Consider the following 57,671-nt stretch of genomic DNA (forward strand, 5'->3'; position numbering starts at 1 on the left):
GAATTCCTTCGATAATTGCTTTTGTTGTTCTCCTTTTGCCAAACGTTGTTCGTAGCCTTCGGCATAGAAATAACGAGATGAGTCGGGCGTGTTGATCTCATCAATCAGGTAGATTTTTCCATCTTTTTTACCAAATTCGTATTTGGTATCTACCAGAATCAATCCTTTCTCAGCTGCCATTTGTGTTCCGCGTTCGAATAACTTCCGGGTGTAGTCTTCCAGCATTTCGTAATCTTCTTTACTGACCAAACCGGTGCTGATAATTGCCTCGCGCGAGATATCTTCGTCGTGACCTTCGTCCTCTTTGGTTGTCGGAGTCAGGATCGGCTCAGCGAACTTTTGGTTTTCAATCATTCCTTCAGGAAGTGGAATGCCGCAAAGGCTGCGTTTGCCGCTTTTGTATTCGCGCCATGCATGGCCGGTCAGGTAGCCGCGAATCACCATCTCAACTTTGAAAGGTTCGCAGGCATGGCCTACCGTTACATTGGGATCGGGAGTTGCAATTTTCCAGTTGGGAACAATGTCTGAAGTCGCGTCCAAAAATTTAGCGGCAATTTGGTTCAACACCTGTCCTTTGTAAGGAATTCCTTCGGGCAGGATAACGTCGAATGCTGAAATACGGTCGCTGACAACCATTACCAGGTATTCGTCATCGATGTTGTACACATCGCGTACTTTACCGTGGTAAACACTTTTTTGTTTCGGAAAATTAAAATCCGTTCTGGTCAATGCTTTAGTCATTTTCTTCTAATTTATTTTGTGATTTTCGTTCTTCTCTTTTGGCCATCTGCAAGTGGTAGTCCTTGTCGTAGGCATCAACAATGTCACGAACCAAGCGGTGACGGACGATGTCATTTGTGTTGAATTGAACAAAGGAAATACCCTCAATGTTTCGCAGAATTTTCTTCGCCTGCAGCAGTCCTGACTGGCTGACTGAAGGCAAATCAATCTGGGTTTCGTCGCCGGTGATAATGAACTTGGCATTCATCCCCATTCGGGTTAAAAACATCTTTAATTGGTTGAGGGTGGTGTTTTGCGCTTCATCCAAAATAACAAAGGCGTCGCTCAGTGTTCGTCCCCGCATGAAAGCCAGGGGTGCAATCTGAATGATGCCGTCTTTTATAAATTCTTCCAGCTTTTTGGCGGGAATCATATCCTGCAATGCATCGTACAACGGCTGCAAATATGGGTCAATTTTTTCTTTTAAGTCACCGGGAAGGAAGCCCAATCGCTCACCGGCTTCAACTGCTGGGCGGCTGAGAATGATGCGCCGTATTTCACGGTTTTTCAAAGCGCGAACAGCCAATGCAATCGCCGTGTAAGTTTTTCCTGTTCCGGCCGGGCCAATCGCGAAAATCAAATCGGCCTTGCGGCTCTCATCGACCAAAATCCGTTGGTTGGGGGTCTTCGCCCGAATGGGTTTCCCACTGTTTCCGTGGAGCAACACATCGCCCGGAGCAACATTCAGCGACTCCAATGCCGTCAGATCATTGTTTAAGATCTGGCGAATAGTGTCTTCCGGTAAAATATTGAATTGATGATAGTGGTCGAGCAGGAGTTGCAACTTTTGCTCAAAGGATGCACTTTCCTTTTTGTCGCCATGGACAATCAGCTGGTTTCCGCGGCTAATAATTTTTAGTTTGGGGAAGAATGCTTTGATGAGGTCAATCTTGGCATTGTTTACACCATAAAATTCAAGAGGATCAACCCCTTCGAGCAAGATAAGCTTTTCAAACATAAATTTGTTTTCCGGTACTTTTTTGTGTTCACAAAAGTAAGAAAAAATGTTTGGACTATTCCGGATGATTTGGTCTGTTATCGAATCTTTTTACAGTGGCGATTTTGGTAGATGCTGGGCTAAGTGATGTTGATTTTCCTACCGTGTTCTCGGTTTTCTTCACTTTTCGACAATGAACCTCTCGGATTTCGGGTGTATCACTTGAAAACAAATTTTCCAAGTCATGACATTCAGCAAAAAGAATCTTCTGTGGGGCTGGCTGATTTTCGCCCTGGCCCTAATCGTTTACGTGTTAACCCTGGAGCCGACCATGAGTTTGTGGGACTGTGGTGAGTTTATGGTTTCGGCTACGAAGTTGGAGATTTCGCATGCCCCGGGTGCACCGCTTTTCATGCTGATCGGAAGGGTCTTTTCGCTTTTGAGCTTTGGTGTGCCCGAACGGCAGGCGGTCATGGTCAACCTGGTTTCGGCATTGTCAAGCGCCGGAACGGCCATGTTGCTGTTTTGGACGTCGGTGTGGCTAATGCGTAAACTGGCGACAGACAAACCCTGGTTGGTTTGGTTAGCTTCGGGCATCGGAGCGCTGAGCTTTGCTTTTACCGATTCGTTTTGGTTTTCGGCTGTCGAAGCTGAAGTGTACGCTATGTCGTCGTTGTTTATGGCTTTGGCATTGTGGGCAGCCACCCGTTGGGACGAAGAGGCTGGCGAGCCGGGGGCGAACCGTTGGATGTTACTGATCTTCTTTTTAACCGGTTTGTCCATCGGTGTGCATTTGCTCAATTTGTTGGTGATCCCTTCGATTGCACTGGTCGTCTATTTTCGGACGTATCAATTCTCCTGGAAAGGAATCATGCTTGTCGTGTGTGGATCGATGGGGCTGATCTTTTTCATCACTTCGGTTTATATTCCGGGCGTATTTTCGCTGGCTGGTCCTTTGGAGTTGTTTGGTGTCAACTCGCTTCACCTGCCGTTCAACTCCGGTTTTTATATTTACCTGGTTTTGTTAATCGCTGCTTTTACTTCAGCGCTGCTTTTTACGCACCGCCGCGACAAAAAACTGTTGAATCTGGTTGTTTTGTGTGGCCTGTTTCTGACTTTGGGATACACCTCTTACCTGGCGGTTTTTATCCGGTCATCGGCTAACCCTCCGGTCGACCAGGGGAACCCCGAAACGACTTTCGAGTTGATTAACTACCTGAAACGGGAGAACTATGGCACACGACCAATCTTATATGGCGAAAATTTTGGTTCCGTTGCGAGATCCTACCACGATCGAATCAGCTATGTTGCCGAGGGGGACCACTATGTGCCGGTGAAACTGAATCCGGAAGTCGAATATGAATCGGAAACCATTGGCTTTTTCCCACGGATGCACAGCAAGGACGGGAATCATCAGAAAGCTTATGCCGCCTGGGTTGATTTGAAGGGAAGGACGGTAAACTATCGGAATTCACAGGGGCAGCAGGAAGAAACAACCATCCCGACTTTCGGCGAGAGTCTGCAATTTTTCCTTCGATACCAGTTTGTGCAGATGTATTGGCGCTACTTTATGTGGAATTTTGCGGGCAAGCAGGATGATGTTCAGGGGCTGGGCGGGCCGGCGCATGGCAACTGGGAATCGGGCATTCCGTTCATTGACGAAGCTCGCTTGGGACCGCAGCACAATTTGCCCGACGAGCGAGAAAATAACAAGGGGCGAAATCACTATTTCTTTTTACCGCTCATTTTGGGCTTGATTGGACTCTTTTTTCACTACAAGAAGGACCTGAAAACATTTGGCGCACTTGCGCTGCTGTTTGCAATTATGAGTGTCGGGCTTGTGGTTTATCTGAATGAAGTTCCGCAAACGCCCCGCGAACGCGATTATGTGTATGTGGGGTCCTTTTATGTGTTTGCCCTTTGGGTTGGTGTTGGCGCTTTGGCAACGCTCGTATTTTTACAGCAACGGCTGAAAAACAGGTTGGCAACGGGCATTGGCGGAGCTTTTCTGTTGGCTGCCGGACCGGGGATTTTGCTGGCTCAAAACTACGAGGATCACGACCGGTCGGGGCGCTATACCGGGCGCGATTTAGCCCGCAATTACTTGGGAAGTTGCGAGCCCAATGCCATTTTGTTTACCCACGCCGACAATGACACGTACCCGTTGTGGTATTGCCAGGAGGTTGAAGGAATTCGGCGGGATGTGCGGGTTGTGGTGATGCCCTATTTGAATGCCGGCTGGTACTTGCGGCAAATAAACCGGAAGGTATACACGAACGAGGGGCTTCATCTTGCTGTCCCGCTTGCGAAATATGAAACAGGCAAAGTCGATTATGTGCCGGTTATTTCGCGTATTCAGACCGAGCAAGCAATGGCGAAGGTGCTCGATTTTGTGGCCAATGACTCCTCTCAAACCAAAGTGGAGCTGCAAAGCGGTGAGCGTATCGATTATGTTCCATTGACGAAAATCAGGATTCCGGTTGGTACAGATAGTTTGTCCGTCAACCTAAACAAAAAGTATATGCAGCGAAATGAGCTGGCGTTTTGGGATATCATCGCGTCGAATGCGGGCGAGCGGCCGGTTTATTTTACCTCGTGGGCCGACCCGCAGGATTTTGGTCTGGCGAATAATTTGCGGTTCGATGGGATGGTGTACAAACTGGTTGCTATCGAAAAGTCATCCGAATCGGATACAGACATGGGCCGTATTGACACGGCGGTATTGTACGACAAGCTGATGAACCGGTGCAATTGGGAAAACCTCATGGATGAGTCGGTCTATTTTGACTGGCACCACCGGCGAATGTTTGCCGTGATGAATATTCGGGCTGCGTTTTATCGTTTGGCAGATGCGTTGATTACTGAAGGGGATTCGACCAAGGCATTCGAAGTAATCAAAAAGGGGGAGGCTATTTTGCCCTTCCGGCTGTGGCCGGTCGACTATTGGTCGTGCCTGGCTAATGCGCAGTATTTTGAGATTGGACAACAGGAGGCAGGTATGAAACGGCTGAAGGAGCAAGCTCGCCAGTTGGAGCAATGGATCGGTTATTTCAGTCAGTTCGATCAAAATCAACAGTCGGCTATTGCTGAAGAACGAAACTCAAAACTCTATCTCTATCGGGAATTGTTTCAACTCGCCGTTCGCTACGATTCGGAAACAGCAGATCGGATGATAGCTAATTTTGAGCACTATTTGGCGGTATTTTCCTTCGATGAATAGTTTGTTTTTTCTTCCCAAAGCTGGCCCTGGTCTTGAACTTTCAAGACCACATAAGGGTTATAGAGGTAAAATTCAGAAAAAACCAAGCCTTACAGAGATGGACTTTAAGATAACACCGATGCCTTTTGGATTGAGGCTCAATAAATACCAGCCCGACAACGAGCTGTATACGATTTTAGGCGAAGAAGGAATTCGCCAAATGGTGAGTGATCATTACGATCTGCTGGCCGCCAGTAAAATCAAACATTTATTTCCGGATGATGAAAAAGGATTGGAAGGCGCCAAGCAACGCTCGGCCGACTTTTTTATCCAGCGTCTCGGTGGACCTGATTACTTCAATCAGCGCCGTGGTTCACCGCAATTGGCATCGCGCCATTTACCGTTCCGTATCAATGCCGAGGCCCGAATGATTTGGTTGCAAAGCTATGCCAAAGTGTTGGGAAAACTGGAAAATGTTCCCGAGCCGGTTATTGAAGCGTTTTGGAACTATATCCACGATTTCTCGAACTGGATGGTGAATACACCCGATCGACCTTCAATATTATTTGCTAAGAAGTAGTGGGCTATTTTGCCCCACCGATAATCCTGTGCTTTTTGCTCCCAGTTAAAACTTTTGTTCGCCGGTGGTATCGCCGGGGAGGATGAGTAGAGCGGAGTCGAGAACCCGCGATTGATCGACCCGGGTGCTATCGGCCGTAACCGGGAGTTGTGGGCTGAAATTGAAATTGGGGCGGATCGCGAGGAATGCCAGTAAAATACTGGCAAAAGCTAATTTGGTTGCCAGTTGGCGGGTACTGAAAATCCAGCCGAAGAAATCTGAAAATGAATTCTGACGAACATGGTAAGCTGCCGAACGTGCCATGAAAGCTTGTTGCAAACGAGCTTCGGTTGCCGGATTGGCTACCCCCACGTAATCCTGTTGAATCAGCTCTTTAATCGATTTTGTTTTCATTGTTGATCGTCCTTTAAAATTCAATTTCGTCTTTTAAATACTGAAACTTATCCGCTAAAAACTTGCGGGTGTTGAACAAGCGCGATTTAACGGTGCCCGGCGCAATGTCGAGTATTGCTGCAATATCTTTTACCGGAAAGCCTTCCCTGTAATGCATCAGGAAGACCGAACGGTGTTCGTTGCTCAGTTCGTCGAGGCTGGCAAACATGCGGCTTAGCAATTCCTCCTGGCTAATGGATTCAGGCAGAACCGGAGGCAGTTCGTGTTCGGTGAGCGGTTTGCCGTTCCGAACTTCCCGTCGCCGGTATTCGTTTTTGCACAGGTTGTGGGCCACCGAAAAAATCCAGGTTTTAAACGAATAATCCGGGTTGAAACGTTCCGGTTTCTCAATAACTTTCAGAAAAACCTCTTGCAGGAAATCGTTGGCCAGCTCATCGGAATTACCCAGCATGCGAAAGAAATAATAGTACAGCCGTTGCTGATAGCGCCGGTACAGCTCGGTGAAAGCCTGCTGGTCGCCGGATGCTATGAATTGCATCAGTTCTTCGTCGCTGTATGTTGTTATTTTTCTTCCGAACATGAAGCTTTCGGTTTCCTCATTATTACATAAATTATTGCTGCGTAGCCAATCAAAATAATCATCGGAGCCAAGGTGATTCGGCGAAAGCTGAAAATTGCCGGATCAAACTCATTGGCCGGATGTTTGGCGGGGCCGCTCATCAATGCAAAGCCTAAAATTAATAAAAGCAGGATGAAAACCAGCTGAATATATTTCTTACGACTAAATAACATGCGTGTGTTTTAAGATTCAGTACACGCGAAATCGGGGAGGTTCATTTTTTCAGGTATAAAATTTATTGTTCCTGGTTGTCATGTTTTTTATCGACCGGGTTTTGTTAATTAATTTGTTGAGGCTAGCTGATTCGGATTCGTTTTAAGATGTAGTTTTGGCGCTATTCGAACGATTCTAAAAGCATGAAAAGACTACTGTTGACCGCTGTTTTATTGTGTTGGGCTGCTATTCTGTTTGGGCAGAAGTATTTGCCTTCTTCCCATGGAGAGCTTGTTGAACACACTTATATCACGCTTTCCTATAGTGAAGCAAACGAACAGGCCGAGTGGGTTTACTATGAATTGACCCCGAAGTTTGTTGCCGGAAACATCAAACGGTCAGATAATTTTCGTCCGGATCCGAAAGTGTCAACAGTCTCGGCACAACTTGCAGACTACGCCGGCTCAGGTTACGATCGCGGACATCTTTGTCCGGCTGGTTCAATGACGCTAAATGCCACGGCCATGTCGGAGAGTTTTTACCTATCAAATATGTCGCCTCAGCTCCCGGAGTTTAACCGCGGAGGATGGAAGAAGTTGGAGAGCTTGGTTCGGGAATGGGCTGTTGAATACGATCGGCTATATGTGATTACGGGCCCTGTTTTAAAAGGTACTAACCGTCATATTGGTCTGGACAAGGTAACCGTTCCTAATTTTTACTACAAGGTTATTTATGCGCCGAACCAAGGAATGATGATTGCTTTTGTGATGCCGAACGCAAAGATCGATCATGAGTTGAATGAATATGTAGTGGATGTCGATGAAGTGGAACGGGTAACCGGTATTGATTTTTTTGAGGCGATGGATGATCAATTGGAGAATCAATTAGAGTCGAATGTTACGGCGTCCCGATGGGATTTTGACGGTACACAGGCAAGACCGAAAATGGTTGAGAAAGCCAAAGGCGAAACCTCAGGCGGACAGTGCCAGGGCATAACGGCCAGCGGTAGCCGGTGCAAACGGAAAGCCAAAGCAGGCAGCAAGTATTGTTTTCAGCACGAAAATTTGTAGGACTTAAAAGCCAAATTTATTACCAGATATTGGAAAGCGATTCAAAAAACTCGGACGAGTCAGCATCTTCTGTCGAATGAATTGTGATCCCCAATGTGATGCTAAACGTTTGGAATGTGGCGGTCGTTAACTCGTAGTCTGCATTGTTGGATGGAAGGAGCAAGTGCATGTTGGGTAGGTAATTGTACCGCACTTGCAGCGCTATGGCGTTGACAAAGGTGACTCCTAATCCGGCGGAGAAATTTGGCCCGCGGAATTCGAACCGGTTTTCGGGATCTCGAATTTCCGACCGGTCGTGGCTAAATGCCAATCCGATCCCGGCTTCGGCAAACGGCTTGAAATTCATGTCCCGATTCGGTTCAAAATGGTTTAGTAAGTTGAAGGTGAAATAGCCCGACCACAAACTTGTGGTTTCACCATCGTATTCGTTTTCTTCGCTGCCCGAGGCGGTGTATTCAAATTGAGGTCCAAGCGACCAGTACGGTGCCCGGCGGAGTGGATGCATCCGGTAGTCGATATTTACACCTAAGAATCCGTCGTGGGTGAGTTCATTCTTTAATTCGCTTTGTGGAATTGTGATAAAAACATTGGCCGACATTACTGAGCCTTTTCGTTCGGGGAGCTCGCTCTGGTTTTTCTGAGCAGCTAGCAGCAAGGGGAGTAGTGTGGTCATAAGGATGACCAGGATTTTGGTTTTTTTCATGACAGTCGGAGGAATACGACTTTGGTGCGATGTACTCTGGCTTTTTCTACGGGAAACGGGATTAAAAGTGACCATCTTCTTTCATTAATTAGTCAACCTAGGCGGGGGATCGTGAGCATTCGTTTTTAAGTCGAAGTTTCCGTATCGGAAAAGAGAATGACTTGCGTAAATCGGTGGGGAAAGAATCAGACTTCAACGAAAAATCCCGGACGAACAGCTTGTAACGACTGAATAACCGGGATTTTAGTTTATGCGAATTGAAGCTTGGCGCTTTTCATTTTGACGACCGATACATACGGCTGGCTATGGCTTATCCACTTTTCGAATAAGCTCGCGCAGCAATTCGTTTTGTTCTTTGCGTACGTCGACCGAGCGGTTCACCCAGGTGTTAATCAGGTAAAGGATGCCCGCGACGATTAGTAGGTATAATACGGGGAACAGAAAAGCAACAAGCGGAAAGAAAGACATCATGTTTTGAATATTTAGTTTGTTATTTACTTGGTGTTAATGGCTGAATTTGTGGGTTTGATATCGTGGATTTACGGTTCCATCTTTTTAATAATTTCACGCAACAAGTCGTTTTGTTCTTTCTGATACTTAAAATGTTTTCGAATCAGGTAAATGATGCCCAAAACGGCGGCAGCCAATAGGGCCAGATTCAGTAAGATCCAATGTGAAGCGGCGAGAGATACAAATTCCATGTTTTATGCTTTTTTTAATTGTTGTAAGCCGGCGTTCAACCCCTTTCCGACAAAAATTAAGATGACACCAAATAAAAGGTAGTCCCAATTTCCGGCAGTCAGTTGAGGCCGGTTGTGCATGGCAGAATGGGTGATTGCACCCAGAATTGTGTGGAGCACGTTGCCGATAATAAAACCCCAGCCACCAATTGTAAACAACTTGTGCAGGATGGTGAAGAGACCTGTGATCTCCTCTTTTTTTGGTTCTGTTGCCGGGCTGATAAACTTATCGCGAATCAGGTTGAAAAGCATGACCGCCAGGTAAGCAATAACAAGGAGTAAGACGAGCTTGACAAATAATGCAGCGTAATTACTGAAGAGGCTTGAGCTGAGGTTGAATGATTGTGCTTGGTTCATTTTTGTAGTGCTATGGGATGATTGTTATTATCGTTGTCGGTTATTTTGCTTGGTTTAATTCGACGGGGGCGACTTCGATCTCAGTTTGTTTTTGTCCGTTCAGATATGTTGTTCTTCTGATAAGTTGGCCTTTTTCGTCGTATGAAAAGTAGTCGCCGTTTTTGAGATTGACAGTGTAAGTGGTTAGTTCTTTTAACTTACCGTTCGGATAAAAGCTTTTCGATTCGCCTTCCAGTTGGGCATTCAGGTAGCTGCGTTCTTCCCGAACTGTTCCATTTTCGAAGAAGCTGTAGCATTTTCCGGTGAAGGGCTCGCTGCCTAAATAAGCAGAACGACCGTCTTTGCCCTTCCAGTTTATTTGATCACAGTTGCACGAATCAACGTTGGCTTCCTGGCAGTGTGCAGCCATTGAGATGACAAAGCAGGCGAAGAATAAATAAAGTGTTTTCATGTTTTCGGGGTTTGTTATGTTGAACTGTTTTCGAAACGATTATTCCTGGTAGAGTTCGGGCGTGATCGAAATCTTGGTGATGAAAATGCCGTTCCGGTCTTTGTAGTTATAATCCATAATGATGTGGTTGTCGCGGAAGGACGCCATGTCGGGATGGGTTTTCACGTTGTTCACCAAAATGGGTTGTAAGTAATCGGTGAACGATTCAATATCAATCGAATCTTTATCGGTGTTAATCAGCGTGTAGTTGTATTCGAGTCTCTTGCCGGGAGCGGCCACTGCATTGTCGAGACGGGTTTCGGCGTCGACCATAAACGGGCAGTTTTTATTCATTTCCTGCGCGGTCTGCATCAGCACTTTGTCAAAACCAGGCGCTTTAAATACAGTTTGCTGTAAAACCACCATAACGATTACGGCAACGGCTGTGCCGACGATTTGGCTAATTCTTTTTTTCTTTTCGGGTGTCATATCAGGTTATTTAAAGTTTAGTCGGTTTGTTTCTGCGGTAACGATTTATTGGCAGTCCTTTCGATCCCCCTAAATTACGAAACTTATCAGAATAATTCATTCGGTTAGGTATCATAATTTAGATCGCTTAAATCCAGGTGCTTTTTTTAAAATTGTTTGTGTATTGGTTATGTTCTGAATATCCGCGGGGGAATAGCACGAGTACACTTCAACAACGCGAACCGCAGCCTCCCCGGGGACGGTATTGTCGACCTGCAAAAGCTTGTTGCGTTGCGTCGGCAGGTTTTTGTACTGCTGCAAGAGCTTCCCCACGGTGTCGGCAACAGTTTGCGGGCATGCAAAAGCTTGTCGTAGGGTGTCGGCAACAGTTTGCAGGCTTGCAAAAGCTTGCCGACGCAAGCAAGTGGCACTTCAGTAATTATCGAAACGGGGCGTCTCGTTCTGGGTTGAGGAATTGATGTTGTCGTTGTTTTTGCTTGATTTGTACGGTGTATTTGCTTGAATATCTTTTTTGTGTAGCTATTATAATATAATTAAATTTTTAAAAGACAGACGTTTTTGTTTAATGATTATAAACATATTTTAAAGTATTGACTTTTATTTCAGAAGGGGATAATTTGCACAAAAGTTTCAATCAATAAATCATTAGCCCCATGCCTAAAATCGAATCGATTAGTTTGAGCCGTCTTCAAAATAATGAGCATTTTCAATTTATGACCGACCTCGATGCCCTTTTTGTGAAGTACAATGTCGAAATGTTAGGAATCAATAACCTTTATCCCGACTTTCAAACTGCCTTGGCAAAAGAAGATGCCTGTATGAAAACAGAATTGGGTAGTCTTAAGTCGAAGTCGCTTTCGGAAATCGATTGTTTACGCGATCAAACCTGGTCGGCCATTCGTGGTCGGGTCGATGCCACCTTGTCGAGCCCCTTTGAGGTTGAGCGGGAAAGTGCCCGTGCTTTAATGCGACTGATCGTTCTGTATGGCAATGTGCGAAAAATGACCTACAATTCGGAAAGCGCAGCTCTTAGTAACCTGGTTTCAGATATGCAAAGAGTGGTAAATGCGGGTTATTTAATGAGTGTCGGCGTTGGACCTTGGGTTGAAGAGCTGGGGAAGCAAAACGAGGCATTCGTGCAGCTAATGAACGACCGCAATGCCGAATATTCGGAACGTGGAAGCGGCGATATGCGTAACGTGCGGGTATTGATTGATCCGATCGTTGAGCAGATTATTGAACGCATCAATGCTTCTTTGGTACTCGATATTGCCGCAGCCGAAGTGACCCCTTTTACCTTGGAACTGAATGAGAAGATTAAATATTACGAAAAAATAGTTCAAGCCCGTTCCGGTAAGAACCAACAAAATGAGATGGCGTCGGAGGAATCCTGATGCTTACGCTGGGAAGGATACTAATCTCCCGGCCTCCCGTTCCCCGCGGGAGGCTTTTTTTGTGTTTAACGCGTGGCCATGGCTTGTGCTTTCAGCTCTTTGGGCATTTTCTCAATGGCATAGCGCAAAGCCGTTCGCGGCATGATGGCCTTTTTGCTGATTACATAATTGAAAACTTCCTGTTGGTGCGCGTCGGCGGCCACTTTCAGCATCCAGCCGTAACCTTTTTGTACCAGATCATCGCTGTCGGTTAGCAGCAGGTCGGCAATTTCGAAGATGTCGGAAAGAAATTTACCGCGGCGGGCCGGAATAATCAGGCTGACCGCTGCTGCTCGCTTCACCCAGCGGTTTTCGGATTGGGTGAAGGCTTTCAAGTTTGAAACTAACTGCGGATAAAGCATCACCAGATCGCCAACCGGGTGATTGCAGAGTGTGTCGCATTGGGCCCAATTACTGACATCGTTTTTGATCCACTTTTCAAACACCGCAAAATCGGCAATGGTGTAACTCTTGCGTAGCTCGTAAGCCCAGAGGCAGGCAATGATCGCTTCTTCGTGGTAGCCCGATTGCCAAAGCTGGTCACACAAGCCAAATATTTCCGATTTCGGAAGACCTTTGATTGCTTTATAGCTCGTTTTGCTGAGCGTACGAATCGAGGCAGCTTTTAGACCGTAAAGTTTGATGGGCTCTTTGAAAAAACGTTGACTGCTTTCGGCGGTTGCCGGGTCAGCCAGCTGTTGTAACTCGGCGCGAATGTCGTGGATAATTGTGTGCATGTTTGTTTTTGTGTAAAGTTACGGCGATTGAAACAAAACAGCCGGGATTCGGCACAAAAAAAGGATGACCAATTGGCCATCCTCTTTGAAAATATAGTGCGTGTTTGTTTACGCTTGTTGTGCAGAACCCAAAACTTCCATGTTTTTGTGCATGTACAATTTTTTCAATTCGTCGCGAGCAGGTCCGAGGAATTTACGAGGGTCGAATTCACCTGGTTTTTCGATGAACACTTTGCGAACAGCAGCAGTCATGGCCAAACGACCATCAGAGTCGATGTTGATTTTACAAACAGCTGATTTCGCAGCTTTACGCAATTGCTCTTCAGGGATACCAACTGCAGCAGCCAATGTACCACCGTTAGCGTTGATTTCGTCAACATATTTCAATGGAACAGAAGACGCACCGTGCAATACGATTGGGAAACCAGGAATGCGTTTTTCAATTTCTTCCAGGATTTCGAATTTCAATGGTGGTGGAACCAATACGCCGTCAGCGTTTTTAGTACACTGAGCAGGAGTAAATTTGTGAGCACCGTGAGAAGTACCGATAGAAATAGCCAGTGAGTCAACACCAGTACGTTTTACGAAATCTTCTACTTCTTCAGGTTTTGTATAAGTTGAGTGTTCAGCAACTACGTCGTCTTCAACACCGGCCAATACACCTAATTCACCTTCAACTGTTACACCGTGAGCGTGAGCGTATTCAACTACTTTTTTAGTCAACGCGATGTTTTCTTCGTATGAATGGTGTGAACCGTCGATCATAACTGAAGAGAAACCATTGTCGATACAGTCTTTACACAATTCGAATGTATCACCGTGGTCTAAGTGAAGTACAACCGGGATTTTGCAACCCAATTCTTCGGCATACTCAACAGCACCACGAGCCATGTTACGCAACAAAGTAGCGTTGGCATATTTACGTGCGCCGGAAGAAACCTGAAGGATTACAGGAGATTTTGTGTCTACACAAGCTTGAATGATTGCCTGAAGTTGTTCCAGGTTATTGAAATTGTATGCAGGAATTGCATAACCGCCGTCAACCGCTTTTTTGAACAGTTCTTTCGTGTTAACGAGCCCTAAGTCTTTGTAACTTACTGCCATTTTGATGATAAATTAGTTGATAAAAATTACTTTTTTCTTTGGTTTTTCCGGTTTCGAAAGAAACAATTCTTCAACTCCAATTGAGCGTTGTCTCTCTGTTTTTTCAAAACCGCAACAAGTTTAGTAAATATTTAAGCATTTGAGGGGGTAAAAACCAGTGGAGCTTTTTGATTTTAAACTAAGCTTAACACATTTTAGTGAACATTTCTGTAACTTCGTAGTTTTGGGTTTAGTTGTTTATTAAAATTCATTTTAACAATGGGAAAAATTTCTGATCACATTAAGCCTGGAGTTGTGACCGGCTCTGATTTACAGTTACTTTTCAAATTGGCTAAAGAAGGTCAGTTTGCAATGCCAGCTGTAAACGTTGTAAGCTCAAGTTCTGTGAACGCTATATTGGAAGCTGCTAAAGTTGTTGACTCTCCGGTGATGATTCAATTTTCAAACGGAGGTGCACAGTTTTATGCCGGTAAAGGTTTAAAACTTGACGGGCAAGGTGCTCAAATCGCCGGTGCTATCGCCGGAGCTAAATACATTCATGAAGTTGCTGAATTGTATGGCGTCCGTGTTGTTTTGCACACCGACCATGCTGCAAAAAAATTATTACCTTGGATTGACGGTCTGCTGGATGCGGGAGAAAAATTCTATGCAGAAACCGGAAAACCATTGTTCTCCTCTCACATGATTGACTTGTCAGAAGAGCCATTGGCAGAAAATATCGAGATCTGTAAAACATATCTTGAGCGTATGAGCAAAATCGAAATGACACTTGAGATTGAATTGGGTGTTACCGGTGGAGAAGAAGATGGTGTGGACAACACTGAGGTTGACAATGCCTTGTTGTACACGCAGCCAGAAGAAGTATCTTTTGCCTACGAAGAATTGCTGAAAATCAGCCCGAACTTCACGATTGCTGCTTCGTTTGGTAACGTGCATGGTGTTTATAAGCCAGGTAACGTTAAGTTGACTCCGAAAATTCTGGATGCTTCACAGAAGTATATCGTTAAGAAATTTGGTTTGACAGATGAAAAACCGGTGAACTTTGTATTCCACGGTGGTTCAGGTTCAACTCGTGAAGAGATCCGCGAAGCAATTACTTACGGTGTTATCAAAATGAACATTGATACGGATACTCAATGGTCATACTGGGATGGTGTGCGTGCTTACGAAGCTGCGAACCACGATTACCTGCAAGGTCAAATCGGTAACCCAGGTGGCGATGATAAGCCAAACAAAAAGTACTATGATCCACGCGTATGGATTCGTAAAGGTGAAGAAGCAACAATCGAGCGATTGAAAGTTGCATTCGAAGATTTGAACTGTATCGGTCGTAACTAATTATCCGGTATAAAATATTTATTAAAGCTCTCCGAGGTTCGGGGAGCTTTTTTTATTTTTTTGTTCAAAGTGAATAATTTTGCACTTTTAGCGACAAATTGCAACAAAATAACCGAAAGAAATTTCAAATTAAAATCCTGAAGAATGACAGAGAAGCGAAAAGGTGGGAGAGCAGAGTTTTCCAGTAAATTTGGTGTTATTGCGGCTGCGGCCGGTTCGGCTGTAGGGCTGGGAAATATTTGGAAGTTTCCTTACATCACCGGAGTTTACGGTGGAGCAGCGTTTCTCTTTGTGTATTTGGGGTTCATTGCGGCAATAGGTTTGCCGGTGATGCTTTCCGAATTGTTAATTGGCCGGAAAGCGCGACGCAATGCCTTTGGTTCGTTTAAAAAATTGGCTCCCAATTCGCCCTGGAAATTAGTCGGAATGCTTGGCGTAGGCGCCGCATTTATGATTTTGGCGTTTTACGGAGTGGTTGCCGGTTGGAGTGTCGAGTATGTTGTTGTTTCGGTGCTAAACGGCTTTAAATCGCAGACCCCGGAACAGTTGAGCAACATGTTTGGCGAATTTATCGCAGCGCCTTACCGACCGGTTCTGTATCAGTTGTTCTTCATGTTCCTTACCGGCTTGATCGTAATGCTCGGGATTAAAGACGGGATTGAGAAGAATGTGAAAATCATGATGCCACTGTTGGTTGTGATTATTGTCGTACTTGATATTCGAGCGGTAACATTGCCAGGCGCTGGCGAAGGCTTGCGGTTTTTGTTTCATCCTGATTTTTCAAAATTAAGTGGTGAGGGTATCTTGAGCGCTTTGGGGCATGCTTTCTTCTCGTTGAGCTTGGGGATGGGGACATTAATTACTTATGGATCTTATATTGATAAAAAGAATAACCTGATAAATACCGCAATTAATGTGACTGTAGCCGATACGCTTATCGCGATTTTAGCGGGTGTGGCTATATTCCCCGCCGTATTTGCGTTTGGTATCGAAGCAAGCAGCGGTCCCGGGTTGGTGTTTATTACGCTACCCAATGTGTTTCAGCAAATGCCGGGTGGTTATATTTTCTCTATTCTGTTTTTCTTGTTGTTAACAGTTGCAGCACTAACGTCTTCCATCTCAATCTTGGAGGTTGTTGTCGCTTATTTTCACGAAGAACTTAAGTTGAAGCGGAAGGTGGCAACCGTTTTTGCAACGACAATTATCGCACTGCTTGGTGTTATTTGTTCCCTTTCTATGGGCATTTTCGACCAGTATACATTCTTTGGGTTGAACTTCTTCGATTGTTTGGATTGGATTTCAGCGAACTTGCTTCTGCCATTGGGCGGTCTGTTTATCTCCCTGTTTATTGGGTGGAAATTTGGACGTAAAAAGGTTCGTGCTGAAATTGAAAATGGTGGAAGTATTTCTGAAATGCTCCTTTCTGTTTTCATGTTTCTGGTTCGCATTGTGGCTCCGATAGCCATAGCCATTGTCTTTCTGAAGGGTATTGGGTTGTTGAATATTTAACTTAGTCTGTTTTTCGGTGATTACTCATTAACAGTTGCTTGTTGATGAGCAGATTTGAACGCACGCTTGTTTCGTGTTTTTGTAAAGTCCCGAATTTTACGTAATTTGAGTGGGAACCATCGATCCCATGAAACTGCGACAAATCATACAGGAGTACTTTTCCTTTACCAGGGGTGAGCGAATTGGACTAATCGTTTTGATTGTCCTGATCCTCTTACTGCTCGTTGTTAATAAGGTCTTTTTTTATTTTGAAGAACCGACTCCAGCTGATGTGAAAGCTTTTAATGACTTGTTAAGGCAAGTGGAAGAGTTGGAGAAAGAAAAGGAAGCTAATCAGCTTCGTTTATTTACATTCGATCCTAATCGGATAGATTCAGTTGGTTTGGCGCGGCTTGACTTGCCCGGCTATGTGAAACGGAATATTCTGAGCTATCGAAATGCAGGAGGCAAGTTCAGGAGCCGCAAAGATCTACGTCGGATTTACGGCATGAATGATTCTATTTTCAACCGCGTTGAAGCTTATATCGAAATAGAAGTTCTTGAGCAAAGGAGCAGGAATACTGCACCCCTAAAAATGGGAATTGGAAGCTCTTTTAAGAGCGATAAAACTTCAGCTCGGACAACCGAGATTAAGAAGGAACCAACCATAAATAAGTTTGTTATCGAGTTGAACAATGCTACTGTTGAGGAATTAGAGCAGCTAAGGGGGATTGGTCCGGTTCTTTCAAAACGAATTGTGAGTTATCGCAATTTGATCGGTGGCTATGTGTCCGTTGATCAGTTGTTTGAAGTTTATGGGCTCAAGCCGGAAGTGGTTCAGGAAAACAAGACCAAGTTGAAAGTTGATACTGCCGGCATTCGAAAGCTTGATTTGAACTTCATGACAGCGAAAGAATTGGCCGCTCATCCGTATATTAATTTCAAAGATGCGCAACGAATTGTTGATTTCCGAAGTAAAAACGGTTATATTAGCAACAACAACATTCTCGTAACGGATTCGATTATTGGAATCGAGCAATTTCAAAAACTTGTATTCTACCTAAAGTGAAGATGCATGAATAAAATTAATCATTTGAGCCAGGAAAGGCGAAAGAAATCCGGCTGCCTTTCAAGGAGAGATTTTAAGTATAAAGGGTTGGAGAAGGACTACAAACGATGTAGTCTTGGAGGTTTTACGAAATAAGTTGGCAGGTCTTTCATTGCGAATCCAGTATCATTAAGCTTTTTATTTTTAATTTTTTCAAGATAAGTTTGATAAGTATCTAAGAATTTCTAAATTTGCGGCTCGAAAAAATAAACAAATTAAATTTATAAATATGATCGTTATTCCTGTTAAAGAAGGCGAAAATATCGAAAGAGCCCTGAAAAGATTCAAAAGAAAGTTTGAAAAAACTGGCGTAATCAAAGAGTTACGTGAAAGACAAGCTTTTACTAAACCTTCGGTGACAAGAAGAGCTGAGGTTAAAAAAGCGATCTATATTGAGAACATGCAACGTCAGGACGACTAAGATATAAGCTTGGTTCCTGGTTGCTGAAATTTAGATTTTATGTCCCATCAGGAATCTTTTCTGAAGTATTTGAGATTCGAAAAAAGATGTTCGAATCACACAGTTGTTGCTTATAAGAAAGACCTCGATCAGTTTGAAGAGTTTTTATTCAAAACGGTCGGGGATTTTAACGTTTTAGAAGTAGATAGTAAGATGGTCCGACTATGGATTGTTGAGTTGATGGATAAAGGAATGACTCCTAAAACCGTGAACAGAAAGATCACTTCGTTGAAATCGTTTTATAAGTACTTGCTGAGGCAAGAGTTGATTGAGATTTCTCCGATGAACTCGGTAATCTCACCCAAGATGCCTAAGAAGCTACCTTATTTTGTCGATGAGAATAGTATGCATCGCTTGCTTGATAACGGGTATTTCAGAAACGATTTTGAAGGCGTTCGGGATAAACTTATTGTGAGTCTTTTTTATGGCACCGGGATGAGACTTTCGGAGTTGGTGAATTTGAAAGATTCAGATATCTATCAAAGCGAAACTTTGATTCGCGTTTTAGGTAAAAACAATAAAGAACGAATTGTTCCTTATCCGCGAAGTATAAACAACCTGATAGGCGAATATCTGATGATGAGAGAGGCTGAGTATTCAATCGATTTTGCAAGCTTTTTTATTACTGCCAAAGGGAAGCCGGTATATCATAAATTGGTTTACCGGGTTGTTCACAATCATTTAGCATTAGTAACACCGCTTGAAAAGAAAAGTCCACACGTCTTAAGACACTCGTATGCAACTCATTTGTTGAATCGTGGTGCGGATTTAAACGCAGTTAAAGAATTGCTGGGGCATAGCAACCTGGCGGCAACGCAAGTTTATACGCACACGACAACGGAAAAACTACAAAGTATTTACAAACAAGCTCACCCCAGAGCTTAAATTAACAGAGGAGGATAATTTATGAATATCAATGTGAATGCCGTTCATTTTACACCGGATCAAAAATTAGTTGATTTTGCGGTTAAAAAAACTTCCAAGCTGGATACATTTTTTGACGGTATTATTTCTGCTGAAATAATATTGAAAGTAGAGAAGCCTGAGATCGCTAATAATAAGGTTGCTGAGATTAAGATTTCCATTCCTGCCGCTGGTTATTTGTTTGCTAAAAAGCAAGGAGATTCGTTTGAAGAAGCTATTGATTTATCTAACGATGCCTTGAAAAAACAGCTGACTAAATTCAAGGAAAAACTCAAAGAAAAATAATTTTAAAAATAACACCAGATTTTGTGTGTTAATTAAAAATATTTATACATTTGCAAACCCTTTTCGAAGTACTCCGATTGGAGGATAAATGATCACTCAGAAATAGGTTATATGGCTTATTTAGGATGAAAATTAAGCGAGAAGGTTAAGCAAATGTTACGCCGAATTAGCTCAGTTGGCCAGAGCACGTGATTTGTAATCTCGGGGTCCACAGTTCGAATCTGTGATTCGGCTCATAAGTTTTGAGTCTCAGGGCTTTAGTTCTTTAAGATTTTGAAAATATTATCGTTGGGGAGATACCAAAGTGGCCAACTGGGGCGGACTGTAACTCCGCTGACTTTCGTCTTCGTAGGTTCGAATCCTGCTCTCCCCACCACAACGAAATTTCAAAAATGCAAATCGCAAACTCTAAACGTAGATGTTTGAATTTTTGTGTTTGATTGATTTTGTTGGATGATGCGGGAGTAGCTCAGCTGATAGAGCATTAGCCTTCCAAGCTAAGGGTCGCGGGTTTGAATCCCGTCTCCCGCTCAATATTAAAAGAACTGTGTTGCCGGGGTAGCTCAGGGGTAGAGCGCATCCTTGGTAAGGATGAGGTCGTGAGTTCAATTCTCATCCTCGGCTCAGATTGAAATTAAAATAAAAATTAAAATTCTTATTTGTTATGGCTAAAGAACATTTTAATAGGGATAAGGACCATGTTAACATTGGTACCATTGGCCACGTTGACCACGGTAAAACTACCCTTACAGCTGCTATCACTACAGTTTTAGCAAAAAAAGGTCTTTCTGAAGTAAAGTCTTTCGCTTCGATTGACAGTGCTCCTGAAGAAAAAGAGCGTGGTATCACTATTAACACCGCTCACGTTGAATATCAAACTGCAACACGTCACTATGCTCACGTAGACTGTCCGGGTCACGCCGACTACGTTAAGAACATGGTAACTGGTGCTGCTCAGATGGACGGTGCGATTATCGTAGTTGCTGCTACTGATGGTCCTATGCCTCAAACTCGTGAGCACATCCTGTTGGCTCGTCAGGTAAACGTACCTCGTTTGGTCGTTTTCATGAACAAAGTTGACATGGTTGAAGACGAAGAGTTGTTGGAATTGGTTGAAATGGAAGTTCGTGAATTGTTAGACTTCTACGATTTCGACGGTGATAACACTCCTGTTATTCAAGGTTCAGCACTTGGTGCATTGAACGGTGAGCCAGAATGGGAAGAAAAAGTAATGGAATTGATGGATGCTTGTGATAACTGGATTCCACTTCCTCCACGTGATATCGACAAACCATTCTTGATGCCAGTTGAAGACGTATTCTCGATCACAGGTCGTGGTACTGTTGCTACAGGTCGTATCGAAACTGGTCTCGTTCATACTGGTGATGAACTTCAGTTGATCGGTTTGGGTGCTGAAGGTCGTAAGACTGTTTGTACTGGTGTTGAGATGTTCCGTAAGATTTTGGATGATGGACAAGCTGGTGACAACGTAGGTTTGTTGTTGCGTGGTGTTGACAAAAAAGAAATCAAACGTGGTATGATCTTGGCGAAACCAGGTTCAATTACTCCTCATACTAAATTCAAAGCTGAGGTTTACGTATTGAAAAAAGAAGAAGGTGGACGTCACACTCCATTCCACAATAAATACCGTCCTCAATTCTACGTGCGTACATTGGACGTAACTGGCGAGATCACTTTGGAAGAAGGTCGCGAAATGGTTATGCCTGGTGATAACGTTACAATCAACGTTGAATTGATTTACCCTGTAGCATTGAATACTGGTTTGCGTTTCGCTATCCGCGAAGGTGGACGTACAGTAGGTGCAGGTCAGGTAACTGAAATTTTACAATAATCTTTCGATAAGATAAATTTGAAGAAGTCCCGAGTCTTTGGACTCGGGACTCTTTTCGGATGAAACTCGCGGGAGTGTTAGATAGTTTATAAGGTAAGTTCGACTCTTACTCATCCACACAACTAATAAAGAAAGTTAGAATGAAACTTAAACTATATTTCGAAGAGGCATACAACGAGCTGGTTCATAAAGTTAGTTGGCCTACTTGGAAAGAGTTGCAAAATAGTGCATTTATTGTAATGGTTGCTTCCTTTATCATAGCACTTGTTGTTTTCGTAATGGACATCTCTTTTGAGAACATTATGAACTTAGTGTACAGTTTATTTTATTAATACGATTGGAGATTCGGAATGAGCGAACACGTAAAAAAATGGTATGTTCTTAGAGCCGTCGGAGGTAAAGAAAAGAAGGTGAAAGAGTATATCGAAAGCGAAATTGCAAATGCTGGACTTCAAGAGTATATTTCGCAGGTCCTTATTCCAACGGAAAAGGTTTATCAAATTCGTAATGGGAAAAAAATTAGCAAAGAGCGAAATTTCTTTCCAGGTTACATTTTGATTGAAGCTGCCCTGGTAGGTGAGATTCCACACATGTTGAAAAGTATTACCAACGTGATCGGTTTCTTAGGTGACACCAAAGGGGGAGAGCCCGTTCCCATGCGACTGTCTGAGGTGAATCGTATTTTAGGACGTGTTGACCAAATGGCAGAAGCTGATGCAGAGGTAAATATACCGTATGTTGTTGGCGAAACTGTGAAAGTTACTGACGGTCCTTTTAACGGATTCAATGGAATCATTGAGGAGATCAACGAGGAGAAGAAAAAGTTGAAAGTGATGGTCAAAATTTTTGGACGAAAAACACCTTTGGAACTTAGCTTTATGCAAGTTGAAAAGGAGTAGTAAATTTTATTATTAATTATTATGGCTAAAGAAGTTGCTGGATTAATCAAATTACAAATTAAGGGTGGTGCAGCTAATCCTTCACCACCAGTTGGACCAGCATTGGGTAGCAAAGGGGTTAACATCATGCAGTTCTGCAAGCAGTTTAACGGCCGTACTCAGGAGTTAGCTGGTAAAGTACTCCCGGTTATTATCACTGTTTATGCAGACAAATCGTTTGATTTTGTAATTAAACAACCCCCAGTAGCCATTCAATTATTAGATGCTGCAAAATTGAAATCTGGCTCAGCCGAACCACACGCTAAGAAAGTGGCTAAAGTAAGCTGGGATCAGGTAAAACAAATTGCAGAAACTAAAATGGCCGATTTAAATTGTTTTACAATTGAATCAGCTATGAAAATGGTTGCTGGTACTGCCAGAAGTATGGGTATTACTGTCGAAGGTCAATTCCCAGCTAATAACTAATTAAATTTTTTAAGATGGGCAGAATTACAAAAAATATGAAGCTTGCTCAGGAGAAACTCGAACAAGGCAAAGCATATACTTTAGCAGAAGCTGCTGAATTAGTGAAGGAAATTACCTTCTCGAAATTTGACGCTTCTGTTGATATCGATGTTCGTCTGGGAGTAGACCCGAGAAAAGCAAATCAGATGGTTAGAGGCGTTGTTTCTTTACCCCACGGAACAGGGAAAGAAGTTCGCGTATTGGCTTTAGTAACTCCGGACAAAGAAGCCGAAGCGAAAGAAGCTGGTGCAGACTATGTTGGTTTGGACGATATGATCGCCAAAATCAAAGATGGTTGGACTGATTTCGATGTTGTGATTACACAACCACCTGTGATGGGTAAAATTGGCCCGCTGGGACGTGTTCTTGGTCCGAGAGGCTTGATGCCAAATCCAAAAAGCGGAACCGTGACTATGGAAGTTGGTAAAGCTATCAAAGAAGTGAAGCAAGGTAAAATTGATTTTAAGGTTGATAAATTTGGTATCGTGCATACCTCAATCGGTAAAGTTTCTTTTGATCCTCAAAAAATCGAAGAAAATGCCCGTGAATTTATGAACACTATAAACAAATTGAAACCAACTGCTGCAAAAGGTACTTATGTGAAAAGCATTTACATTTCAAGTACGATGAGTCCTGGAATTCAAGTTGAACCAAAGTCAGTTGACTAGTAAAGAATTGTTGAAATGAAAAGATCAGAGAAATTAGAGATCATTGATAATCTGACGCAGGAAATCAATTCTTACAGCCACTTTTACCTGGCCGACGTTGCCGATTTGAATGCAGAAGATACAAGCAGTTTACGACGTCAGTGTTACAGCAAACAAATCAAATTGGTTGTTGTTAAGAATACACTCCTGCGTAAAGCACTCGAAAATTCTGAAAAGAATGCCGAGGAACTTTATGACGTACTTAAAGGAAATACTTCAGTCATGTTTTGTGAAGTTGGTAATGAGCCAGCGAAACTGATTAAAGCCTTCAGCAAAACAAAGAAAAAGCCTGTATTGAAGGCCGCTTATGTTGAAGAATCAGTTTACCTGGGCGCAGACCAATTAGAAGTATTGACTTCACTCAAGTCTAAGGACGAATTACTTGGAGAAATCGTTGGATTGTTACAATCCCCAATCAAAACTGTATTGGGTCAATTACAATCAAGCGGAAACAAAATCCACGGTATCCTTCAGACACTTTCAGAAAAAGAATAATTTTAGTTACATTTTATCGCATAAAAATTTAAAGAAAAATGGCAGATTTAAAAGTGCTTGCAGAAGAGTTAGTGAACTTGACTGTAAAAGAAGTTAATGAATTAGCTGACATTTTAAAATCAGAATATGGTATTGAACCTGCTGCTGCTGCTGTAGCTGTAGCTGCTGGTCCTGCTGCTGGTGGCGAAGAAGCCGCTGCTGCAGAGCAAACTGAATTTGATGTTATCTTGAAAGCAGCTGGTAGTTCAAAATTGGCAGTTGTGAAGTTAGTTAAAGAATTGACAGGTCTTGGTCTTAAAGAAGCTAAAGAAGTAGTTGATGGCGCACCAAAAGCGATCAAAGAAAAAGTTTCAAAAGACGAAGCGGAAGCTTTGAAAACTCAGTTGACAGAAGCTGGAGCTGAAGTTGAACTTAAATAAGAGACTTAGGACCTATATTGAAGGTCTGGATGGTTTAGAGTCCCACGTATGTGGGATTCTAAGCCTTTTTGCATATTAAGATTTTAAGTTCACTTAATTTAGTTGATACATGTCATTAAACATTGAAAACCAGAGGATTAGTTTCTCTTCTACAAAAACAGTATTCGATTATCCTGATTTCCTCGAGGTACAGATCAAAGCTTTCAAGGAATTTTTTCAAATGGCAACAATGCCTGAAAACCGAAAAAGTGAAGGTTTATACAAAGTATTCGAAGAAAACTTCCCGATCACAGATACACGTAATAATTTCGTTTTAGAATTTATCGATTATCAAGTTGATCCACCTCGTTATTCCATCGACGAATGTATCGAAAGGGGATTGACTTTCAGTGTCCCGGTGAAGGCAAAACTAAAACTGTATTGTACCGATCCTGAACATGAAGATTTTGATACAGTTGTTCAGGACGTATATCTGGGAACAGTGCCCTACATGACAGACAAAGGAACATTTGTCATCAACGGCGCTGAACGTGTTGTAGTTTCCCAATTACACCGTTCTCCTGGGGTTTTCTTCGGTCAAAGTGTTCATGCAAACGGCACAAAACTGTATTCAGCCCGTATCATTCCTTTCAAAGGATCATGGATTGAGTTCGCTACAGATATCAACAGTGTCATGTTTGCTTACATTGACCGTAAAAAGAAATTACCTGTAACAACTCTGTTACGGGCTATTGGTTACGAAAGCGATAAAGATATTCTGGAAATCTTTGGTCTTGCTGATGAGGTCAAAGTATCCAAAACAGGTTTAGGCAAAGTAGTTGGCCGTAAATTGGCTGCTCGTGTCTTGAAGACTTGGGTTGAAGACTTCGTAGATGAAGATACAGGTGAGGTTGTATCTATTGAACGGAACGAAGTTTTGATCGACCGTGAGACTATTCTTGAAAAAGAACATATTGAGGAGATTTTAGATTCGGGTGCAAAGACAATTTTGTTGCACAAAGAAGATAATCTCCAGGATTTCGCCATTATATACAATACGCTTCAAAAAGACCCGTGTAACTCGGAAAAAGAAGCAGTATTGCACATCTATCGTCAGTTACGTAATGCAGAACCGCCTGATGAAGCGACTGCACGCGACGTAATCGACAAATTATTCTTCTCAGAGAAACGTTATGATCTTGGTGAAGTAGGACGTTACCGTATCAACAAAAAGTTAGGTCTGAATATCGACATGGATACTCAGGTACTGACGAAAGAAGATATTATTGAAATCATTAAATATTTGATCAAGTTGGTTAATGCCAAAACTGATGTTGATGACATCGACCACTTGAGCAACCGTCGCGTACGTACTGTTGGCGAACAAATGTATAACCAATTTGGTGTTGGTTTAGCCCGTATGGCGCGTACTATTCGTGAACGGATGAACGTTCGTGACAACGAGGTGTTTACGCCAATTGATCTGATCAATTCAAAAACACTGTCGTCTGTTATTAACTCATTCTTCGGTACCAACGCACTGTCGCAGTTCATGGACCAAACAAACCCATTGGCTGAGATGACTCACAAACGCCGTATGTCTGCCTTAGGACCTGGTGGTTTGTCACGTGAGCGTGCAGGTTTCGAGGTTCGTGACGTTCACTATACTCACTACGGACGTCTATGTCCGATTGAAACACCTGAAGGTCCAAACATTGGTTTGATCTCTTCTTTGTGTGTGTTTGCCAAGGTAACCGACCTTGGATTCATTTCAACTCCTTATCGTAAAGTTGAAAATGGAAAGGTTGACCTGTCTAAAGATGGCGTTGTTTACTTGACTGCCGAAGAAGAAGAAGGAAAAGTAATTGCACAGGCGAATGCGCCGATCGACGATGATGGAAACTTTGTAAACAATCGTGTTAAATCACGTTTGGAAGGTGACTACCCGGTAGTTGAACAAGAAGAGGTGCAATTGATGGACGTAGGTCCTAACCAGATTGCTTCTGTTGCTGCTTCGTTGATTACCTTCCTGGAGCACGATGATGCTAACCGTGCCTTGATGGGATCGAACATGATGCGCCAGGCAGTTCCTCTGCTTCGCCCTGAAGCACCAATTGTAGGTACTGGTTTGGAATCAAGTGCAGCGAGAGACTCTCGCGTTATGGTTGCAGCCGAAGGCGAAGGCGTTATTGAATATGTTGATGCTAACGAAATCATCGTACGTTACGATATGACCGATGATGAGAAGTATGTTAGCTTCGATACAGAATTGAAAAGCTATAAAATTTCAAAATACCAAAAAACCAACCAAGGTTCGGTTCTTGACCTGAAACCAATCGTAGTTAAAGGTCAACGAGTAACTAACGGTCAAATTATGACTGAAGGTTATGCAACTGAGGGAGGTGAACTGGCATTGGGACGTAACCTGCGTGTGGCATTCATGCCTTGGCAGGGATATAACTATGAGGATGCGATTGTAATTTCAGAGCGTATCGTTCGTGAAGATGTATTTACATCAATTCACGTTGACGAATATTCACTGGAAGTACGTGACACGAAACGTGGAGTTGAAGAATTCACTTCAGATATTCCAAACGTTAGTGAAGAAGCTACTCGTAACCTGGACGAAAACGGACTGATCCGTATCGGAGCAGTTGTTAAGCCGGGTGATATTTTGATCGGTAAAATTACACCAAAAGGAGAATCAGATCCTTCACCTGAAGAAAAGCTGTTACGTGCGATCTTCGGTGATAAAGCCGGTGATGTGAAAGATGCTTCATTGAAAGCTTCTCCATCATTGAACGGTGTTGTTATCGAGAAAAAATTGTTCTCTCGTGTTGTAAAAGACAAGAAGGGCAAAATGGCAACAAAACCGTTGCTCGATCAGATTGATGAAGAACTGGATCGTCAGGTGAGTGCTTTGCGTGCTCGCTTAGAAGATAAGCTTTTCAACCTGGTAAACGGAAAAACAAGCCAAAGCGTAAGAGATTACTATGGTGGTGAGTTAATTGCCAAAGGCGTCAAATTTACGCTGAAACAATTGCAGGAGATTGATTTCTTGACTGTTAATCCGGCAAAATGGACAACAGATAAGGATAAAAATGATATGATCTATGCTTTGGTCGTAAATTATATCCAGAAATACAAGGAACATGAAGCAGTTGCTCGTCGTAAACGCTACAACGTGACAATCGGTGATGAATTACCAGCAGGTATTATCCAATTGGCTAAAGTCTATATTGCTAAAAAACGGAAACTGCAAATCGGTGATAAAATGGCAGGTCGACACGGTAACAAAGGGATTGTTTCTCGTATTGTACGCGATGAAGATATGCCTTTCCTTGAAGACGGAACACCGGTAGATATCGTATTGAACCCATTGGGGGTACCATCAAGGATGAACCTTGGACAGATTTACGAAACGGTATTGGGTTGGGCCGGAAAAGAGTTAGGGTTGAAATTTGCAACTCCGATTTTCGATGGTGCCAGTCTCGAAGAAGTTACTTCGTATACTGACAAGGCGGGTGTACCAGCCTTCGGTAAAACATATTTGCACGATGGTGAAACAGGAGAGCGTTTCGACCAGCCAGCCACAGTCGGTATTATTTATATGCTGAAATTGGGTCACATGGTTGAAGACAAAATGCATGCCCGTTCTATTGGACCATACTCATTGATTACACAACAGCCATTGGGTGGTAAAGCTCAGTTTGGTGGTCAGCGTTTTGGAGAGATGGAGGTTTGGGCACTCGAAGCATTCGGTGCGTCTCACATCCTGCAAGAAATCCTGACGGTGAAATCTGATGATGTGCTGGGCCGTGCAAAAGCTTACGAAGCGATTGTAAAAGGTGAGCCAATGCCACAAGCCGGAATTCCGGAATCACTCAACGTATTGCTACACGAATTACGTGGTTTAGGTTTGAGTGTTAATCTGGATTGATGAAAAGGGAATGCTTTTGCATTCCGCTTAATTAATTTGATAATAAAGACATCGATATATGGCTTTCAGAAAAGATAATAAAGTAAAAAGCAGTTTTTCCAAGATAGCAATTAGTCTTGCTTCCCCGGAAGAAGTTTTAGAGCGTTCTCACGGTGAAGTTTTAAAGCCTGAAACTATCAACTACAGAACTTATAAGCCCGAGCGTGACGGCTTGTTCTGTGAACGTATTTTCGGGCCTGTTAAAGACTACGAATGCCATTGTGGAAAATACAAGCGTATCCGTTACAAAGGAATTGTTTGTGACCGTTGTGGTGTTGAAGTAACCGAAAAGAAAGTTCGTCGTGAACGCATGGGACACATTTCATTGGTTGTTCCGGTTGCTCACATCTGGTACTTCAAATCGCTTCCTAACAAAATTGGATACCTTCTTGGCTTACCAACCAAGAAATTGGATACCATTATTTATTACGAACGTTATGTTGTTATTCAGGCTGGTGTTAAAGCTCAGGACGGAATCAAAAATCTTGATTTCCTGACAGAGGAAGAATACCTGGATATTTTGGATACACTTCCGAAAGAAAACCAATATCTGGATGATGATGATCCAAATAAGTTCATCGCTAAGATGGGTGCCGAAGCATTGTATCAATTGCTGGAGCGCACCGAGCTTGATGAACTGTCATATGACTTACGTCACCGTGCCAGCACTGAGACTTCTCAGCAACGTAAAAACGAAGCATTGAAACGTTTGCAGGTTGTTGAAGCTTTCCGTGCCAGCAAAAATATCAACCGTCCTGAATGGATGATTGTAAAAGTTGTTCCGGTAATTCCACCAGACCTTCGTCCGTTGGTTCCATTGGATGGTGGTCGTTTCGCTACTTCAGATTTAAATGACCTGTATCGTCGTGTGATTATCCGTAACAACCGTTTGAAAAGATTGATTGAAATCAAAGCACCTGAAGTAATCTTACGTAACGAAAAACGTATGTTACAGGAAGCTGTTGATTCATTATTCGATAACTCACGAAAATCGAATGCAGTTAAGACTGAAAATAACCGTGCCTTAAAATCACTGTCTGACAGTTTGAAAGGTAAGCAAGGTCGTTTCCGTCAAAACTTGCTGGGTAAACGTGTTGACTATTCTGCTCGTTCTGTAATCGTCGTTGGACCAACCTTGAGTCTTCATGAGTGTGGTCTTCCGAAAGATATGGCAGCAGAGTTATTCAAACCATTTATCATTCGTAAACTGATTGAACGTGGTATTGTAAAAACTGTAAAATCGGCGAAGAAAATTGTAGATCGCAAAGATCCTGTCGTATGGGATATTTTGGAAAACGTGCTGAAAGGACACCCGGTTATGTTGAACCGGGCACCGACTCTTCACCGTTTGTCGATCCAGGCTTTCCAACCCGTATTGATTGAAGGTAAAGCGATTCGTTTGCACCCATTGGTATGTACCGGTTTTAACGCCGACTTCGATGGTGACCAAATGGCGGTACACGTGCCACTGGGTAACGCAGCGGTTTTGGAAGCTCAGTTGTTGATGCTTGCTTCACAAAACTTATTGAACCCTGCTAACGGTGCTCCTATTACCGTACCATCTCAGGATATGGTTTTGGGACTGTACTACATGACCAAACATCGTGAAGGTGCTCGTGGTGAAGGAATGACTTTCTATTCTGCTGAAGAAGTAATTATTGCATATAATGAACGGAGATTAGAAAAACACTCGATCATTAAAGTTAAGGTCGAAGACGTTGACGACAATGGCGAATACTTCAAACACATTATTGAAACGACTGTAGGTCGTGTTCTTTTCAACCAGGTAGTACCTCGAAAAGCCGGTTACATTAACGAATTATTGACTAAAAAGTCATTGCGTAATATTATCCACGATATCTTCAAGAAAACAGGGAATGCAACGACTGTTCGCTTCCTGGATGATATCAAGGAGTTAGGTTATAAAGCAGCATACCATGGTGGACTATCGTTCAACCTGAGTGATGTTGTCATTCCTGAAGATAAAATTACCATTGTTGAAAATGGTTATACCGAAGTTGAAGAAGTAATGAATAACTATAATATGGGTTTCATTACCAACAACGAACGTTACAACCAGGTCATCGATATTTGGACGCATGCCAATGCGAAACTGACAAATGCGGTAATGAAGACGCTGAGTACAGACAGACAAGGATTCAACTCTGTTTATATGATGCTTGACTCAGGAGCCCGTGGTTCGAAAGAACAGATTCGTCAGTTGTGTGGTATGAGGGGATTGATGGCCAAACCTCAAAAGTCTGGTTCTACAGGAGCTCAGATTATTGAGAACCCGATTTTGGCAAACTTTAAAGAGGGGCTATCGGTTTTGGAGTATTTTATCTCTACTCACGGTGCTCGTAAAGGTTTGGCGGATACTGCATTGAAAACTGCGGATGCGGGATACTTAACTCGTCGTTTGGTTGATGTTGCACAAGATGTAATTATTCAGGACGAAGACTGCGGAACATTGCGCGGTTTGGTTGCGACTGCTGTCAAAAATAACGAAGAAGTTGTTTCTTCTCTTTTTGAACGTGTTATTGGTCGTACCTCTGTTCACGATATTTTCCATCCGTTAACAGGTGACTTGATTGTTCGCACTGGCGATTTGATCACTGAAGGAATCGCTAACAAGATCGACGATTCGCCGATTGAAAGTGTGGAGATCCGTTCGGTATTGACATGTGAAGCAAAAGTTGGTGTTTGTAGCAAATGTTACGGACGCAACCTGGCCACTGCAAACTTATCGCGTCGCGGTGAATCAGTAGGGGTTATTGCAGCGCAGTCGATTGGTGAACCTGGTACACAGTTGACGCTTCGTACCTTCCACGTTGGGGGTATCGCCGGTAACATCTCTTCTCAATCAATGGTTGAGTCGCGTTACGATGGTATTGCCGAGATTGAAGAATTACGTACTGTCGATACTTTCGATGAATCAGGTAAAAAAGTTTACATGGTTGTTGGTCGATTGGCAGAATTGCGGATCATCGATAAAAACACTCGGATTTCCTTATCAAATCATACTATCCCTTACGGTTCTAAATTGTACATTGAAAATGGTGCAGAAGTAACCAAAGGTCAGAAGATTTGTGAATGGGACCCTTATAACGGTGTAATTATTTCTGAATACAACGGTAAGATATCATTCGATAACTTGATTGAAGGTATTACCTTCCGCGAAGAGTCTGATGAACAAACCGGATTCAAAGAGAAAGTTGTTATCGAAACTCGTGATAAGACCAAGAACCCGTCTTTGCGTATTTTAGATGATAAAGGTGAAGTTATCCGTTCATACAACTTACCGGTAGGTGGTCACATCTCCGTTGACGAAGGTGAGCTGGTAAAAGCCGGAAAGGTATTGGTTAAAATCCCACGTGCATCCGGTAAGGCAGGTGATATCACCGGTGGTCTTCCCCGTGTTACTGAATTGTTCGAGGCCCGTAACCCGTCAAATCCGGCGGTTGTATCGGAAATCGACGGTGAAATTTCATTGGGTAAAATCAAACGTGGTAACCGCGAAATCATCGTTACCTCTAAAGGTGGTGAAGTGAAGAAATATCTTGTACCGCTGTCTAAGCAGATCCTGGTACAGGAAAACGATTATATTAAAGCAGGTACATCGTTGTCAGACGGTGCGATTACACCATCTGATATCTTGGGTATCAAAGGACCTACTGCTGTGCAGGAGTATATTTTGAATGAAGTTCAGGATGTATACCGTATGCAGGGTGTGAAAATCAACGATAAGCACTTCGAGGTGATTATTCGCCAGATGATGCGTAAAGTTGAGATCGTAGATCCGGGTGATACTCGTTTCCTGGAAAAACAAATTGTTGACAAGAATGAATTCCTACACGAGAACGACTGGATTTACAATAAGAGAGTAGTTCTTGAGCCGGGAGATTCTGAATTGAAAGCAGGTATGATTATCACAGCTCGTCGTCTGCGAGATGAAAATTCATCATTGCGTCGTCGCGATAAGAAGATGATCGAATCTCGTGATGCGATTCCTGCAACTTCAAGCCAAATTCTGCAAGGTATCACACGTGCTGCCCTGCAAACAAGAAGTTGGTTGTCTGCGGCATCATTCCAGGAAACCACAAAAGTATTGAACGAGGCTGCCATCCAGGGTAAAGTTGACTATTTGGACGGTCTGAAGGAAAATGTGATCTGTGGTCACTTAATTCCTGCCGGTACCGGTCTGAAAGAATACAAAAACCTGGTTGTAGGTTCACGCGAAGAATACGACCGCATGGTAGATATTAAAGAAGCAGAACACGCAAATCGTGAAGACTAATATGGATGATCAAAACAACAAAAATCAGTTGAATATTGAATTGAGTGAAGAGGTTGCTCAGGGCGTTTACTCGAACCTGGCAATTATAACCCATTCAACTTCAGAATTTGTGCTTGATTTTGTACGTATCATGCCCGGAATACCGAAGGCAAACGTCAAGTCGAGAATCATTCTAACTCCGGAACATGCCAAACGCTTATTATTGGCTTTGGAAGACAATGTGAAGAAGTTTGAAAAAATGAATGGACCAATTAATGTTCCAGGAGGGCACAATCCAATGATGCCACCAATGACATTTGGAGGTCCCACAGCTGAAGCCTGATTTTTAGATCTTACAATATTGAAAGCCGTTGCTCATAAGCAACGGCTTTTTTATTTTGGTTAACCAGCCACTGTTTGCGATTCGAAATAAGCTTTTAACCAAGCGTTGGTAACACTCTTTGGCCGGATAATTGGTTGGTGCATTCCGCGTGCAATCGTATTCTGTGCGCAGAAACCCAGTGTCCTTGAAATGCCAAACATGACGGTGTAAAATTCATAGTGCGTCATGCCATAGTGGTATAACAACGAGCCTGAGATTGCATCAACATTGGGCCATGGGTTCGAAATTTTTCCTTCTTTGTAAGTAGAAAGGATTTTTGGAACTACCTCAAACAGTTTTTTTACGGTTTGCAAGTAGGGCGATTCGCTGCAGTGTTTGTCACCGAATTTCATAAACGACGTGAATCGAGGGTCGGTTACCCGTAATACGGCATGTCCGTATCCCGGAATCACTTTCCCTTCGTCTAAGGTTCTTGTAACAAACTTCTGAACGTCTTCAAGCGATGGCCGGTTACCTAGCTCATCATGAATACTGGTGATAAAATGTAAACATTCCTGGTTCGCTAATCCATGCAGTGGGCCGGCCAGCCCATCTAGTCCTGCAGAGGTGGCGTAATAGATGTTCGATAGAGCTGAGTTGACAACTCTGGAGGTGAAAGCGCTGACATTTCCACCCTCATGATCGCAGTGCAAAACCAGATAAAGCCTGATTAGTTCGGCAAATGAAGGACTATGCCTGTTAAATCCGAGTCGGTAAGTTAAATTGTCGGCCAGGCTAAGCTCTTGCTCGGTATCAATAATTTCACCATTCATAAACAGGATCCGGTAAATTCCGGCTGCCAGCGCAGGTAGTTTCGCAATTAGGTTTAACGAATCTTCAAGGGTATATTTCCAGTAGTCTTCTTTCGAAAGGCCTGACTCATACTTATGCTTAAAGATCGATTCTCCCTCCATCGCCAAAATTCCCAAACTGAACATAGTCATCGGGTGGATATTTTTGGGAAGTGATTTTAGTGCTTTCCAAATGTACGCGGGAACTTGGCTTCTTTTAGCGAGTTCCACATTAAGTTCCTCTAGTTCTTCCGCATTCGGGAAAGAGCCGGTTACCAGCAGAAAAAAGATTTCTTCCGGGGTTTTGTCTTCAAATTCCGGAATTTCGTATCCACTGATGAAAAGCCCTTTATAAGGATCAACAAATGACGTGTTGCAGATAAGGCTTTTCATGCCCCTCATGCCACCCAACAGATTTTTAAATGTAATTTCACCAATTACCGCATTCGGGTGGTCCGAATACATTTGATTAAGTTCTTTTTCAAGATTTTCGATTCGTTGATGTACTTTTTCGATTAATTTTTCCATGACTATTGCATTTTGGTATCCATGCCCTTAATCGAATCTGACAGCAATGAACTACGATCTGTTCTGTTATGATTTAGGACATGCGATATGTCTTGTTTCCATTTTCTGTTTATAATTAAGAAATGCCTTTTTCACTTTCTCTGATAGCATGTAAAAAAGGCATTCCAAATGCTTAATGATGTCCTTCAAACTTGAAAGAGACTTTAAGTTTGGTTCGATATTCCAGTGTCCCGTCTTTCAGGTGAATGTCCATCGCTGAAACTTCTGCGATACGTAAATCGCGAAGAGATTCAGATGCTTTTAAAATGGCATTTTCAGCAGCTTTTTCCCAAGACTCACTACTGGATCCGATAAGTTCTATTACTTTGTAAACACTGTCTGACATATTAAACTCCTTTCTTATTTGGTTTTATTAGTTTGTACCTGAATTCGTGAAACTCAGTTTCGAAAAAATGGCTGTTTGACAATAGGATAGCACATAAAAAAGACAAAAAGTAGTCTGTCGTCGGCTTATTTCTGCGTTATAGTCTTGGTTCTATTTTATTCTATGATCCGGTTTCTGCCACTTCAATAAGCATAATGTCGTTTGATTGTTTCCATTTCGTCTCTGCAAATCAAGAATTCCCTGGCCAGGTCCAGTTCGTTTTTACTATTAATTCGTTTGAGTAACATTTGCTGAGCAGATTAATTTTGAGCTATTTCAAATTTTCGTATTTTCGACAGGCGTATTTAACCTGACTGTTCTAAAGTTTTTAGTATTGAAAGCGTTATAGGAAAATTTTCTTATTGCTTCAAACATATTCACAAATAGTAGGTTAGCTGCAATACAAATAACCGGACTATGTTCAAGCGCTTAAAACTATATTTTTCACTTCTCCTGATATGTATTTCATTTTCGGTCTGGTCTTTACCGGTTCAATTGAATGTTGAACATTTAAAATTTCAGTATTATACAACGAACGAAGGACTGTCACAAAATACGGTTGATTGTATCTTGAAAGATCAGCGGGGATTTATGTGGTTTGGAACATGGAATGGATTGTCAAAATTCGATGGATACTCATTTACCACTTTTCGCAGCGAATCAGATCCATCGGGCTTGCCGAGTAATTTTATTTATACCCTTTGTGAAGATCGGGACGGGAATATATGGGTGGGAACTAGAAAAGGACTAAGCCATTATATTTTTAATGAAAATCGGTTTTTTATTCCTAAAAACCTGGATCAAATCTTTTCATCTTTTACCATCAATGATTTGAAATTTGATGATAGTCAGCGTTTGTGGGTAGCTACTGAAAATAATGGCATTTGGGTCATTAACTTTTCCGGAGATAGTTCGGTTCGTAAGATTGACGATGAATTGCTTCCCGGTCGGAATATAAATTGTTTGTTATTTGAAGGCGACACTTTGTTTGTTGGGACAGATACCGGATTGGGTGTTATCGATATTGAAACCGAAACTGTTTTGACTGCTTATAGCAATTTGCAGCAGGCTGTTCGGATCCTCAATTCGAATTGCATTTGTGTTGATTCGCAGAAAAATATTTGGATCGGAACAAACTACGGACTTTTTCAGCATAACGAAGCTTCGGGGCAGGTTTACGAATATTATCACAACCCCGACAATCCGAATAGTTTGAACCACCTGGCAATTAACTCAATTGCAGAGGATGCAGGTCACATGATTATAGTTGGAACCTATAGCGGTCTGAATTTTTATCTCCCTTCTTCTAATTCGTTCACGCATCTTTCAACTGGCAATCTTGCTAATGAGCAACTAAATAATCCATTTGTCAATAGTTTGCTGGCAGATGACAAGGGGAATGTTTGGATTGGAACAGATAAAGGAGGGGTGAATCATTACAACAGTCATCAGAAACCATTTTATTCTTTTGTCCATGATCCGGCTAATGCCAACAGTTTGAGTCAGAATACCGTTAATTCTATTTTGAAAGAAGGTAATGTGCTTTGGGTTGGAACTGCCGGAGGAGGTTTGAATAAAGTGACTGGTAATGGAAAACGGGTTGAGCGAATAAATCTCGATCCCGGAACTACGACTTCAGTAGGGGATAACTTTGTGACATCAATCTACAGGGGGAGTGATGGAAGTCTTTGGTTAGGAACCTGGGGAGCCGGCTTGAAACGATTGGAATCTTACGATAGTAAAACGGTCGAACCCGTTTTGTCTGATGTTGCTAGCTTGTCTTCAAACTTTATTTCATCAGTTACTGAACTAAATAAAGATGTGTTATTGTTGGGAACAGAAGGAGGACTTGAGTTATTTACACCAAGCAGTGGTAACTTCCGGCATGTGGATTCAAAGGTTGATCGGGTGGAGCCTTTTGAGGTAGGATGTCTGTTGTTGGATTCGAAAGAACGCTTGTGGATTGGTACAAGAAAAGGTTTGTTTGAGTTGGATAGCAAGTATTTGAATGATTTCGATCAGGTTGACGATATTTCGTACCGTGTTTATGTGAATGATCCGAACGATGATTCCACTGTTGCCGGAAATTATATTATTTCTTTAATGGAAGCCAAAGACGGAACCATTTGGATTGGTACATACGGACATGGAGTTTGTTCGTTCTCAGAAGATGAAAGCGGGAAGGTTCAGTTTAAAAACTTTAACGAAGAAGATGGTTTATGTAATAATGTGACCTATGCGTTGGAAGAAGATTTATCAGGTAACATCTGGATCAGTACGGATAAAGGGTTATCTAAATTTACTCCGTCGGATAAAAAATTTCAGAATTTCTTCGTCAAAGATGGTTTGCTAAGCGATCAGTTTTACTGGGGGGCTTCCTGTTCCGATGATGACGGAAATCTCTATTTCGGTGGAATTGCAGGGTTGAATTATTTTAAAGCCGCTTCAATAGAAATGTATCAGGCCATCTCAAAGCCGGTATTTACTTCATTTTCAATTTTTAATGAACCTGTCCATATCGGTCAAAAATACCATTCCAGTGTCGTTTTAACCAAATCAATATCGCAAACGAAGGAATTGGAGCTTTCCTACAAGGATGCTGTTATTTCGATTGAGTTTTCGGCGTTGGACTATTTTCTTCCTGAAAAGGTGAAATATAAATACAAGATGGAAGGCGTCGATCAGGATTGGGTTGAAGTTCCCGCTTCCAGAAGATTCGCCAACTATACCAATCTTTCTGGGGGAAGCTACGTTTTTAAAGTTCGTGCTTCGAATAGTGATGGAGTTTGTTCGGATGAAACGGCTGAATTGAAGATAATTGTTCATCCTCCCTTCTACGAAACAGCATGGTTTCGTTTTTTAATATTGCTGTTTATCATCCTAGTTGTCATGACGTATATCCGTTATCGAACCCGTTTTTTACAGGAGCAAAAAAGGAAGTTGGAGGAACAGGTCAAAGAACGTACCGTGCAGATTGAGCTACAAAATGAAAAGCTGGAACTACAGGCCATTCGGGTACAACGAACCAATCAGCAATTGGAGGAAAGGCAGAAGCTCATTGAAGGACAAAAGGTTGAACTTGAGTTGCAGAATGAGAAAATCGGGCAACAGCGTGACGAGCTGATCGAACTGAATGAGAAAGTGAACCTGGTCAATCAGCTTCGCCTGCGTTTTTTTACCAATATTTCCCATGAATTCAGGACTCCGCTCACATTAATTATTGACCCGATTGAGCAGTTGATGAGAAAACTGAAGGATGATAAAAATGCCATCAACACCCTGAAAATTGTCAATAGAAACGCCCAGCGACTCTTACATTTAATCAATCAGTTGATTTATTTCCGTCGGCTCGAAACCGGGAAAATGAATCTGCATGTCAGTAAGGGAGATTTAAAAGTATTCTTATATCAGATTTATGAGTCCTTCGTTGACTTGGCGCAGCATCAACATATCGATTACCAGTTTCAAATGAACGAAAGGGATGAGGATACTTGGTTTGATGCAGAAAAACTGGAGAATATTTTTTACAATTTGCTTTCGAATGCCTTCAAATACACTTCCGAAAATGGTAAAATCAGCATGATCGTTCGGTTTGTTCAGAAACCGGGCTCGACTGATTTTGATGTACCACATGTTTGTATTGAGGTAATTGATAACGGGATTGGTATTGAAGAGGAACACATGCCATTTATTTTTGAGCGTTTTTATCAGGTAAGCCCTGAAAAGAATACAAGTTTGAAGAGTTCCGGAATTGGGTTGGCACTCACGTTCGAGCTAGTTAAAGCGCTGCATGGGAAAATAGATGTTGTTAGTCGCAAGGGGCAGGGGAGTCGTTTCATTGTTTATTTGCCATATACCGTCGATTGTTTTGAAGAAAAAGAGCTGGACCAAAGTACGGTTCCGGTAGAGGTTAACTTACAAGGACGCGTCGATGTGTTGCTTGAAAATATGACACAGGAAGAAGAACCAGAGGAATCGGAGAGCGTTCACGATGAACAGCCAAAGTCGAAACCCTTGGTGCTGATTGTTGAAGATAATTTTGATTTGAGAAGCTTTTTGATGCAAACCTTGCGTGCTGATTACCGGTTAATTGGTGCTGAAAACGGTAAAGAAGGTCTGGCGCTGGCTAAAAAATATTCGCCCGAACTGATTATTAGCGATGTGATGATGCCTCTTATGGATGGGATAGAATTGTGTAGTCGCCTGAAAAAAGATATCCAAACCAGTCATATCCCGGTTATTTTATTGACTGCCCAAAATATGATTGAAAATTGGATTGAGGGATTGGAGACCGGGGCTGATGACTATATCCCAAAGCCATTCAATTTGCAAGTGCTCCAAGCCCGCATGCAAAATTTGATAGACGGACGTCGGAGATTGAAGAAAATGTTCAGTAGTCCTCAGGATAGTCCGCTCGAAGAGATGACTAATAATCCTGTTGACGAAGAATTTCTGACCAAAGCGTATGCGATTCTCGAGAAGTTTTATCAAAATCCGGAATTCTCCGCTAGTCAGTTTGCCTCCGAAATGTTTGTGAGTCGCAGTCTTCTGTATAAAAAAATAAGGGCGATTACCGATCTTAATATTACTGATTTCATTAATTCGTTTAAGTTGAAGAAAGCGGTAGAATTGATACGGGAAAGCAAATTACCGATATCAGATATCGCTTTCCAGGTTGGTTTCAACGATCCAAAATACTTTAGCCGCATATTCCGAAAGTTCTATGGTATGAGTCCGACAGAATTTTCCTCTAAGTTGTAATTGGTTCATATATATCAGTTTATTGGTAGGGTGGACAGGTGGATTAAATGAATTCCTGTTTTGTCCACTTTGTTTCCGCAATAGTCCTCCTGACGCTTTTAAGTCGATTGTACTTTTATGATCGACTTAATTGAGAACTAATAAACCAAATACTTATGGAGAAAATGCAAGCTGTCTTTTTACACCTGCTTTTTTCTTTCGCAGGTTCATTTTACAGGCTACGGGCAAATCTGCTTGTCGCACAAAAATTCCGCATTAAAAATAATTACCAGGCAGGAGAACTCCTTCTTCCTGTTAATGGCCGTTTTACAGCGCCATTGTTTCAACCTGTTTCTGGTTTTGTTTTGCCTCAGGTTGTTAAAATGTTCAGGAGGAGAACCAATCTCAAAGCTGATGATGATGTGCGCATGTCCAAGTTTATTGGACAGGGATAAACAATGTCTTTTTAACAAAAGGATACGCTCGTTTAACGGTAGCGAAAATAATCTTAGACAATCCTATAGAAATTATAACTAATCCAAAATCTAAATTTATGAATAAAAAGAACAGATCAATAATGGTGTTAATCATTCTTGGTTTCGTTGGTTTATGGTCGTGCCAGGACTGGGGCGAAATGGATCCGGAAGCCGGGAATCAGGTTTATCCCAAGTTGGTATTAAAGGGGGAATATGAGTTTAACTCCGGATTTTCGGAAGATGCTATTCTTGGCTCATATGAAGGTGGTCAGGACCCAACGATTATACGAGACGACTTTAAAGGAAAAGTAGCTCAACTCTCCGGAGGGTATATTCAATTAGATAACCCGCTAAAAGATGCGAGTTTGCAGACCGGTGTATCACTGACAATGTGGGTTAAAACATCCGCAGATAACCTCAGTGGTGCTATTTTTTCCTTCGCAAATGAAGACAATACAGCTAATTTCTTTTTTGCACCAAACGGCTGGATGAGTTATTCCAGTGCTGCTGGTTCTTACGACGTGAATAACCCGGCGGACGGAGCAACCGATCTGCTCACTCCTGATGAATGGCATTACCTCGCTGTAATCGTCAAAAACGAAGGCTATTCAATTTATGTCGATGGAGAAATAAAATTGGAAGAAACCATTACAGATTTTGACTTCACTCAGGTTGTACAGGCATTTTCTGCCTATTCTTATTTATACCTGGGATATGGATCTACAGTGCAACCACTGACAACGTGGGTGGATGATGTATCGGTATATCGCAATATCATCACTGCGAGTCAGATTGCAGTTCCGGAAGTATCAAATGTTGGAGAACCTTATCAATTCCCTCCACGAGGAACTGTTGGTTATTACATGCTTGACAATAGCTTTGTTAACAGTTTAAACGACGGGCAGAGTGGCGAATTAATTACGAGTGAAACACAGGCCACTCCTTCAGATTTTGAAGTGGATGCTGATCGTGGAACTGTTTGGCATCAACAAGAAGGCTGGGCTGGTAATGCTAATGGCTGGGCTTATACTCGATTTGACAATCCTGTTAAAGGGCAAACAACTGAAGATGGAGTAAGTGTGAGCATGTGGATCAATCCTCCGGGATTAAACTGGTGGGATCAAATATTTGTACTGAACAACGGCACAGCAAAATTTTGGTTCAACGCGATCGGTTATATGGGCTTTCATGATGGTGGGGATGTTTGGTTCGATTGTAACCAAAATACAGATGAAAATGCATTGGAAGTTGGTGCGTGGACTTTTGTTACCATCAATGTAACATCGAGTGGTTTCGAGGTATATTATAATGGCGAACTCAAATTCGATAACGAAAATAATGGACAATTTGCAGGAACAATAACCGACTACAGTGTGATTGTTGATCTGTTAACAACATCTGATAATTTCTATTTAGGATATGAGTCATGGTGGAAAGCTGCACCGGCTTTGGTTGACGACATTTTCCTAATGACAAGACCGCTTACAGAAGATGAGATTAAAAACTTATATGCAGACACACAAAAGTCAAATGGAGGTGTAGTTACAAATCCATCGTATTTACCAGAACTGTTTGGTTATTATCCTCTTGATAATTCATTTGTTAACGCGTTGAATAGTAGTCAAGACGGAGAGCTAATTATAAGCGAAACGCAGGCTACACCATCTGATTTCGAGGACGATGCTGTTCGAGGAACAGTTTGGCATCAACAGGAAGGCTGGGCTGGACATGCGAACGGATGGGCATATACCCGATTCGACAATCCTTTGAAAGGTCAAACACCAGAAGAGGGTGTAAGTGTGAGTATGTGGCTTAATCCTCCTGCATTAAATTGGTGGGATCAGATATTTGTATTGAATGACGGCACTAGTAAATTCTGGTTCAATGCCATTGGTTATTTAGGTTATAATGGTACCGGTGGATATTTTGATTGTCAAAACAATAACGCAGATAATGCGCTGCCTGTTGGAGAATGGACTTTAGTAACTATTAATATTACAAATAGTGGATTTGAGGTTTATTACAATGGTGAATTAAAATTTGACCTCGAAAACAATGCTGCCTATGCAGGTGACATAACAGACTTTAGTAATGTCGTAAATATGTTCACTTCATCTGATAATTTCTATTTGGGATATGAATCATGGTGGAAAGCGGCTCCTGCTCTGGTTGATGACATTTACCTATGTGCAAGTCCGTTAACGGAAGAACAAGCGGTAGCCTTGTATAACGCAACCAAAAAATAATCTTAAGTCAAGATAATCAAATATGAAAAAAATGAGAACTTATATAACACCATACTTTCGATTGACAGGTATGATGATAATACTGATGTTCTTACTGACCGGGCAAAATCTCTTTGCCCAGTCGGTAAAAGTAAGTGGTATTGTCAAAGAAGCTACCGGAGAAACAATTATTGGTGCCACAGTTGTTGAGCAAGGTACTACTAACGGTACAATTACTGATTTTAACGGAGAATTCAATCTTACGCTTAGTAGCACTGATGCAGTAATCCAAATCAGCTTTATCGGGTTTAAAATGCAGGAAATTCCTTATAGTGGTCAGACATTTATCAATGTTGTTTTGAGCAAGGACGACAAGGAATTGGAAGAGGTGGTCATTGTTGGATATGGAGCGCAAAAGAAGGAGAGTATCGTTGGGGCAATTTCTCAACTGTCTTCCGACGAGATCTTGAACTCCCCCGCTGCCAACATTACTCAGGCTATCTCGGGTAAAATTCCAGGTGTAGTAACATCACAAACATCAGGAGCGCCAGGTGCCGACGATGCTCAAATTTATATCAGGGGACGTGCAACTTTCGCCGGAGATGGACAGCCGCTTGTTTTGGTAGACGGAGTAGAACGTTCGTTTTCACAAATAGCACCTGATGATATACAGGCGATATCTGTATTGAAAGATGCATCAGCAACTGCTGTGTATGGTGTGCGAGGCGCGAACGGTGTTATCCTGGTTACGACTAAACGGGGTCGCGATCAAAAACCAGTGGTTAGTTTAACCGCGAACTGGCAATCACAAAGTCCTACTCGTGAGAATACTTACCTGAACTCATATCAATCTGTTGTTTTATTAGAGGAAGCTTTGGCTAACGATAATTTACCATCTCAGTTTTCAGCTTCTGATATGGAGATGTATCGGAGATCATCTGCAGGAGAATTAAGTGGGGTGGATGCAACGCTTTATCCGAATGTTGATTGGTATGATACTATTTTACGTTCTTCAGCACCCGCTCAGAGATACAATGTAAATGTTCAGGGCGGAACAAAAAGAATGCGCTACTTCACTTCCGGTGAGTTTTACGATCAACAAGGATTATATAAAGATTTAAGCTTGGATAAATTCGGAAATAAATCAAATACCAGTTTCCGCAGGTATGCTTTTCGTGCCAATCTTGATTTCTTGCTGACCGAAAATCTTACAGCGTCCATCAATTTTGGAACACGTTTCGAAGAACGGAACGGACCGAATACCAGTGAAAGTTCGACTTACAGTGAAGTGTTCTACGAGTTGAATCACACACCCGGATGGCTTTTCCCTGTAAGTTATACCATCCCTGATGGTGATACAGAAAGAACATTATATGGTGGTAGTTCACAATACCAAAATAATATAGCAGCACGATTGGGTAAAGCAGGTTTCTATAAAGCTACCAACACCATTAGTGAAACCAATTTCATTTTGGATTATAAAATGGATTGGCTTACCGAAGGATTAAAAGCCAAGGCAATGATGTCTTTCGACTATGACGGATATTATAATCGAAAATTTACAGCAGACTTTGCGACATATGAACTGAATGACAGAACGAATTACGAATCCATTGATGCGTACAATCAATTCAATAGTGATACCGAATTAGCTTATGCAGGAAATAACCAGACCACAACCTGGAAGCTTTATTTTGAATATCAACTGAACTACGCCCGGAAATTTGGTAAGCACGATGTAACTGCCATGATGTTGTACAACCAGAACGACTATCATTATCAGGCAGAATTAGCACAACGTTACCAAGGGCTAGTTGGACGTGTTACCTACGGTTATGATGATCGCTACTTAGTTGAAGTCAATGCCGGTTATAACGGTTCTGAGAACTTCATGAAAGGCAATCGTTTCGGATTTTTCCCATCTTTTTCCGTTGGTTGGAGAATCAGTAATGAAGAGTTTATGAGTTCAACAGAGGATTGGCTAAATAACCTTAAAATACGTGCATCCTACGGACAGGTTGGTAACGATATTTATTTGGTAAATGGAGTGAAGCAGCGCTTTTTGTATGAACAGAAATGGTCGCAAATTGGTAATGATTATTACTTCGGATCAACCGGATATACTGGTATTTATGAAGGGCAATACCCGAACTATGGTGTAACCTGGGAACGTGCCAATAAATATAATTTGGGTGTTGAGTTTGGTTTATGGGACGGGTTACTTTATGGTAATGTCGACGTCTTTAGCGAAGAACGAAACAATATCCTAACCCAGTTTCTTACTCGTCCGGAGTGGGTGGGGGTAACCATGGCTGCTGGTAATCTTGGTAAAACCAAGAATAACGGTTATGAAATTGAGCTGAAGCATACAAATCAAATTGGTGATAATTTTAATTACACAGTAGGTTTAACTTATGCTCATGCGAAGAATGAGATTAAGGATATGGACGAGCCTGACTTAAAAACGGATTACAGAAAAAGAGAGGGGCATCCAATTGATCAATACTTCGGCTTACTATGTGATGGATTTATTACTTCAGAAGATTTAGCAAATCCTGATCTTCCGGTTTCGACTTATGGCGATGTTCAGGTAGGTGACTTGAAGTATCGTGATATGAATGAAGATGGATTTATCGATGGACGAGATGAAACAGTCATTGGATTTAGTACAGTTCCGGAAAACACTTATTCACTTTCATTGGGCTGTAATTACAAAGGTTGGGGATTCAATGTTATGTTCCAGGGGGTTGATCATGTGAGTCGTTACTATGACGCTGAAGCGATGTATGGATTTGTTGATGGAGGTAAGGTGAAAGAACATCATCTGGATCGTTGGGATCCTTCCCAAACAGAGGCCTACAACCTGGCCAACGCCAAATATCCACTCTTACACTATGATAGTAACGGAGATCATAATCAGCAGTTAAACTCTTATTTCCTGCAAAATGGAGCCTTTGTGCGATTGAAGAATATCGAGGTAAGTTATACGCTGCCTGATAGATGGATTAAGTCGGTAGGGATGAGTGACTGTCGTTTGTATGTAAATGCAAATAATCTCATTACCTGGGATCATTTGGACGGTATTTCTGATCCTGAAAGTAACGGGTCTAACCGCTATCCTATTATGAAAACAATTAATTGTGGAGTTAATCTAAAATTCTAGCAAGTCATGAATAAGATTTTAATATATATAATCGTAGGGATCTCAGCCGTTACATTGACCTCCTGCGAAGACATGTTTGGGGGTTTCCTGGATAAGCAACCAAGTAACGAGTTAACCGAAGAACAAGTTTTTGGTGACTGGGAAACGACAAAACAGTTCCATTTTGACACCTATAATTTTTTACGTCATGGTGCGGAACGAATTAATCGTTCTTGGTTGGATGCTGCTACGGATTTAGCCGAGACCAGTTTTTCAAACGCAGGCGTTCGGACAACCTTGAACATCGGGAATTACTACGGAACCGGAGGCTCAGCTGAATTGACAGCAACATGGGAGCATTATTATCGCGGTATTCGTAAGTGCAATATGATTTTAACACGTATCGACAGTGTTCCTCAAGCGTCTGATTTAAGTGATGATAAATATGAAATAGATAAATTAAACTATAAGTCGGAAGCTCGTTTTTTGCGTGCCTACTTCTATTGGGAAATGTTTTTACGTTACGGCCCCATTCCAATCGTAACTAATGTGCTTGACCCGAATGGCGACTTACTGAGCAACTACACAACACGTCCTACAATTAAGGAATACGTGGTAGACTTCATTTTGCCTGAATTACAAGAATGTGAATCTGGTTTGATGTCGTATGACGACGGTGTGAAAGCAGCCAATGCCGGCCGGATCAGTATGCCAATGGCACGGGCCTTATATTCCCGGATCATGCTGTTTATGGCCAGTGACCGGTTCAGCGGTGAATCGGGCATTACCTGGGCCGAAGCAGCATATGCCTCAAAAAGTTTCATGGATGACTACGGCGCTAACTATGGATTATTCACTGGAACTGACGGAAAAACTGCCTATACAAATGCAATCTTGAGAACTCCCTACGAAGGAGGAAACAACGAAGTTATCTTTTTCCGTAATGATGTAACAATTGGATGGAGCGCTATCGAGAATGATACTCCCGTGGGAGAAGGTGGCAATGGAGGTTTGTGTCCTTCACAAAACCTGGTTGACATGTACGATATGGCAGATGGTTCTTCCCCTTTCGCATCTTATGATGAAACAGGAGCACCGGTTTATTCCGGAGCAACAACCCCTGCGATTAATGCATCCAGTGGATATACCGACGCAACTCAATGGACCAACCGTGATCCGCGTTTGGCAGCTACCGTTTTACATCATGGTATAAGCTGGGGTAATGGAACAATAAATGTTATTAAAGGGCAGCGCGATAACCCGATAGGTAATGCCAATGCAACTCCGACTGGTTACTATACGCGTAAGTATATTCCTGAAAACATATTGAGTGCAGTACACACTGGTTCCAGCTACCGCAATTGGATTATCATTCGTTACGCAGAAATCTTATTGAATTATGCTGAAGCAATCAATGAAGTGAATGGACCTTCTTCTGAGGTATATGATGCTTTGGATCTGATTCGTCATCGGGCAGGCATTACCGGTAATCTGGAAGATCGCTCTGATTTGACTTCCTCTAAAGCTGCTATGAGAAATTTCATTCGTAAGGAGAGAACTGTCGAACTGGCATTCGAAGAGCATCGGTTCTGGGATGTTCGACGTTGGAATGTCGCTACGAAAGCACTTTCACGCGATATATATGGTATTGATGTTGCCTCAGAGGGTACGATCTCGCGAAAAGTAGCGCAAAGTCGAGTATTCGAAGATAAAATGTACCTCTATCCAATTCCTGAGGCGGAAGTTTGGAAAACCGATATTGACAACAATCCAGGGTGGTAATCCTTTAATTGACTAATACTATGCATAATATAATAAAAGATATAAGTAACAATTTGGCAGGGGCTTTAAAGCTATTGCTGATGAGCATATTTTTCCTGACTGCGATCTCAGGTTTTGCGCAACAGGAAAAAGTCTTGACCGGGCGAATCGTCGATCCCCAGGGAAATCCAGTTTCCGGTGTAATCGTTAATGTTGCTGAATCAAGCCGCATTTCGTTATCAGATAGCGACGGAAATTTTAGTTTGACAAGAGTAAAGGACGGCGAAGAAATTATATTCTCGCTAATTGGCTATAAAAACGCAGTTGAAACTGCTGATTTCGGTGGTAGTTTCGAAATTATAATGGAGCCGGATTTGGATGAATACACACACACAACCCCGGTAGCCTTTGGCCGCAAGCAAAAGAAATTTGTTACTGAAGCTACTTCGTCGGTGACTGGTGAAGAGCTGGAACGGTTTCCAATTACTGTTTTACAAAATGCTTTCACATCAACGGTTAATGGCGTCGAGACTTACGAATGGGCAAGTGAGCCTGGTTGGTCGGAAACAGCGATCTATATTCGTGGATTAAGAACGATGAATAGCAGTGCCCGGTCTCCCTTGGTTATCGTAGACGATGTTGAGCGTGACTTGTCGTTCTTGGATGCATATCCAATCGAGAAAATTACAATTCTGAAGGATGCTGCATCTACCGCTATTTATGGTATGCGCGGGGCTAACGGCGCGATTCTGGTAACAACAAAGCGCGGTGAAGCCGGACGTACAAGAATAACCATCAATCAGGAAGTTGGTGTGCAAACACTAACAGGGAAGATGGAGACGCAGAATTCTTATAATATGGCTTTGACCCGGAATCAGGTAAGATATCTGGATGGAAAAGATCCATTGTACAATGCCGACCAGATTGATATGTATCGTCGTGTAAGTAATGGTGAAAAGTTAACAGGAATCGATCAGTACAAATATTTCAATACCAACTGGTATGAAGAACTATACCGCGAAACTGCACCGACGACCAAAACCAATGTATCGGTTAGCGGTGGAAATAAAACTGCCCGTTATTATGTTTCTTTATCGCATTTATTCCAATCGGGTATGTGGAATGATAAATGGACAGAATATAACGATGGGTTTAGCACTCAACATAAACTGAATCGTTATAATCTTAGGTCAAATATCGACATTGATGTCAACAAATATCTGAACGTATCTTTGGATCTGGGCGGGCGTATCGACAATATCTCGCAGCCTCTTACAGGGGTCTTTAGCATCGTAACTTTTGGGGCAGTTGAAGCCAACCCGATGGAACCTGTATATAATCCGGATGGATCAATATACGCATCAAGTACTGCAGCTAACGCAGGGCGTTTGCTGGCATCTTCCGGAATAAACAAGAACCGTCGTCGTAACTTATACAGTACTGTTAATTTAACCGGTAATCTGGATGAACTCGTGAAAGGATTGAAAGCAAACGCAATTGTGAGTTTTGATGCCTACGAGACTTTCATGACCCAACAAACGAATAATGTAAACTCTTATAACTACGATTATACGAACTCGGATGTGACAGATGTTTCGGAGTTTACCTACACTCGTTTCTCAACTTATTCGGCATTGTCGAATCCATCAACTTCACCGCGCGACTACTATTATAACATCAATTTCAGGACCGGCTTGAGTTACGATAATAGGTTTGGTAAACATGCTGTGAATGCGCAGGCTTTTATTCGTACATACAAGAACGTTTCCCATGGTTCCGAATCATCTAATCGATTCTTATCCTACAACGGTCAAGCGACTTACGTATACGACAGCCGATATATTTTATCAGGTAATGTGTCGTATATGGGATGTGACAACTTTGCTGATGGTGAGCGTTTTGGTTTGTTCCCCGGTGGTTCTGTCGGTTGGGTTTTATCAGAGGAATCCTGGATGGACAACAAAAACATCAATTTGTTAAAGCTGAGAGCATCCTATGGTCGTGCCGGGCAATCGACAACCGGAGCCGGTAGATATCCTTACCAAGGGACCTATGCTTCAGGGACAGGTTATTCATTTGGTACTTCTCAGTCATACATTTCCGGCGTATATGAAAGTGCGGCAGGAAACTACAACAGCAAATGGGAAATTTCAGACATGGCGAACCTTGGATTGGATTTCGATTTCTTCCACAAGAAATTATTCGGTGCTGTCGATGTTTTCAAGGAATGGCGTTCCAATATCTTGGTTGAACGTTCTACTGTTCCTACGCTATTGGGTGTTTCAGCACCTGATGATTCCTACGGTAAGGTAGAAAGCAGAGGTTTCGAATTATCACTTGGACACCAGAATCATATTGGCGATTTCAAATACTATATACAAGGTCAGTTAACCTGGAACACCAACAAAATAACTGAGATGGACGAGTTGGAACCCAACGTTGAATGGCAACGGAAAACAGGAAAGAGAATCTATGATAACACCTCAGTTGCCGCTCTGTATGAACAGTCTTTTAACAATACGGTAGGTGGATGGAATGTATATAAGTTTGAGCAGTGGGCGAGCGATCCTGACAAAATTGCAAGCAGTTATCAGGATGCGATCGACAACCCGGACAAATATCCATACCATACTGCATCGGGTACAGGTCAGGCTTTAGGTACTGCCGTTTTTAAAGATTTAGACGGAGACCGTAAAATCGACTCTAATGATATGACGCCAGATTCTTATACTATGATTCCTGAATTGGTACCAACTGTAAATATTGGATTTGAATGGAAGGGTTTTGATGCCCGTGTTATAATGACTGCTTATTTAAACCGTTCAGTATTCTTATCTCCTTCTATCAGTTATTCGGGATGGAGTAACATGGGAACGCACGAGGTTACTAAAGCCTGGGGTTATTATAATGATGATCCTAGCGATCCACGTAATATCAATGCACTTTATCCAAGACCTACTTATGGCGGTTTCGATGTTATTGACAGCGACAGGGGATCTGGTACATACCAAAACGACGTTTGGGTGAAAAGCGGTGACTTCTTATCTCTCCGCAATGTAGAGATTGGTTATTCGTTGCCAAAAGAGTTAATCGCCAAGGTAAATATGACGCAATGTCGAATTTACTTCAGCGGGTATAATTTGCACACATTCAGTAATCTGCCTGATGGTGTCGATCCTGAAAAACCGATGAGTTATGTGTGGTGGTATCCTAAGACGCGTACTTTCTCAATGGGTGTAAAAATTGGTTTCTAATTTGAAAAACTAGATTAAAATGAATAAGTTAACATTATATATTGCAAGTGCGTTATTTGCCGTCGGTTTGTCCGCGTGTAGCACTTATCTTGATAAGGAATATGATATTTCGTTAGCTGAAGATCAGGTATTCTCTAATGAAGAAAATACGCGTGGCTTCCTGGCTAATATTTATACGAACCTACCCGATGGGTTCAGTGGCTATACCAACGGACAGTTTTTGGGGGCCTCTCGCGATTGTATGACCGACAATGCGATTTCTTACTGGAATGTGCATTATTATCACGGTGTACTGACTGACAGTTATGATGCAACAAACCATCCTCTTCTTGGATTTTGGTCCGATAATTTGAGTGCAATCAGAAAGGCCAATCAATTTCTTAAAAATGCGAATGAATCTGTAATTGGTAACGTGGAGAAAAGTGGTGATGATAACCACTTATATGACCGTAATATGGCGGAAGCCAAGTTATTACGTGCTATCTTTCATTTCGAACTCGTTCGCTGGTTTGGAGCTGCGCCAATTATCGGCGAAGATGAGGAAGGAACTCCTATTGTATTCGATTTGAGTAATCCAGGGGCGATGAATATGGAGCGTACTGATGCTGCCGATGCATTAAAATGGATCGCGGATCAGTGTGATTTAGTGAAAGATGAATTGCCTTTTCGTTACGAAGACGAGACTCAAAATTGGGGCCGGATGAATGGTGCCGCTGCTTATGCTTTAAAATCGCGAGCGCTACTTTATCGGGCGTCACCGCTGAATAATCCTTCTAATAATTCAACTTATTGGACTGAAGCTGCTCAGGCAGCCAAGGATTTTATTACGGCGAATAATAAACAAAGTAATCCTTATAAACTGTATAATACAGGCAACCCGGATAACGATTATTACGAATGCTTTGTTACAACTCCGACGCTGAATGATGAATTTATTCTTTCTCGCTCTACTTGGACAACAAATGCAATTGAAGTCTTCTTAGCACCTTGTGGCTTTAGTGGGTCACTAAACTCTGTTGGCCGTACTAATCCAACTCAAAACTTGGTTGATTGCTACGAAACGAAGAATGGATTGCCAATTGATGAGGATCCGACCTATGACGATCAGAATCCATATGCTAACCGAGACCCTCGTCTAGAGCAAACAATTCTTCACCACGGTTCTATGTGGGGAGATAAAGAACAGGAAGAGTATCGTGCTGTCGATGTTTCTACACCGGACGGAGTCGATTACCAAGAGCTTCACGGTGGTACATTGACCGGATACTACACGAAGAAATTCCTGAACAATATTTCGTTTAAGAACCCGACGACACCTATTCATGCCTGGCCAATTTTTCGCTACGGTGAAATCTTGTTGAATGCAGCAGAAGCGGTTAACGAAGCTGAAGGTCCAAGTGCTGCATACACATACATCAATGAACTTAGAGAGCGTGTGGGGATGCCGGACTATTCAGGGATGTCGAAAGAAGAATTTCGTGAGCGGATTCGCAATGAACGTAGGATCGAATTATGCTTCGAAGATCATAGATTCTTTGATGAACGCCGCTGGAAGATTTTTGAAGGACAGAGCGTGTCTTCGGAGACAGGGAAGCCAATGTATCAGCAGTATTACAATTTGTACGGCGTAACGGTAACCAATCCAAGTAGTCCTTCTTACGAATACGGACCAGCCGACGCACATCCAACGCGTTCATTTACAAGTCCGAAAAACTATTTATTCCCACTGCCGGATGATGAAGTAAAACGTGCACCTAATTTGGGGCAAAACCCCGGATGGGAGCTTTCAGCATCTTCAGAAGAAGAAGTTTCTGGCACTACCGAATAATAATATCAAATACTTAGGGAGCGTAAAAGGACTAATTAACCTTTTGCGCTCCTTAAGAATTACTACTGGAAAATGGGGCTTGGGCAACTGTCTTTCTATGCGTGAATTCCACCTGTTAGGTTGAGTGGCAGTTTTTATCGAGCAAAAAAATGAATATAAAATGAGAATAAAATTATTATTGGCTTTTTTCGCATATCTATTGGTGGCTTATTCATGTGGAGAAGATAATCTGACTCCGGAACTTCCGGATATTGAAGAAGAGGAAGATTTGCTGGCTGATTATCAAGGTCCGACATATGCCGATGATTATTCTGCCATCGCTTCATGGGCCAACAGGAGTAGTTGGAATTTGGCGAATGTACATGATCCCAGTGTCGTTTTCGATGGTAAATATTATTACATGTACGGAACCGATGCTTCGTACGGTAATGCGCATGAAGGTCATGGTCACTTTCTGTACCGAAAGTCGGAAGATCTTGTAAACTGGAATTTCGAGGGCGCGGCTATGTCCGAAACACCCGCCTGGGTTAAAGACACACTCAATAATATGCGGGCACGTGTCGGTTTAAGTCCAATCAATGACCCTGTTTTTGGGCACTGGGCCCCGGTCGTTCGGAAAGTCGGCGACAAATACCGAATGTATTACAGCATTGTTGTGGACAATTACATTGGCAATGGTTTACCAAACACCGCTGCGAATTTTGATAACACCTGGACCGAAAAAGCATTTATCGGAATGATGGAGACTTCCAGTCCGTTGTTGAATAGCTGGGAAGATAAAGGGATGGTAATTTGCTCTGTCTCCGACCGCGGAACAAACTGGGATCGATCGTCCACCGGCGATTGGAGTGGCTACTTTAAGTACAATGCAATTGACCCGTCATTTATTGTTACACCCGAGGGGGAGCACTGGCTCATTTACGGTTCATGGCACAGTGGTATTGCAGCGCTTCAGTTGGATCCTGCAACAGGCTTGCCTTTAAATGAATTTGATATCAATGACGAAACAACCTGGGGAACGCATATTTATACCAGGACGAGCGGTTCGAGATGGCAAGCTTCCGAAGGACCAGAGATCATTTATAATGAAGAGACGGGATACTATTATCTGTTTTTAGCATACGATGAACTTTCTGTTGCATACAACACAAGAGTATGCCGAGCCACGAACATTACGGGGCCTTATTACACATATAGTGGAGCGAATATTACGAACGGAGGAGAGGTTTATCCAATCCTTACTCATCCCTATGCATTTAACAACCATTCCGGTTGGGTCGGGATTTCGCACTGCTGTATTTTCCAGAATGAAGAAACAGGTGACTGGTACTATTCATCGCAAGGACGTTTACCCGCAAACACAAATGGCAATGAATATAGCAATGCCATTATGATGGGGCATGTTCGGAAAATTCGTTGGACTGAAGACGGTTGGCCGGTAGTTATGCCGGAAAGGTATGCGGTTGTGCCGGATATCGAAATTAGTGAAGATGAACTTATCGGAAGCTGGGAGCATATTACGCTTAACTATGAATTTCAAACACAACAAAAGTCAGTTATATTAACCTTGTCTGCAAATTATAAGGCGACTGGAGCGATTACGGGAACTTGGTCGTTTGATGCAGCCAGTAAGGTTCTGACAATTGGGAACCAGAAATTATGTGTAGAACGGGAGCTCGATTGGGAAGAATCCCCCAGAGTACCGACTATCGTTTTTTCAGGTCTAAATTCTTCCGGAGTTTCTATTTGGGGGAAGAAAACAAATTAGTCAAGAACAGAAAATTTGTAAGATATGAAATTATTAAAGGTTTCAAATATTGCATGGATAGCGGTGTTTGTTGCTTTGCTTAGTGCAAAATCACTTAGTGCACAATCCACTATTGTACACGACCCGGTAATGATTCGGGAGAATTCGACTTATTATTTGTTTGCAACCGGCTTGGGAATTGATGTTTTGTCTTCAGCCGATATGATTAACTGGACAAAGGAGAAGCCGGTTTTTGAGTCAGGTCCCCAGTGGGCTATCGATGCTGTTCCCGGCTTTAAAGGTCATATTTGGGCCCCCGATATTTCGTACCATAATGGCCAGTACTATTTGTATTATTCGGTCTCAGCTTTTGGTAAAAATACGTCCTGTATCGGTGTCGCCACAAATAAAACACTGGACCCGGATGACCCCGGGTTTAAGTGGGTCGATCATGGTAAAGTCATCCAGTCCTTTCCGGGACAAACTGAATGGAATGCCATTGATCCGAACCTGGTTGTAGACAGAGATGGAACACCCTATTTGTTTTTCGGTTCCTTTTGGGATGGTCTGAAACGTGTTAAAATGAAGCATGATTTGTTGTCCGTGGATGAAGATGCAAATGCGATTCCGACAGTCGCATCACGGGCGAAAAGTTCAGACGAAACTAATACTTCATCAGTTGATGAAAACGCGGCCGATGCTGGCGTAAACGCAATTGAGGCACCTTTTGTATTTCAAAAAGGCGACTACTACTATTTCTTTGCTTCAATTGATTTTTGCTGTAGAGGGGTGAAAAGTTCATACAAGATGATCGTCGGTCGCTCAAAATCATTGACTGGAAAGTTTGTTGATAAGGACGGTGAAAATATGGCACAGGGAGGTGGAAGTATCGTATTGCAAGGTGATGAAAACTGGCACGGCGTAGGACACAATGGCGTGGTTAGTTTCGATGGAAAAGATTACCTGGTGTTTCATGGCTATGATGCCAAAGATGGCGGACATCCCAAATTATTGATTCGCGAAATCACTTGGGATGCAAACCTCTGGCCCGTTGTGGAGCTTTAACCCAGACCCGACAATATTTACGGGCCTATACAAGAAGGCGAAATAACTAAAAGAAAGTTTGATCATTTATCTAATAATGAAAAATCCCTGCTCGGTTTTTATATCAGGCAGGGATTTTTTAGTTGAAAATAAATCCTCAAAAATTTTACTAGTTTAAATGAATAAGTGACATCAATTCTTTTTGGTAGAGAGGCTTCAGTTCGTTGACAATCTTTTGTGATTGCTCGTTTCCATCCAATGCTTCCTCTTTTTTGGTCATGTAATACCGGAAGGAGAAGTTTAACATTTCATCAATGTGTTGATCTTTGTATGGGTGAATGTAATGAAGCAGTTCTGTACTTCTTTTTAACCCTGCATAAAACAGTTCATTTTCTTTGTCCGTCCGTACTTTCATAGCAGCTAGTTGATGTACGGAACGATATAGTTTGCGGAACTCTTCCAAGTTGATTTTAAAACCAACTGATTTTCCTTTTAAATTAGCATTTCTCATGGCGTATAACTTTAAATTAACCTACCGTAACATTTACTTAACAAACATATGTCAAAATGCTATTTTTTACACCATGGAATCGGATGTTAAAGAATATTTTTTTAGAATTTTTTGCATTAAAAAAGGGTATTCGTAGCGAATACCCTTCGTGAAACGGATGAATTTCTTATTGTAATTGAACCAACACAACTGATTTGGCCGGAAGTTCAATTGAAAGTTTTCCCTTTTTAGGTTTGTTCACTTCAAATGATTTCAGTGTCACTTTTTCCTTTGTGTCAAAATCGTTGTAATCATTCATATTTTCGGCAGTAATAATTTCTCCGCTTGAAGTATTAAAATCCATTCCTGAAATGTCGAAGTCAACGGTTTCGGATTTGTTTGGATTTAGGTTACAGAGCGTTACGGAAACGACGCCGTCCTTTTCAGAAGCAGAGGCGCTCACGGCCGGTATTTTTTTACCGTCCAATTCATAATCTTCAGTGTTCAGATTCAGAGGAATTAATTTAGCATCCTGGTGAACGGCATACATTTTAAATACAAAATAGGTAGGAGTGAGTACCATTTGATCATCTTTTGTAAGAATAACCGATTGCAACACATTGACCATTTGAGCAATGTTTGCCATTTTTACCCGATCGGAATGGTTATTGAAAATATTCAGGTTGATACCGGCAACCAAGGCGTCGCGCAGGGTATTTTGTTGGTAAAGAAAACCGGGGTTTGTACCTTCTTCCACGTTAAACCAATCACCCCACTCGTCAACGATCAATCCAATCTTTTTCTCCGGATCGTATTTGTCCATGATGGCAGAATGCTTAGTAATCAGCTCATCCATTCTCAACGTTTTGTTCAAAACTGAGAACCAACCTTTCTCGTCGAAGTCAGTTGCCGACCCTTTATCTTCCCAAGCGGTTGTGAAGGTGTAATAGTGCAACGAAACTCCCTGTACTAAATGACGGTGGCGGGTCGTTTTTTGCATTAATACCTCCATCCAGTTGTAATCAGCAACGTTCGGACCTCCGGCTATGCGATACAAATCGCCGTGGCAGTACGTCGCAAAGCGGTTGTAAAGATCTGCGTAATACTCAGGAGTCATGTTGCCACCGCATCCCCAGTTTTCGTTGCCGATTCCCCAGAATTTGACATCCCAGGGCTTTTCGCGACCGTTCTTTTTACGGAGGTCTGTCATTGGGCTCACATTCGAAGAGGTCACATATTCAACCCATTCTGAGGCTTCCTGTACAGTACCAGAACCAACATTTATGTTTACGTATGGCTCAGCACCAATCAATTCACAAAAATTGAGGAACTCATGTGTTCCAAAGCTATTATCTTCCGTTACTCCACCCCAGTTTACATTGACGATTGAAGGGCGATTTTGGCGCGGGCCAATGCCGTCTTTCCAGTGGTAGGTATCAGCGAAACATCCTCCCGGCCATCTAAGTAACGGAATATGCATGTCTTTCAACGCACCCATTACATCTTCACGATATCCCTGAATGTTCGAAATATCCGAATCTTCACCAACGAAAATACCACCGTAAATACAGCGTCCGAGGTGTTCTGCAAAGTGTCCGTAGATTTCTTTACTGATTGTTGTTTTTGCCTGGTCGGTTTGAAGGCTAATTGTTGTTTGCGCGAAGGAGCCCATGCTTATGAGCAATAATGCAAACAAAAGTGAATAGGTCTGTTTTCTCATGATTTAGTTATTAATGATCTCCCAAAGTTAATAAAAGTAATTAATACTTTTAAGCGATATCTTTTATAGCATGTCCTTTAATCCGGAAATAAACAATGCCCTTCACGAATTAGTATGAAGGGCATTGTTTTAATTGATTGCCTCGGGTAAATGCGGCTACTTTTCGAGCACTTGTTATTTAGATTTGTTCGCTAGCGGGTAGGAACAATGAGTTTCCGACATTCAATCCGGTTGTTTGCCAGTTTTATCCTGACCAAATAAATCCCTGGCGTATTTACAGGAAGCTGAATTTGTGCCGATTTTTCGTCGACATGTGTACTCCAAATAAGTTGCCCCTTGATGTTTAAAATCTCAATTAATTTCAAGTTCTGGCGAGATTCTACGCATAGTTGGTTGGTTTTGGAATTTAGGTAGATGATTAGATTGTCCTGTTGCTTAAATACATCAGAAACGGCGGTCGTTATTCCGTTCGAATTTTGATTCTCAGTAATACTACTCACCAAGCTGTTTAAATAAACTTCGAGGTTGGTGTACGAATCATTGAGCGTATAAAGTGCTCCATCCGACGAGTAGTTGGAATTGAGGCCATTGCTGGATTCCCATTCATCCGGTATTCCATCCTGGTCCGTGTCAGTTGGCGCGGTGGTGGCTTGTAAATCGGGCCAGCCACCGACGGTTTCCT

The 57,671-nt window shown here is 42.2% G+C and carries 47 protein-coding genes and 4 tRNA genes (2 of these 51 running past the window's edge); 33 read left to right on the plus strand and 18 right to left on the minus strand.

Going from position 1 to position 57,671, the window contains the following annotated elements; translation table 11 throughout:
* Both GJV22_RS18620 and GJV22_RS18625 read right to left on the minus strand, forming a co-directional pair.
* Positions 1-741: the 5' portion of a phosphoribosylaminoimidazolesuccinocarboxamide synthase gene (locus GJV22_RS18620; RefSeq protein WP_163717433.1), read on the minus strand. It extends 207 nt beyond the left edge of the window; the window shows 741 of its 948 coding nt (coding positions 1-741); it begins with the start codon at positions 739-741; its stop codon lies off the left edge, out of view.
* Positions 734-1,738 (minus strand): PhoH family protein, encoded by a 1,005-nt coding sequence (locus GJV22_RS18625; RefSeq protein WP_163717435.1) that lies wholly within the window; start codon positions 1,736-1,738, stop codon positions 734-736. The genes GJV22_RS18620 and GJV22_RS18625 overlap by 8 nt, the downstream gene beginning before the upstream one ends.
* Positions 1,739-1,961: 223 nt before the next feature.
* Here GJV22_RS18625 and GJV22_RS18630 point away from each other — a divergent pair, with 223 nt between their 5' ends.
* Both GJV22_RS18630 and GJV22_RS18635 read left to right on the plus strand, forming a co-directional pair.
* Positions 1,962-4,937 (plus strand): glycosyltransferase family 117 protein, encoded by a 2,976-nt coding sequence (locus GJV22_RS18630; RefSeq protein WP_163717437.1) that lies wholly within the window; start codon positions 1,962-1,964, stop codon positions 4,935-4,937.
* Positions 4,938-5,034: 97 nt separating this feature from the next.
* On the plus strand, positions 5,035-5,496 hold the full coding sequence (locus tag GJV22_RS18635) for a globin domain-containing protein (RefSeq protein WP_163717440.1): 462 nt from the start codon (positions 5,035-5,037) through the stop codon (positions 5,494-5,496).
* 45 nt (positions 5,497-5,541) lie between these two features.
* Here the strand turns inward: GJV22_RS18635 and GJV22_RS18640 are convergent, their stop codons facing one another.
* Genes GJV22_RS18640 through GJV22_RS18650 form a run of 3 tightly spaced genes read right to left on the minus strand, consistent with a single transcriptional unit; the run spans position 5,542 to position 6,681 of the window.
* Entirely contained in the window at positions 5,542-5,889 is a 348-nt protein-coding gene (locus tag GJV22_RS18640) for a hypothetical protein (RefSeq protein ID WP_163717442.1), read from the minus strand.
* A 13-nt stretch (positions 5,890-5,902) separates the two neighbouring features.
* Positions 5,903-6,469, minus strand: coding sequence for an RNA polymerase sigma factor (locus GJV22_RS18645; protein ID WP_163717444.1), 567 nt, complete (start codon positions 6,467-6,469; stop codon positions 5,903-5,905).
* Positions 6,451-6,681, minus strand: coding sequence for a DUF3098 domain-containing protein (locus GJV22_RS18650; protein ID WP_163717446.1), 231 nt, complete (start codon positions 6,679-6,681; stop codon positions 6,451-6,453). The genes GJV22_RS18645 and GJV22_RS18650 overlap by 19 nt, the downstream gene beginning before the upstream one ends.
* Positions 6,682-6,864: 183 nt before the next feature.
* On the opposite strand from GJV22_RS18650, the gene GJV22_RS18655 reads away from it, so the two are divergent.
* Entirely contained in the window at positions 6,865-7,731 is an 867-nt protein-coding gene (locus GJV22_RS18655) for a DNA/RNA non-specific endonuclease (RefSeq protein ID WP_163717448.1), read from the plus strand.
* A 19-nt stretch (positions 7,732-7,750) separates the two neighbouring features.
* Here GJV22_RS18655 and GJV22_RS18660 read toward each other — a convergent pair whose 3' ends face one another.
* The 6 genes from GJV22_RS18660 to GJV22_RS18685 all read right to left on the minus strand — a co-directional run bounded on the left by GJV22_RS18660 (position 7,751) and on the right by GJV22_RS18685 (position 10,450).
* Positions 7,751-8,404: an outer membrane beta-barrel protein gene (locus GJV22_RS18660; RefSeq protein WP_163717450.1), complete on the minus strand. Its 654-nt coding sequence runs from the start codon at positions 8,402-8,404 to the stop codon at positions 7,751-7,753.
* 333 nt (positions 8,405-8,737) lie between these two features.
* Entirely contained in the window at positions 8,738-8,905 is a 168-nt protein-coding gene (locus GJV22_RS18665) for a hypothetical protein (RefSeq protein WP_163717040.1), read from the minus strand.
* A gap of 68 nt (positions 8,906-8,973) precedes the next feature.
* Positions 8,974-9,135, minus strand: coding sequence for a hypothetical protein (locus GJV22_RS18670; RefSeq protein ID WP_163717452.1), 162 nt, complete (start codon positions 9,133-9,135; stop codon positions 8,974-8,976).
* Positions 9,136-9,138: 3 nt separating this feature from the next.
* A complete protein-coding gene (locus tag GJV22_RS18675; RefSeq protein WP_163717454.1) occupies positions 9,139-9,531 on the minus strand; it encodes a hypothetical protein in 393 nt (130 codons plus the stop codon).
* 40 nt (positions 9,532-9,571) lie between these two features.
* Positions 9,572-9,982 carry a toxin-antitoxin system YwqK family antitoxin gene (locus GJV22_RS18680; protein WP_163717456.1) on the minus strand — a complete coding sequence of 137 codons (411 nt, stop codon included), beginning with the start codon at positions 9,980-9,982 and terminating at the stop codon, positions 9,572-9,574.
* 39 nt (positions 9,983-10,021) lie between these two features.
* Positions 10,022-10,450 carry a hypothetical protein gene (locus GJV22_RS18685; protein ID WP_163717458.1) on the minus strand — a complete coding sequence of 143 codons (429 nt, stop codon included), beginning with the start codon at positions 10,448-10,450 and terminating at the stop codon, positions 10,022-10,024.
* A 653-nt stretch (positions 10,451-11,103) separates the two neighbouring features.
* Here GJV22_RS18685 and GJV22_RS18690 point away from each other — a divergent pair.
* On the plus strand, positions 11,104-11,844 hold the full coding sequence (locus GJV22_RS18690; RefSeq protein ID WP_163717461.1) for a DUF6261 family protein: 741 nt from the start codon (positions 11,104-11,106) through the stop codon (positions 11,842-11,844).
* A 65-nt stretch (positions 11,845-11,909) separates the two neighbouring features.
* Here the strand turns inward: GJV22_RS18690 and GJV22_RS18695 are convergent, their stop codons facing one another.
* Together GJV22_RS18695 and GJV22_RS18700 are read right to left on the minus strand one after the other, a co-directional pair.
* Entirely contained in the window at positions 11,910-12,620 is a 711-nt protein-coding gene (locus GJV22_RS18695; protein WP_163717463.1) for a DNA alkylation repair protein, read from the minus strand.
* A gap of 108 nt (positions 12,621-12,728) precedes the next feature.
* Positions 12,729-13,724 (minus strand): class II fructose-bisphosphate aldolase, encoded by a 996-nt coding sequence (locus GJV22_RS18700; RefSeq protein ID WP_163717465.1) that lies wholly within the window; start codon positions 13,722-13,724, stop codon positions 12,729-12,731.
* 258 nt (positions 13,725-13,982) lie between these two features.
* On the opposite strand from GJV22_RS18700, the gene fbaA reads away from it, so the two are divergent.
* From fbaA to GJV22_RS18800, 20 genes are all read left to right on the plus strand, one after another.
* Complete coding sequence (gene fbaA, locus GJV22_RS18705; protein WP_163717467.1) at positions 13,983-15,062, plus strand: class II fructose-bisphosphate aldolase; 1,080 nt, start codon at positions 13,983-13,985, stop codon at positions 15,060-15,062.
* A gap of 144 nt (positions 15,063-15,206) precedes the next feature.
* Positions 15,207-16,571, plus strand: a complete 1,365-nt coding sequence (locus GJV22_RS18710; RefSeq protein ID WP_163717469.1) for a sodium-dependent transporter — start codon at positions 15,207-15,209, stop codon at positions 16,569-16,571.
* Between the two features lie 127 nt (positions 16,572-16,698).
* The gene (locus GJV22_RS18715; protein WP_163717471.1) at positions 16,699-17,619 is read left to right on the plus strand and encodes a helix-hairpin-helix domain-containing protein; all 921 of its coding nucleotides are present in this window, start codon (positions 16,699-16,701) and stop codon (positions 17,617-17,619) included.
* A gap of 268 nt (positions 17,620-17,887) precedes the next feature.
* Entirely contained in the window at positions 17,888-18,079 is a 192-nt protein-coding gene (gene rpsU / locus GJV22_RS18720; protein ID WP_163717473.1) for a 30S ribosomal protein S21, read from the plus strand.
* A gap of 39 nt (positions 18,080-18,118) precedes the next feature.
* Positions 18,119-19,003, plus strand: a complete 885-nt coding sequence (locus GJV22_RS18725; RefSeq protein WP_163717475.1) for a tyrosine-type recombinase/integrase — start codon at positions 18,119-18,121, stop codon at positions 19,001-19,003.
* 21 nt (positions 19,004-19,024) lie between these two features.
* Positions 19,025-19,327, plus strand: a complete 303-nt coding sequence (hpf, locus tag GJV22_RS18730) for a ribosome hibernation-promoting factor, HPF/YfiA family (protein WP_163717477.1) — start codon at positions 19,025-19,027, stop codon at positions 19,325-19,327.
* A 160-nt stretch (positions 19,328-19,487) separates the two neighbouring features.
* Positions 19,488-19,561, plus strand: a tRNA-Thr gene (locus GJV22_RS18735).
* Positions 19,562-19,617: 56 nt separating this feature from the next.
* A tRNA-Tyr gene (locus tag GJV22_RS18740) sits at positions 19,618-19,703 on the plus strand.
* An 82-nt stretch (positions 19,704-19,785) separates the two neighbouring features.
* Positions 19,786-19,858, plus strand: a tRNA-Gly gene (locus GJV22_RS18745).
* A 21-nt stretch (positions 19,859-19,879) separates the two neighbouring features.
* Positions 19,880-19,951 (plus strand) — tRNA-Thr (locus GJV22_RS18750).
* Positions 19,952-19,991: 40 nt separating this feature from the next.
* A complete protein-coding gene (gene tuf / locus GJV22_RS18755; RefSeq protein ID WP_163717479.1) occupies positions 19,992-21,179 on the plus strand; it encodes an elongation factor Tu in 1,188 nt (395 codons plus the stop codon).
* 140 nt (positions 21,180-21,319) lie between these two features.
* Complete coding sequence (secE, locus tag GJV22_RS18760) at positions 21,320-21,511, plus strand: preprotein translocase subunit SecE (RefSeq protein WP_163717481.1); 192 nt, start codon at positions 21,320-21,322, stop codon at positions 21,509-21,511.
* An 18-nt stretch (positions 21,512-21,529) separates the two neighbouring features.
* Entirely contained in the window at positions 21,530-22,078 is a 549-nt protein-coding gene (gene nusG / locus GJV22_RS18765) for a transcription termination/antitermination protein NusG (protein WP_163717483.1), read from the plus strand.
* A 21-nt stretch (positions 22,079-22,099) separates the two neighbouring features.
* Positions 22,100-22,543 carry a 50S ribosomal protein L11 gene (gene rplK, locus GJV22_RS18770; protein WP_163717485.1) on the plus strand — a complete coding sequence of 148 codons (444 nt, stop codon included), beginning with the start codon at positions 22,100-22,102 and terminating at the stop codon, positions 22,541-22,543.
* Positions 22,544-22,557: 14 nt separating this feature from the next.
* Positions 22,558-23,250: a 50S ribosomal protein L1 gene (gene rplA / locus GJV22_RS18775; protein ID WP_163717487.1), complete on the plus strand. Its 693-nt coding sequence runs from the start codon at positions 22,558-22,560 to the stop codon at positions 23,248-23,250.
* 15 nt (positions 23,251-23,265) lie between these two features.
* Positions 23,266-23,784: a 50S ribosomal protein L10 gene (rplJ, locus tag GJV22_RS18780; protein ID WP_163717489.1), complete on the plus strand. Its 519-nt coding sequence runs from the start codon at positions 23,266-23,268 to the stop codon at positions 23,782-23,784.
* Positions 23,785-23,822: 38 nt separating this feature from the next.
* Positions 23,823-24,203 (plus strand): 50S ribosomal protein L7/L12, encoded by a 381-nt coding sequence (gene rplL / locus GJV22_RS18785; protein ID WP_163717491.1) that lies wholly within the window; start codon positions 23,823-23,825, stop codon positions 24,201-24,203.
* A 109-nt stretch (positions 24,204-24,312) separates the two neighbouring features.
* Positions 24,313-28,122, plus strand: coding sequence for a DNA-directed RNA polymerase subunit beta (rpoB, locus tag GJV22_RS18790; protein WP_163717492.1), 3,810 nt, complete (start codon positions 24,313-24,315; stop codon positions 28,120-28,122).
* A 58-nt stretch (positions 28,123-28,180) separates the two neighbouring features.
* On the plus strand, positions 28,181-32,458 hold the full coding sequence (gene rpoC / locus GJV22_RS18795) for a DNA-directed RNA polymerase subunit beta' (RefSeq protein WP_163717495.1): 4,278 nt from the start codon (positions 28,181-28,183) through the stop codon (positions 32,456-32,458).
* Positions 32,448-32,780 (plus strand): DUF3467 domain-containing protein, encoded by a 333-nt coding sequence (locus tag GJV22_RS18800; protein ID WP_238480360.1) that lies wholly within the window; start codon positions 32,448-32,450, stop codon positions 32,778-32,780. Before rpoC ends, GJV22_RS18800 begins: the two co-directional genes overlap by 11 nt.
* Before the next feature lie 59 nt (positions 32,781-32,839).
* Here the strand turns inward: GJV22_RS18800 and GJV22_RS18805 are convergent, their stop codons facing one another.
* Both GJV22_RS18805 and GJV22_RS18810 read right to left on the minus strand, forming a co-directional pair.
* Positions 32,840-34,138 (minus strand): citrate (Si)-synthase, encoded by a 1,299-nt coding sequence (locus GJV22_RS18805; RefSeq protein WP_163717497.1) that lies wholly within the window; start codon positions 34,136-34,138, stop codon positions 32,840-32,842.
* A gap of 172 nt (positions 34,139-34,310) precedes the next feature.
* Positions 34,311-34,523: a dodecin family protein gene (locus GJV22_RS18810; protein ID WP_163717499.1), complete on the minus strand. Its 213-nt coding sequence runs from the start codon at positions 34,521-34,523 to the stop codon at positions 34,311-34,313.
* 456 nt (positions 34,524-34,979) lie between these two features.
* On the opposite strand from GJV22_RS18810, the gene GJV22_RS18815 reads away from it, so the two are divergent.
* The 9 genes from GJV22_RS18815 (at position 34,980) to GJV22_RS18855 (ending at position 54,800) form a co-directional block, all read left to right on the plus strand.
* Complete coding sequence (locus tag GJV22_RS18815) at positions 34,980-39,323, plus strand: hybrid sensor histidine kinase/response regulator transcription factor (protein ID WP_163717501.1); 4,344 nt, start codon at positions 34,980-34,982, stop codon at positions 39,321-39,323.
* Positions 39,324-39,478: 155 nt separating this feature from the next.
* The gene (locus GJV22_RS18820) at positions 39,479-39,757 is read left to right on the plus strand and encodes a hypothetical protein (RefSeq protein ID WP_163717503.1); all 279 of its coding nucleotides are present in this window, start codon (positions 39,479-39,481) and stop codon (positions 39,755-39,757) included.
* Between the two features lie 98 nt (positions 39,758-39,855).
* Entirely contained in the window at positions 39,856-42,024 is a 2,169-nt protein-coding gene (locus GJV22_RS18825; RefSeq protein ID WP_163717505.1) for a LamG domain-containing protein, read from the plus strand.
* 31 nt (positions 42,025-42,055) lie between these two features.
* Entirely contained in the window at positions 42,056-45,166 is a 3,111-nt protein-coding gene (locus tag GJV22_RS18830) for a SusC/RagA family TonB-linked outer membrane protein (RefSeq protein WP_205461951.1), read from the plus strand.
* A gap of 6 nt (positions 45,167-45,172) precedes the next feature.
* Entirely contained in the window at positions 45,173-46,927 is a 1,755-nt protein-coding gene (locus GJV22_RS18835) for a RagB/SusD family nutrient uptake outer membrane protein (protein WP_163717509.1), read from the plus strand.
* An 80-nt stretch (positions 46,928-47,007) separates the two neighbouring features.
* Entirely contained in the window at positions 47,008-50,160 is a 3,153-nt protein-coding gene (locus tag GJV22_RS18840; RefSeq protein WP_205461952.1) for a SusC/RagA family TonB-linked outer membrane protein, read from the plus strand.
* 19 nt (positions 50,161-50,179) lie between these two features.
* Positions 50,180-51,988, plus strand: a complete 1,809-nt coding sequence (locus GJV22_RS18845) for a RagB/SusD family nutrient uptake outer membrane protein (protein WP_163717513.1) — start codon at positions 50,180-50,182, stop codon at positions 51,986-51,988.
* Between the two features lie 160 nt (positions 51,989-52,148).
* A complete protein-coding gene (locus GJV22_RS18850; RefSeq protein WP_163717517.1) occupies positions 52,149-53,756 on the plus strand; it encodes an arabinan endo-1,5-alpha-L-arabinosidase in 1,608 nt (535 codons plus the stop codon).
* A gap of 24 nt (positions 53,757-53,780) precedes the next feature.
* Positions 53,781-54,800 carry an arabinan endo-1,5-alpha-L-arabinosidase gene (locus GJV22_RS18855; RefSeq protein ID WP_163717518.1) on the plus strand — a complete coding sequence of 340 codons (1,020 nt, stop codon included), beginning with the start codon at positions 53,781-53,783 and terminating at the stop codon, positions 54,798-54,800.
* A 148-nt stretch (positions 54,801-54,948) separates the two neighbouring features.
* Here the strand turns inward: GJV22_RS18855 and GJV22_RS18860 are convergent, their stop codons facing one another.
* The 3 genes from GJV22_RS18860 to GJV22_RS18870 all read right to left on the minus strand — a co-directional run.
* Entirely contained in the window at positions 54,949-55,290 is a 342-nt protein-coding gene (locus GJV22_RS18860) for a hypothetical protein (RefSeq protein ID WP_163717521.1), read from the minus strand.
* A 166-nt stretch (positions 55,291-55,456) separates the two neighbouring features.
* Positions 55,457-56,989: an alpha-N-arabinofuranosidase gene (locus tag GJV22_RS18865; RefSeq protein WP_163717523.1), complete on the minus strand. Its 1,533-nt coding sequence runs from the start codon at positions 56,987-56,989 to the stop codon at positions 55,457-55,459.
* A 191-nt stretch (positions 56,990-57,180) separates the two neighbouring features.
* Positions 57,181-57,671 carry the 3' portion of a T9SS type A sorting domain-containing protein gene (locus tag GJV22_RS18870; RefSeq protein WP_163717525.1) on the minus strand. It continues 1,219 nt past the right edge of the window, so the window shows 491 of its 1,710 coding nt (coding positions 1,220-1,710); its start codon lies off the right edge, out of view; the stop codon is at positions 57,181-57,183.

It is taken from the genome of Mangrovibacterium lignilyticum (assembly GCF_010882175.1).
GTDB classification, from domain to species: Bacteria; Bacteroidota; Bacteroidia; order Bacteroidales; family Prolixibacteraceae; genus Mangrovibacterium; species Mangrovibacterium lignilyticum.

Excerpts from the sequence above, each read along its gene's own strand:
- GJV22_RS18715 (WP_163717471.1), top strand. The coding sequence starts at position 16,699 with ATGAAACTGCGACAAATCATACAGGAGTACTTTTCCTTTACCAGGGGT.
- GJV22_RS18710 (WP_163717469.1), top strand. The coding sequence starts at position 15,207 with ATGACAGAGAAGCGAAAAGGTGGGAGAGCAGAGTTTTCCAGTAAATTT.
- rpsU (WP_163717473.1), top strand. The coding sequence starts at position 17,888 with ATGATCGTTATTCCTGTTAAAGAAGGCGAAAATATCGAAAGAGCCCTG.
- GJV22_RS18630 (WP_163717437.1), top strand. The coding sequence starts at position 1,962 with ATGACATTCAGCAAAAAGAATCTTCTGTGGGGCTGGCTGATTTTCGCC.
- GJV22_RS18675 (WP_163717454.1), bottom strand. The coding sequence starts at position 9,531 with ATGAACCAAGCACAATCATTCAACCTCAGCTCAAGCCTCTTCAGTAAT.
- GJV22_RS18685 (WP_163717458.1), bottom strand. The coding sequence starts at position 10,450 with ATGACACCCGAAAAGAAAAAAAGAATTAGCCAAATCGTCGGCACAGCC.
- nusG (WP_163717483.1), top strand. The coding sequence starts at position 21,530 with ATGAGCGAACACGTAAAAAAATGGTATGTTCTTAGAGCCGTCGGAGGT.
- GJV22_RS18655 (WP_163717448.1), top strand. The coding sequence starts at position 6,865 with ATGAAAAGACTACTGTTGACCGCTGTTTTATTGTGTTGGGCTGCTATT.
- GJV22_RS18805 (WP_163717497.1), bottom strand. The coding sequence starts at position 34,138 with ATGGAAAAATTAATCGAAAAAGTACATCAACGAATCGAAAATCTTGAA.
- GJV22_RS18640 (WP_163717442.1), bottom strand. The coding sequence starts at position 5,889 with ATGAAAACAAAATCGATTAAAGAGCTGATTCAACAGGATTACGTGGGG.
- GJV22_RS18650 (WP_163717446.1), bottom strand. The coding sequence starts at position 6,681 with ATGTTATTTAGTCGTAAGAAATATATTCAGCTGGTTTTCATCCTGCTT.
- GJV22_RS18680 (WP_163717456.1), bottom strand. The coding sequence starts at position 9,982 with ATGAAAACACTTTATTTATTCTTCGCCTGCTTTGTCATCTCAATGGCT.
- GJV22_RS18830 (WP_205461951.1), top strand. The coding sequence starts at position 42,056 with ATGAGAACTTATATAACACCATACTTTCGATTGACAGGTATGATGATA.
- GJV22_RS18690 (WP_163717461.1), top strand. The coding sequence starts at position 11,104 with ATGCCTAAAATCGAATCGATTAGTTTGAGCCGTCTTCAAAATAATGAG.
- rplK (WP_163717485.1), top strand. The coding sequence starts at position 22,100 with ATGGCTAAAGAAGTTGCTGGATTAATCAAATTACAAATTAAGGGTGGT.
- rpoB (WP_163717492.1), top strand. The coding sequence starts at position 24,313 with ATGTCATTAAACATTGAAAACCAGAGGATTAGTTTCTCTTCTACAAAA.
- GJV22_RS18850 (WP_163717517.1), top strand. The coding sequence starts at position 52,149 with ATGAGAATAAAATTATTATTGGCTTTTTTCGCATATCTATTGGTGGCT.
- rplJ (WP_163717489.1), top strand. The coding sequence starts at position 23,266 with ATGAAAAGATCAGAGAAATTAGAGATCATTGATAATCTGACGCAGGAA.
- GJV22_RS18635 (WP_163717440.1), top strand. The coding sequence starts at position 5,035 with ATGGACTTTAAGATAACACCGATGCCTTTTGGATTGAGGCTCAATAAA.
- GJV22_RS18645 (WP_163717444.1), bottom strand. The coding sequence starts at position 6,469 with ATGTTCGGAAGAAAAATAACAACATACAGCGACGAAGAACTGATGCAA.
- GJV22_RS18820 (WP_163717503.1), top strand. The coding sequence starts at position 39,479 with ATGGAGAAAATGCAAGCTGTCTTTTTACACCTGCTTTTTTCTTTCGCA.
- GJV22_RS18660 (WP_163717450.1), bottom strand. The coding sequence starts at position 8,404 with ATGACCACACTACTCCCCTTGCTGCTAGCTGCTCAGAAAAACCAGAGC.
- GJV22_RS18810 (WP_163717499.1), bottom strand. The coding sequence starts at position 34,523 with ATGTCAGACAGTGTTTACAAAGTAATAGAACTTATCGGATCCAGTAGT.
- GJV22_RS18670 (WP_163717452.1), bottom strand. The coding sequence starts at position 9,135 with ATGGAATTTGTATCTCTCGCCGCTTCACATTGGATCTTACTGAATCTG.
- hpf (WP_163717477.1), top strand. The coding sequence starts at position 19,025 with ATGAATATCAATGTGAATGCCGTTCATTTTACACCGGATCAAAAATTA.
- GJV22_RS18700 (WP_163717465.1), bottom strand. The coding sequence starts at position 13,724 with ATGGCAGTAAGTTACAAAGACTTAGGGCTCGTTAACACGAAAGAACTG.
- GJV22_RS18840 (WP_205461952.1), top strand. The coding sequence starts at position 47,008 with ATGAGCATATTTTTCCTGACTGCGATCTCAGGTTTTGCGCAACAGGAA.
- GJV22_RS18835 (WP_163717509.1), top strand. The coding sequence starts at position 45,173 with ATGAATAAGATTTTAATATATATAATCGTAGGGATCTCAGCCGTTACA.
- GJV22_RS18725 (WP_163717475.1), top strand. The coding sequence starts at position 18,119 with ATGTCCCATCAGGAATCTTTTCTGAAGTATTTGAGATTCGAAAAAAGA.
- rplA (WP_163717487.1), top strand. The coding sequence starts at position 22,558 with ATGGGCAGAATTACAAAAAATATGAAGCTTGCTCAGGAGAAACTCGAA.
- GJV22_RS18815 (WP_163717501.1), top strand. The coding sequence starts at position 34,980 with ATGTTCAAGCGCTTAAAACTATATTTTTCACTTCTCCTGATATGTATT.
- GJV22_RS18865 (WP_163717523.1), bottom strand. The coding sequence starts at position 56,989 with ATGAGAAAACAGACCTATTCACTTTTGTTTGCATTATTGCTCATAAGC.
- secE (WP_163717481.1), top strand. The coding sequence starts at position 21,320 with ATGAAACTTAAACTATATTTCGAAGAGGCATACAACGAGCTGGTTCAT.
- GJV22_RS18825 (WP_163717505.1), top strand. The coding sequence starts at position 39,856 with ATGAATAAAAAGAACAGATCAATAATGGTGTTAATCATTCTTGGTTTC.
- rplL (WP_163717491.1), top strand. The coding sequence starts at position 23,823 with ATGGCAGATTTAAAAGTGCTTGCAGAAGAGTTAGTGAACTTGACTGTA.
- GJV22_RS18855 (WP_163717518.1), top strand. The coding sequence starts at position 53,781 with ATGAAATTATTAAAGGTTTCAAATATTGCATGGATAGCGGTGTTTGTT.
- GJV22_RS18625 (WP_163717435.1), bottom strand. The coding sequence starts at position 1,738 with ATGTTTGAAAAGCTTATCTTGCTCGAAGGGGTTGATCCTCTTGAATTT.
- tuf (WP_163717479.1), top strand. The coding sequence starts at position 19,992 with ATGGCTAAAGAACATTTTAATAGGGATAAGGACCATGTTAACATTGGT.
- GJV22_RS18845 (WP_163717513.1), top strand. The coding sequence starts at position 50,180 with ATGAATAAGTTAACATTATATATTGCAAGTGCGTTATTTGCCGTCGGT.
- GJV22_RS18665 (WP_163717040.1), bottom strand. The coding sequence starts at position 8,905 with ATGATGTCTTTCTTTCCGCTTGTTGCTTTTCTGTTCCCCGTATTATAC.
- fbaA (WP_163717467.1), top strand. The coding sequence starts at position 13,983 with ATGGGAAAAATTTCTGATCACATTAAGCCTGGAGTTGTGACCGGCTCT.
- GJV22_RS18695 (WP_163717463.1), bottom strand. The coding sequence starts at position 12,620 with ATGCACACAATTATCCACGACATTCGCGCCGAGTTACAACAGCTGGCT.
- GJV22_RS18860 (WP_163717521.1), bottom strand. The coding sequence starts at position 55,290 with ATGAGAAATGCTAATTTAAAAGGAAAATCAGTTGGTTTTAAAATCAAC.
- rpoC (WP_163717495.1), top strand. The coding sequence starts at position 28,181 with ATGGCTTTCAGAAAAGATAATAAAGTAAAAAGCAGTTTTTCCAAGATA.